At 41.2% G+C, this 57671-nt stretch carries 62 protein-coding genes, 1 other RNA gene, 1 pseudogene and 1 riboswitch (2 of these 65 cut by a window edge); of the genes and pseudogenes, 13 read left to right on the forward strand and 51 right to left on the reverse strand.

What is annotated here, in order from left to right:
* Positions 1 to 1357 carry the 5' portion of a formate--tetrahydrofolate ligase gene (locus OIT90_RS05830; RefSeq protein ID WP_126681669.1) on the reverse strand. Its footprint begins 326 nt before the window's first position, so the window shows 1357 of its 1683 coding nt (coding positions 1–1357); its start codon is at positions 1355 to 1357; its stop codon lies beyond the left edge, outside the window.
* 139 nt (positions 1358 to 1496) lie between these two features.
* Here OIT90_RS05830 and metA point away from each other — a divergent pair, with 139 nt between their 5' ends.
* Together metA and OIT90_RS05840 are read left to right on the forward strand one after the other, a co-directional pair.
* Positions 1497 to 2405, forward strand: coding sequence for a homoserine O-acetyltransferase MetA (gene metA, locus OIT90_RS05835; RefSeq protein WP_039179396.1), 909 nt, complete (start codon positions 1497 to 1499; stop codon positions 2403 to 2405).
* 227 nt (positions 2406 to 2632) lie between these two features.
* Positions 2633 to 3784, forward strand: a complete 1152-nt coding sequence (locus tag OIT90_RS05840; protein ID WP_024422744.1) for a diglucosyl diacylglycerol synthase — start codon at positions 2633 to 2635, stop codon at positions 3782 to 3784.
* A 33-nt stretch (positions 3785 to 3817) separates the two neighbouring features.
* Here the strand turns inward: OIT90_RS05840 and OIT90_RS05845 are convergent, their stop codons facing one another.
* A complete protein-coding gene (locus OIT90_RS05845) occupies positions 3818 to 4519 on the reverse strand; it encodes an AIM24 family protein (protein WP_144464542.1) in 702 nt (233 codons plus the stop codon).
* A 263-nt stretch (positions 4520 to 4782) separates the two neighbouring features.
* On the opposite strand from OIT90_RS05845, the gene cspD reads away from it, so the two are divergent.
* On the forward strand, positions 4783 to 4983 hold the full coding sequence (cspD, locus tag OIT90_RS05850; RefSeq protein ID WP_024422747.1) for a cold-shock protein CspD: 201 nt from the start codon (positions 4783 to 4785) through the stop codon (positions 4981 to 4983).
* Between the two features lie 51 nt (positions 4984 to 5034).
* Here the strand turns inward: cspD and OIT90_RS05855 are convergent, their stop codons facing one another.
* The 3 genes from OIT90_RS05855 to OIT90_RS05865 all read right to left on the reverse strand — a co-directional run bounded on the left by OIT90_RS05855 (position 5035) and on the right by OIT90_RS05865 (position 6242).
* Positions 5035 to 5217, reverse strand: a complete 183-nt coding sequence (locus OIT90_RS05855) for a hypothetical protein (protein ID WP_039179402.1) — start codon at positions 5215 to 5217, stop codon at positions 5035 to 5037.
* A gap of 169 nt (positions 5218 to 5386) precedes the next feature.
* On the reverse strand, positions 5387 to 5569 hold the full coding sequence (locus OIT90_RS05860) for a zinc-finger domain-containing protein (protein ID WP_024422748.1): 183 nt from the start codon (positions 5567 to 5569) through the stop codon (positions 5387 to 5389).
* Between the two features lies 1 nt (position 5570).
* On the reverse strand, positions 5571 to 6242 hold the full coding sequence (locus OIT90_RS05865; protein WP_144464540.1) for a ribonuclease H family protein: 672 nt from the start codon (positions 6240 to 6242) through the stop codon (positions 5571 to 5573).
* Positions 6243 to 6336: 94 nt separating this feature from the next.
* On the opposite strand from OIT90_RS05865, the gene OIT90_RS05870 reads away from it, so the two are divergent.
* The 3 genes from OIT90_RS05870 to OIT90_RS05880 are packed head-to-tail and all read left to right on the forward strand — an operon-like array spanning position 6337 to position 7591.
* Positions 6337 to 7026 carry a queuosine precursor transporter gene (locus OIT90_RS05870; protein ID WP_041085802.1) on the forward strand — a complete coding sequence of 230 codons (690 nt, stop codon included), beginning with the start codon at positions 6337 to 6339 and terminating at the stop codon, positions 7024 to 7026.
* A gap of 1 nt (position 7027) precedes the next feature.
* A complete protein-coding gene (locus OIT90_RS05875) occupies positions 7028 to 7423 on the forward strand; it encodes a reverse transcriptase-like protein (RefSeq protein ID WP_039179411.1) in 396 nt (131 codons plus the stop codon).
* Positions 7424 to 7465: 42 nt separating this feature from the next.
* Positions 7466 to 7591, forward strand: coding sequence for a small, acid-soluble spore protein L (locus OIT90_RS05880; protein ID WP_126681666.1), 126 nt, complete (start codon positions 7466 to 7468; stop codon positions 7589 to 7591).
* A 203-nt stretch (positions 7592 to 7794) separates the two neighbouring features.
* On the opposite strand, the gene OIT90_RS05885 is transcribed toward OIT90_RS05880, so the two are convergent.
* From OIT90_RS05885 to OIT90_RS05915, 7 genes and pseudogenes are all read right to left on the reverse strand, one after another.
* Positions 7795 to 8682 (reverse strand): 5'-3' exonuclease, encoded by an 888-nt coding sequence (locus OIT90_RS05885; protein ID WP_058837920.1) that lies wholly within the window; start codon positions 8680 to 8682, stop codon positions 7795 to 7797.
* Positions 8683 to 8959: 277 nt separating this feature from the next.
* Complete coding sequence (locus OIT90_RS05890) at positions 8960 to 9223, reverse strand: YpbS family protein (protein WP_126681665.1); 264 nt, start codon at positions 9221 to 9223, stop codon at positions 8960 to 8962.
* 41 nt (positions 9224 to 9264) lie between these two features.
* Complete coding sequence (gene dynA / locus OIT90_RS05895; protein WP_474892357.1) at positions 9265 to 12861, reverse strand: dynamin GTPase; 3597 nt, start codon at positions 12859 to 12861, stop codon at positions 9265 to 9267.
* A gap of 133 nt (positions 12862 to 12994) precedes the next feature.
* Positions 12995 to 13102, reverse strand: a complete 108-nt coding sequence (gene fbpC, locus OIT90_RS05900; RefSeq protein ID WP_306299200.1) for a Fur-regulated basic protein FbpC — start codon at positions 13100 to 13102, stop codon at positions 12995 to 12997.
* A 64-nt stretch (positions 13103 to 13166) separates the two neighbouring features.
* Positions 13167 to 13676 carry an isoprenylcysteine carboxyl methyltransferase family protein gene (locus OIT90_RS05905; RefSeq protein ID WP_034623498.1) on the reverse strand — a complete coding sequence of 170 codons (510 nt, stop codon included), beginning with the start codon at positions 13674 to 13676 and terminating at the stop codon, positions 13167 to 13169.
* Entirely contained in the window at positions 13673 to 14773 is a 1101-nt protein-coding gene (locus OIT90_RS05910) for a type III polyketide synthase (RefSeq protein WP_126681662.1), read from the reverse strand. The genes OIT90_RS05905 and OIT90_RS05910 overlap by 4 nt, the downstream gene beginning before the upstream one ends.
* Positions 14774 to 15060: 287 nt before the next feature.
* A pseudogene (locus OIT90_RS05915) lies at positions 15061 to 15404 on the reverse strand (transposase); the annotation flags it as partial.
* 424 nt (positions 15405 to 15828) lie between these two features.
* Here OIT90_RS05915 and OIT90_RS05920 point away from each other — a divergent pair.
* Positions 15829 to 16683 carry a polysaccharide deacetylase family protein gene (locus OIT90_RS05920; protein WP_064497505.1) on the forward strand — a complete coding sequence of 285 codons (855 nt, stop codon included), beginning with the start codon at positions 15829 to 15831 and terminating at the stop codon, positions 16681 to 16683.
* Between the two features lie 180 nt (positions 16684 to 16863).
* Here the strand turns inward: OIT90_RS05920 and pbuX are convergent, their stop codons facing one another.
* The 12 genes from pbuX to OIT90_RS05980 all read right to left on the reverse strand — a co-directional run bounded on the left by pbuX (position 16864) and on the right by OIT90_RS05980 (position 29819).
* Positions 16864 to 18183, reverse strand: a complete 1320-nt coding sequence (gene pbuX / locus OIT90_RS05925; protein ID WP_041085819.1) for a xanthine permease PbuX — start codon at positions 18181 to 18183, stop codon at positions 16864 to 16866.
* A complete protein-coding gene (xpt, locus tag OIT90_RS05930) occupies positions 18180 to 18764 on the reverse strand; it encodes a xanthine phosphoribosyltransferase (RefSeq protein ID WP_024422759.1) in 585 nt (194 codons plus the stop codon). Before xpt ends, pbuX begins: the two co-directional genes overlap by 4 nt.
* A 117-nt stretch (positions 18765 to 18881) precedes the next feature.
* Positions 18882 to 18981, reverse strand: a riboswitch (purine riboswitch).
* 136 nt (positions 18982 to 19117) lie between these two features.
* Positions 19118 to 20623, reverse strand: a complete 1506-nt coding sequence (locus OIT90_RS05935; protein WP_106025052.1) for a carboxypeptidase M32 — start codon at positions 20621 to 20623, stop codon at positions 19118 to 19120.
* Between the two features lie 123 nt (positions 20624 to 20746).
* Positions 20747 to 22684, reverse strand: coding sequence for an ATP-dependent DNA helicase (locus tag OIT90_RS05940; protein WP_047203247.1), 1938 nt, complete (start codon positions 22682 to 22684; stop codon positions 20747 to 20749).
* A 75-nt stretch (positions 22685 to 22759) separates the two neighbouring features.
* The gene (locus OIT90_RS05945) at positions 22760 to 22957 is read right to left on the reverse strand and encodes a hypothetical protein (RefSeq protein ID WP_024422762.1); all 198 of its coding nucleotides are present in this window, start codon (positions 22955 to 22957) and stop codon (positions 22760 to 22762) included.
* Between the two features lie 105 nt (positions 22958 to 23062).
* Positions 23063 to 24217, reverse strand: coding sequence for a THUMP domain-containing class I SAM-dependent RNA methyltransferase (locus OIT90_RS05950; protein WP_338591395.1), 1155 nt, complete (start codon positions 24215 to 24217; stop codon positions 23063 to 23065).
* A 108-nt stretch (positions 24218 to 24325) separates the two neighbouring features.
* Positions 24326 to 24712: RNase P RNA component class B (gene rnpB / locus OIT90_RS05955), an RNA gene on the reverse strand.
* A 60-nt stretch (positions 24713 to 24772) separates the two neighbouring features.
* Complete coding sequence (gene gpsB / locus OIT90_RS05960) at positions 24773 to 25078, reverse strand: cell division regulator GpsB (protein ID WP_012010336.1); 306 nt, start codon at positions 25076 to 25078, stop codon at positions 24773 to 24775.
* Positions 25079 to 25153: 75 nt separating this feature from the next.
* Complete coding sequence (locus tag OIT90_RS05965; RefSeq protein ID WP_029706022.1) at positions 25154 to 25696, reverse strand: SLOG family protein; 543 nt, start codon at positions 25694 to 25696, stop codon at positions 25154 to 25156.
* Between the two features lie 48 nt (positions 25697 to 25744).
* The gene (locus OIT90_RS05970) at positions 25745 to 25984 is read right to left on the reverse strand and encodes a CotD family spore coat protein (protein WP_073206049.1); all 240 of its coding nucleotides are present in this window, start codon (positions 25982 to 25984) and stop codon (positions 25745 to 25747) included.
* 316 nt (positions 25985 to 26300) lie between these two features.
* A complete protein-coding gene (locus OIT90_RS05975) occupies positions 26301 to 27548 on the reverse strand; it encodes a ribonuclease H-like domain-containing protein (protein WP_039179451.1) in 1248 nt (415 codons plus the stop codon).
* A 24-nt stretch (positions 27549 to 27572) separates the two neighbouring features.
* The gene (locus OIT90_RS05980) at positions 27573 to 29819 is read right to left on the reverse strand and encodes a DEAD/DEAH box helicase (RefSeq protein WP_099663381.1); all 2247 of its coding nucleotides are present in this window, start codon (positions 29817 to 29819) and stop codon (positions 27573 to 27575) included.
* A 160-nt stretch (positions 29820 to 29979) separates the two neighbouring features.
* On the opposite strand from OIT90_RS05980, the gene OIT90_RS05985 reads away from it, so the two are divergent.
* Positions 29980 to 31098 carry an NADH-dependent flavin oxidoreductase gene (locus OIT90_RS05985; RefSeq protein WP_341040591.1) on the forward strand — a complete coding sequence of 373 codons (1119 nt, stop codon included), beginning with the start codon at positions 29980 to 29982 and terminating at the stop codon, positions 31096 to 31098.
* Between the two features lie 53 nt (positions 31099 to 31151).
* On the opposite strand, the gene OIT90_RS05990 is transcribed toward OIT90_RS05985, so the two are convergent.
* Positions 31152 to 31658, reverse strand: a complete 507-nt coding sequence (locus tag OIT90_RS05990; protein WP_039183169.1) for a PTS sugar transporter subunit IIA — start codon at positions 31656 to 31658, stop codon at positions 31152 to 31154.
* A 169-nt stretch (positions 31659 to 31827) separates the two neighbouring features.
* On the opposite strand from OIT90_RS05990, the gene OIT90_RS05995 reads away from it, so the two are divergent.
* Positions 31828 to 32247 (forward strand): Hsp20/alpha crystallin family protein, encoded by a 420-nt coding sequence (locus tag OIT90_RS05995; protein ID WP_106025047.1) that lies wholly within the window; start codon positions 31828 to 31830, stop codon positions 32245 to 32247.
* A 20-nt stretch (positions 32248 to 32267) separates the two neighbouring features.
* On the opposite strand, the gene OIT90_RS06000 is transcribed toward OIT90_RS05995, so the two are convergent.
* The 3 genes from OIT90_RS06000 to OIT90_RS06010 all read right to left on the reverse strand — a co-directional run bounded on the left by OIT90_RS06000 (position 32268) and on the right by OIT90_RS06010 (position 33489).
* Positions 32268 to 32717, reverse strand: coding sequence for a YppG family protein (locus OIT90_RS06000; RefSeq protein WP_260981871.1), 450 nt, complete (start codon positions 32715 to 32717; stop codon positions 32268 to 32270).
* Between the two features lie 108 nt (positions 32718 to 32825).
* Positions 32826 to 33206, reverse strand: a complete 381-nt coding sequence (locus OIT90_RS06005; protein WP_235354764.1) for a YppE family protein — start codon at positions 33204 to 33206, stop codon at positions 32826 to 32828.
* Between the two features lie 49 nt (positions 33207 to 33255).
* Complete coding sequence (locus tag OIT90_RS06010) at positions 33256 to 33489, reverse strand: DUF5446 family protein (protein WP_224928722.1); 234 nt, start codon at positions 33487 to 33489, stop codon at positions 33256 to 33258.
* Positions 33490 to 33686: 197 nt separating this feature from the next.
* Between OIT90_RS06010 and sspM the strand changes: the two genes are divergently transcribed.
* Positions 33687 to 33791: an acid-soluble spore protein SspM gene (sspM, locus tag OIT90_RS06015; RefSeq protein WP_039179471.1), complete on the forward strand. Its 105-nt coding sequence runs from the start codon at positions 33687 to 33689 to the stop codon at positions 33789 to 33791.
* Between the two features lie 24 nt (positions 33792 to 33815).
* On the opposite strand, the gene OIT90_RS06020 is transcribed toward sspM, so the two are convergent.
* Positions 33816 to 34772, reverse strand: coding sequence for a DUF2515 domain-containing protein (locus OIT90_RS06020; RefSeq protein WP_039179474.1), 957 nt, complete (start codon positions 34770 to 34772; stop codon positions 33816 to 33818).
* Positions 34773 to 34818: 46 nt separating this feature from the next.
* Here OIT90_RS06020 and recU point away from each other — a divergent pair, with 46 nt between their 5' ends.
* Positions 34819 to 35454 (forward strand): Holliday junction resolvase RecU, encoded by a 636-nt coding sequence (gene recU / locus OIT90_RS06025; protein ID WP_058837936.1) that lies wholly within the window; start codon positions 34819 to 34821, stop codon positions 35452 to 35454.
* Between the two features lie 19 nt (positions 35455 to 35473).
* On the forward strand, positions 35474 to 38188 hold the full coding sequence (locus OIT90_RS06030; RefSeq protein WP_126681653.1) for a PBP1A family penicillin-binding protein: 2715 nt from the start codon (positions 35474 to 35476) through the stop codon (positions 38186 to 38188).
* 34 nt (positions 38189 to 38222) lie between these two features.
* Here OIT90_RS06030 and OIT90_RS06035 read toward each other — a convergent pair whose 3' ends face one another.
* From OIT90_RS06035 to OIT90_RS06115, 17 genes are all read right to left on the reverse strand, one after another.
* A complete protein-coding gene (locus tag OIT90_RS06035; RefSeq protein WP_126681652.1) occupies positions 38223 to 38732 on the reverse strand; it encodes a YpoC family protein in 510 nt (169 codons plus the stop codon).
* On the reverse strand, positions 38729 to 39391 hold the full coding sequence (nth, locus tag OIT90_RS06040) for an endonuclease III (protein WP_024422776.1): 663 nt from the start codon (positions 39389 to 39391) through the stop codon (positions 38729 to 38731). The genes OIT90_RS06035 and nth overlap by 4 nt, the downstream gene beginning before the upstream one ends.
* 17 nt (positions 39392 to 39408) lie before the next feature.
* Positions 39409 to 40113 (reverse strand): DnaD domain-containing protein, encoded by a 705-nt coding sequence (locus OIT90_RS06045; protein WP_474892358.1) that lies wholly within the window; start codon positions 40111 to 40113, stop codon positions 39409 to 39411.
* Positions 40114 to 40212: 99 nt separating this feature from the next.
* Complete coding sequence (asnS, locus tag OIT90_RS06050; RefSeq protein ID WP_474892359.1) at positions 40213 to 41505, reverse strand: asparagine--tRNA ligase; 1293 nt, start codon at positions 41503 to 41505, stop codon at positions 40213 to 40215.
* A 115-nt stretch (positions 41506 to 41620) separates the two neighbouring features.
* Complete coding sequence (gene tseB / locus OIT90_RS06055; protein ID WP_039179489.1) at positions 41621 to 42106, reverse strand: cell wall elongation/penicillin-binding protein regulator TseB; 486 nt, start codon at positions 42104 to 42106, stop codon at positions 41621 to 41623.
* Between the two features lie 12 nt (positions 42107 to 42118).
* Positions 42119 to 42289 (reverse strand): YpmA family protein, encoded by a 171-nt coding sequence (locus OIT90_RS06060; RefSeq protein WP_064497519.1) that lies wholly within the window; start codon positions 42287 to 42289, stop codon positions 42119 to 42121.
* 132 nt (positions 42290 to 42421) lie between these two features.
* Entirely contained in the window at positions 42422 to 45214 is a 2793-nt protein-coding gene (dinG, locus tag OIT90_RS06065; RefSeq protein WP_474892360.1) for an ATP-dependent DNA helicase DinG, read from the reverse strand.
* Positions 45215 to 45328: 114 nt separating this feature from the next.
* Entirely contained in the window at positions 45329 to 45712 is a 384-nt protein-coding gene (gene panD, locus OIT90_RS06070; RefSeq protein WP_024422780.1) for an aspartate 1-decarboxylase, read from the reverse strand.
* Positions 45705 to 46571 carry a pantoate--beta-alanine ligase gene (gene panC, locus OIT90_RS06075; RefSeq protein WP_474892361.1) on the reverse strand — a complete coding sequence of 289 codons (867 nt, stop codon included), beginning with the start codon at positions 46569 to 46571 and terminating at the stop codon, positions 45705 to 45707. Before panC ends, panD begins: the two co-directional genes overlap by 8 nt.
* Positions 46568 to 47407, reverse strand: coding sequence for a 3-methyl-2-oxobutanoate hydroxymethyltransferase (gene panB / locus OIT90_RS06080; protein ID WP_024422781.1), 840 nt, complete (start codon positions 47405 to 47407; stop codon positions 46568 to 46570). The genes panC and panB overlap by 4 nt, the downstream gene beginning before the upstream one ends.
* Before the next feature lie 198 nt (positions 47408 to 47605).
* On the reverse strand, positions 47606 to 48589 hold the full coding sequence (locus OIT90_RS06085; protein ID WP_474892362.1) for a biotin--[acetyl-CoA-carboxylase] ligase: 984 nt from the start codon (positions 48587 to 48589) through the stop codon (positions 47606 to 47608).
* Positions 48562 to 49764, reverse strand: coding sequence for a CCA tRNA nucleotidyltransferase (locus tag OIT90_RS06090; protein WP_474892363.1), 1203 nt, complete (start codon positions 49762 to 49764; stop codon positions 48562 to 48564). Before OIT90_RS06090 ends, OIT90_RS06085 begins: the two co-directional genes overlap by 28 nt.
* A complete protein-coding gene (gene bshA / locus OIT90_RS06095) occupies positions 49757 to 50902 on the reverse strand; it encodes an N-acetyl-alpha-D-glucosaminyl L-malate synthase BshA (RefSeq protein ID WP_039179506.1) in 1146 nt (381 codons plus the stop codon). Before bshA ends, OIT90_RS06090 begins: the two co-directional genes overlap by 8 nt.
* Before the next feature lie 2 nt (positions 50903 to 50904).
* On the reverse strand, positions 50905 to 51609 hold the full coding sequence (gene bshB1 / locus OIT90_RS06100) for a bacillithiol biosynthesis deacetylase BshB1 (RefSeq protein ID WP_474892364.1): 705 nt from the start codon (positions 51607 to 51609) through the stop codon (positions 50905 to 50907).
* On the reverse strand, positions 51596 to 52015 hold the full coding sequence (gene mgsA / locus OIT90_RS06105; protein ID WP_034280445.1) for a methylglyoxal synthase: 420 nt from the start codon (positions 52013 to 52015) through the stop codon (positions 51596 to 51598). Before mgsA ends, bshB1 begins: the two co-directional genes overlap by 14 nt.
* Before the next feature lie 17 nt (positions 52016 to 52032).
* The gene (dapB, locus tag OIT90_RS06110) at positions 52033 to 52836 is read right to left on the reverse strand and encodes a 4-hydroxy-tetrahydrodipicolinate reductase (RefSeq protein WP_039179514.1); all 804 of its coding nucleotides are present in this window, start codon (positions 52834 to 52836) and stop codon (positions 52033 to 52035) included.
* A 5-nt stretch (positions 52837 to 52841) separates the two neighbouring features.
* Entirely contained in the window at positions 52842 to 53177 is a 336-nt protein-coding gene (locus OIT90_RS06115; RefSeq protein WP_024422788.1) for a nucleotide pyrophosphohydrolase, read from the reverse strand.
* A 137-nt stretch (positions 53178 to 53314) separates the two neighbouring features.
* On the opposite strand from OIT90_RS06115, the gene OIT90_RS06120 reads away from it, so the two are divergent.
* Positions 53315 to 54187, forward strand: a complete 873-nt coding sequence (locus OIT90_RS06120; protein ID WP_024422789.1) for a YitT family protein — start codon at positions 53315 to 53317, stop codon at positions 54185 to 54187.
* 30 nt (positions 54188 to 54217) lie between these two features.
* On the opposite strand, the gene ypjB is transcribed toward OIT90_RS06120, so the two are convergent.
* The 5 genes from ypjB to OIT90_RS06145 form a co-directional block, all read right to left on the reverse strand.
* Positions 54218 to 55021, reverse strand: a complete 804-nt coding sequence (gene ypjB / locus OIT90_RS06125; RefSeq protein ID WP_034280441.1) for a sporulation protein YpjB — start codon at positions 55019 to 55021, stop codon at positions 54218 to 54220.
* A 65-nt stretch (positions 55022 to 55086) separates the two neighbouring features.
* The gene (lhaT, locus tag OIT90_RS06130; RefSeq protein WP_474253342.1) at positions 55087 to 55680 is read right to left on the reverse strand and encodes a lipoprotein heptaprenylglyceryl N-acetyltransferase LhaT; all 594 of its coding nucleotides are present in this window, start codon (positions 55678 to 55680) and stop codon (positions 55087 to 55089) included.
* A 100-nt stretch (positions 55681 to 55780) separates the two neighbouring features.
* Positions 55781 to 56548 (reverse strand): menaquinol-cytochrome c reductase cytochrome b/c subunit, encoded by a 768-nt coding sequence (locus tag OIT90_RS06135; RefSeq protein WP_039179522.1) that lies wholly within the window; start codon positions 56546 to 56548, stop codon positions 55781 to 55783.
* 41 nt (positions 56549 to 56589) lie between these two features.
* Positions 56590 to 57264, reverse strand: coding sequence for a menaquinol-cytochrome c reductase cytochrome b subunit (gene qcrB, locus OIT90_RS06140; protein WP_003215804.1), 675 nt, complete (start codon positions 57262 to 57264; stop codon positions 56590 to 56592).
* Between the two features lie 2 nt (positions 57265 to 57266).
* A protein-coding gene (locus tag OIT90_RS06145) for a ubiquinol-cytochrome c reductase iron-sulfur subunit (protein ID WP_007500911.1) crosses the window boundary here: on the reverse strand, positions 57267 to 57671 show its 3' portion. The gene runs 102 nt beyond the window's last position; 405 of the gene's 507 nt are visible here — the last part of the coding sequence; its start codon lies off the right edge, out of view; it ends in the stop codon at positions 57267 to 57269.

Raw genomic sequence — 57671 nt, forward strand, 5'->3', positions numbered from 1 at the left:
ATAACTTTTCTTCGATGGAATCGTTCGCTTCATACAAATAGGTAAAGTTGTTCTTTTTCTTTTCAATGAGTTCCGCTAGTTCCTCTGCAAGAGCTGTCCCGCCTTCGCCTCCTTCTTCCCATACATTCACGGCTTTAACTGGATGGCCATGTTTGCCGCACCAATCTTCTATCGCTTGAATCTCTTCTTTTGTATCCGTAATAAAACGGTTTACCGCGACAATATATGGAAGACCAAAAGCTTGCACGGTTTCAATATGCTTTTCTAAATTATGTATACCTTCTAATACGGCGTGTGCATTCTCTTCTTTGAGTTCGGTTTTCTTCATTCCGCCATGCATCTTTAATGCTCTCACTGTCGCCACAATGACAACTGCACCAGGTTTGAAATCACCAGCTCTTGTTTTAATGTGAAGGAACTTTTCTGCTCCAAGATCTGCTCCAAATCCAGCTTCTGTTACGACATAATCAGCTAATTTTGCTGCCATTTTGGTTGCAATTAAACTATTGCATCCATGTGCAATATTGGCAAAAGGACCGCCATGGACAAGTGCTGGGGTTCCTTCAATCGTTTGAACCAGGTTCGGCTTGAGTGCGTCTTTTAAAAGTAACGTCAGGACACCTTCATATCCAAGTGCTCCCACTGTGACTGGCTCGCCTTCTTGATTATAGGCAACAACAATAGAAGAAAGACGTTTTTTTAAGTCAGATAAGTCTTCTGCTAAACAGAGGATCGCCATCATTTCGGAAGCAACTGTAATGTCAAATCCGTCTTCTCTAGGATACCCATTTAACTGACCGCCAAGTCCGACAACGACTTGTCTTAATGCACGATCGTTTAAATCAAGCACTCGCTTCCATACAATGCGGCGCGTGTCGATGCCGAGTTCATTTCCGTGATGGATATGGTTATCAATAAAAGCAGATAAGGCGTTATGTGCAGATGTAATGGCATGAAAATCTCCTGTGAAATGAAGATTGATTTCTTCCATTGGCAGCACCTGTGAATATCCTCCGCCCGCTGCCCCGCCTTTAATCCCCATTGTAGGACCTAATGATGGCTCACGCATCGCAATGATCGCTTTTTTGCCAATTTTTTCGAAGGCTTGACCAAGGCCGACTGTTACCGTGGATTTCCCCTCACCTGCTGGCGTTGGGTTGATGGAAGTGACAAGAATCACGTGTCCTTCTTTTTGTTCCTTTAAACGGTCAAAAATAGTCAAAGATATTTTCGCTTTTGTGAAACCATAGCATTCTAATTCTTCGTCATGTAGTTGCAGCTTTGCTGCGATGTCTTGAATTGGTCTTAGCTTAGCCTTTTGGGCAATGTCAATATCTGATAAATGCTTTGTGATCATAACAAAACGGCCTCCTTTTTTTACAGAAACAGCATTCTTTTTTGCTCTATTTTTCATTGTAACATAATTGAAACATTGAAATATCGCCAGAAAGTTCCTATAATGAAGTGAAATTAGCTTTGGTTCAGGGGGTGGCGAGTTGCCTATTAACATACCAGTTCATCTGCCGGCAAAACAAATACTAGAGAGCGAAAATATTTTCGTCATGGATGAGACAAGGGCATTCAAGCAAGATATCCGTCCTTTGAATATCGTGATCTTAAATTTAATGCCAAAAAAAATACAAACTGAAACGCAGCTGCTGAGAATGCTCGGAAATTCTCCTTTACAAGTGTACTTTACGTTTTTGATTCCAAGTACACATACACCGAAGAATACGTCGAGAGAGCATCTAGATGAATTTTATACGACCTTTGAATCGATTCGCCATAAAAAATTTGATGGAATGATCATCACTGGCGCACCAATTGAGCACTTACCTTTTGAAGAAGTTTCTTATTGGAAAGAGCTGCAGGACATTTTGGACTGGAGTAAAACCAATGTGACATCTACCCTTCATATTTGCTGGGGTGCACAGGCAGGTTTATATCACCATTACGGGATTGAAAAAATCAAGCTTCCCGAGAAAAAATTTGGCGTATTTGAGCATATTGTGAAAGAGAAAAAAGAAAGATTAGTCAGAGGTTTTGATGAAGTATACTATGTCCCACATTCTAGGCATACAGATATTAATACAGAACAATTAAAAAACACGCCGAATTTGAAAGTCTTGAGTATGTCTGAAGAAGCAGGTGTTTGTTTAATTGTTTCAGATGATGATAAACAAGTATTTTTAACTGGACACCCTGAGTATGATACAGATACATTGATGCAGGAATATGAAAGAGATTTGTTGAAAGATGATACAGTCCAAAAACCTGTCCACTATTTTATAGAAGATGGTGACACATTAATCCCAGTAAATCGCTGGAAAGCCCATGCAACCTTGTTGTTTATGAATTGGCTTAATTATTATGTTTATCAAGAAACACCATACGTTTGGGAATAAAATAGACTGTGGTCTGATGATAAATCGTCAAAATGTGTTAAAATACAAATGGCTCTGTCTTCCATTATCAATTGAATCTGTTTGTTTTTTAAAATTAGTTTAATTCTTTCGTAACGAATGATATGCTCTAACTGTTTATATGTTATCTTTATGTATATGTAGACCTATGAGATTAATAGTTTCGTACGAAGTTTTGTTGTTGTTGATTACATTTGAGGTGAATATTCTTGAATACCAATAAAAAAATATTAATCTTGACCGCAAATTATGGAAATGGACATATGCAGGTAGCAAAAACACTGTATGATGAATGCAAATCCCAAGGATTTGAACATGTTGTAGTTTCTAATTTGTATCAAGAATCGAATCCCATTGTGTCAGAAGTGACTCAATATTTATACTTGAAGAGCTTTTCCATTGGGAAACAATTTTATCGCTTGTTTTATTACGGTGTTGATAAAATTTACAATAAACGCAAATTTAACATTTATTTAAAGATGGGAAATAAGCGTCTCGATGAATTAATTCAGTTACACAATCCAGATATCATCATTATTACATTCCCGATGATTGTTGTACCAGAATATCGAAACAAAACAGGTAAAGTGATTCCGACTTTTAATGTCATGACCGATTTTTGTCTCCATAAGATTTGGGTACATGAAAACATCGACCGATACTATGTTGCAACCGATTATGTGAAACAGAAATTAGTGGAAATCGGCACACATCCAAGCGATGTCAAAGTGACAGGTATTCCTATTAGACCACAGTTTGAAGCCGACGTGCCAAAATCGATGATCTATAAAAAATATGGATTATCATCCGACAAAAAAGTACTTCTTATCATGGCCGGTGCTCACGGTGTACTAAAAAATGTGAAGGAATTATGTGAGGCGCTGCTTCTCGACAGTGAAGTACAAATTGTTGTTGTATGCGGAAAGAACGCCGCACTGAAACAATCGCTTAGCGTTCTTGAGCAGGCACACCCAGATCAATTGAAGGCGCTTGGATATGTGGAACAAATTGATGAATTGTTCAGAGTAACAGATTGTATGATTACAAAACCAGGCGGCATTACTTTAACAGAAGCAACTGCAATCGGTGTCCCAGTCATTCTTTACAAGCCTGTCCCTGGCCAAGAAAAAGAAAATGCTCTTTTCTTCGAGGATTATGGCGCTGCTATTGTCATTAACAGACATGAAGACATTTTAGAATCTGTGACCAACTTGCTGCAGGACGAAGAAAAATTAGAAACAATGAAACAAAACATGAAAAAACTGCACTTAAAACAATCTTCTCAAACCATTTTGGAAGATATCGTCGAGCAGTCAGATCTCATCATGAATAACAAAACATATGCTCGCGCATTATCATAAAAAGGTGTCCGTCATTGACGGACACCTTTTTCTTTACCCTTGATTTCCATTTGTTGTGTATACTTCTTCAAACGGCTGAACGACAACAAAGCCGCTTCCGCTAAACTTCATTTGAATGGACTCTCCGCTTCCCCTGCCAATAAAGGTTTTAAAGGAAACATCTGTCACAAATTCAGTTTTTAGATCCCCTGACCACGCAACAGTCGCATTCGGATCTGTATAAACAGAGTCACCCGGCTGAACAATGAGCGTCAGCGGCTCATAATGACTTGTGATTGCAACTAAGCCAGGCCCTTCTAATTTGACATTAAATAATCCGCCTGCAAGCATGCCTGATACCTTTTTCATCAATTTGATATCCCAGCGGACAGACGGTTCAAATGCGAGCAGGTCGTTTCCATTCACAAAAATAGATTCCCCTTGGGCCAAACGGAGAATTGAGATTTTTTTGCCTTGATCTGCCACATATAATTTCCCATCACCTGTCGCCTTCATTAGTGAGGTGCCTTCTCCCGAGAGCATTTTTTTGAACATCTTTGAGACGCCGTGCTCAAAAACACCCTCACGTTCAAATTTGATTTTCCCTCGATAGGAAACCATGGAACCTGTTTTTGCCCAAATGGTGTCAGTCAAATTAATTTCTAGAAGCCTTGATGTTTCAAGTTCAAAGACCCCTTCTCCCTTATCTTCTTGCTGCGTATTCTGAATAAATTCTTCAAGTGTATAACGATTCATGATTGCACCTCTTTCTGTATTTTTTTTATATACGGACAAGCTGCACGTTAGGTTCCGAAAAGGACGTTTTATTTTTCATTGTTATTCACCAAAAAAACAAAAAAATCAAACATTCTGCTCAAAATTTGGCTCGCCTGCTTGACGCGTTACTTTTGATGGTGTATAGTGGAACCATCATTTAACAACTGTAAAGTCGTTAGGTGATGAAAATTTTTTTTAGTATGCCCAAAAGGTGTGCTACAGTACTAGGAGGAAAAAGCAATATGCAAAACGGTAAAGTAAAATGGTTCAATAATGAAAAAGGTTTCGGCTTCATTGAAGTTGAAGGCGGAGACGATGTATTCGTTCACTTCACAGCTATCGAAGGTGACGGCTACAAGTCTTTAGAAGAAGGACAAGAAGTTTCTTTTGAAATCGTTGAAGGTAATCGTGGACCTCAAGCTGCAAACGTAACAAAACTTTAATCAACTAAATCAATGATGAAACGACAAAATAAAGAGAGGCATATGCCTCTCTTATTTGATTTTCAGCTGAATTTCAATGGCTAAAATATTTTGCTTCAGTCGTTGTTCAATTTCAGAAATATCTTTTTCGAGAAAAGGTCTTCCCTTCTTTGCTACATCTACTAGCTGCTCTAGATCGCTGTATACCTCTTGAAATGTTCGATGTAATACCGTTTCGAAATCCTTATTATTCATGCCGGCCTTCCCCTTTTCCTCTATTATCCGTCACTTAGTCAAAAAGTAACTCAACCAAAACTTTCTATAGTTATATCGGCTCATTTTTCAGAATATGTTCTTTTTTAACACATTCTATCCGTTTTTTTTCACGAGCGGATGTTTGAGTAAGGAAAACCGGGGCAGCCGCTTACTTTTTAAGCAGCGTCTGTCCGTATTCTTTTATTTTCTCTCCTACTGTGCATTGCTGAATACAAAAGGAGTGGGCGTATTTTTTGCCATATTCTTTTCGAAAGTGCTTCTTAATCAAGCAATCTGAACAATACGTGTCTTGGAGATCCGTCAATTCTTGTACTGCTGTTTTTTTATCCACTTTATTCAGCTCCGTCTGCTTCTAATTTCAATTTACTTTCAATTGGGACGTCTGCAAGTATCTGCCTTGCAAGCTGATCCGCTTCTGCATTTTGTTTACGATCGATGACTTCATATGTTGGCGTAAGCCTCAGCTCCTTTAAAGCCGCTTCAATCCGGTCGAGCCATTTGTTATGTATATCATCATAACAAGGCCATTCTCCTTTTAATTGATTCATGACAACAAGTGAATCGCCTCTAATCGTGACAGAATTTCTGCTTGCCCCGAGGTCTTTCAAAGCTTTTACTGCCTCAAATAAAGCTGCATACTCCGCTTCATTATTGGTGATTCCTTGGAAGGGCTGATTTTTTCTCAAACGATAAGTATCTTCTCCGAGCTTATAGTAGACGACAACCCCAAGGCCAGAGTCGCCTGTTTCTTTGTGAAAACTTGCATCAAAATAGACCTGAAGCTGATCAGGTTCAAGCTTTAGTTCTTCATTTAGCTTTTCAAGTTCTTTAATAGACCACATCGCCCCTTTTTCGTCTTCAAATGATAGGAGGGACTGTGGTTCTTTTTTATCGATATGTTTGGCTAAAAGCAAGGCCTCTTTTAGCTCCATCCAATCTTCTTGGAAAAAAGCAATGGACCCAATCGATTTCACTTTCATTGTATAGTGTGCTCTTAATTTCATTGATCACATCGCCTTCCCGTGCTTTTAAGGTAAACGTTCGTTATGCTATAATCAAAAAGTTACATTTTACAATGAGAAAGGAAGTTCATGTCACTTGTTTAATGAAGGTATTTGGATCTTATTTGCGATCATTAATTTTATCATTGTTCTTCTATTTTATAAAGGATTTGGCAAGATGGGCCTTTTCGTCTGGATTGGCTTTGCGACGGTTGCTGCAAATTTACAAGTGGTCAAAACCGTTGAATTGTTTGGCTTAACGGCAACACTTGGAAACATTTTATATGGCAGTGTGTTCTTTGCAACGGACGTATTGAATGAAAAATATGGACAAAATGAAGCGAGGAAAGCTGTCTGGATTGGCTTTGCCACCCTTTTAACGTTAACCGTTGTCATGCAGGAGGCTTTGCTTTTCCATCCCGCTCCATCCGACATTTCTCAAACATCGCTCGAAACGATATTTGGCTTTATGCCAAGGGTCGCACTTGGCAGTCTTGCTGCTTATATCATCAGTCAAATGTTAGATGTTTATGTATATTCGTTTATTCGCCGGATATTTCCTTCCGATGGTGCGCTCTGGGTGCGCAACGCTGGAAGTACGATGATCAGCCAGCTACTTGATACACTGATCTTCACAACCATTGCCTTTCTTGGCACCTATCCATTTCATGTATGGATCGAAATCTTCATCACGACTTATGTGATTAAATTTATCGTCGCCGCGATTGGGACACCATATGCGTATGCAGCGAAAAGAATGGTTCCGCTTGATGAAAGGGTGAAATAAATTGCCAGCTGAAATATACATTGATGGTGCTAGCGCAGGAAATCCAGGTCCTTCTGGTATCGGCATTTTCATTAAATATGATGGAAAGGCAGAATCTTTCTCGATTCCTCTCGGATCAATGAGCAATCACGAAGCAGAATTTTCCGCTCTCATTGAAGGGATGAAAATCTGCGTAGAAAAAGGACTGCGTTCCGTTTCGTTTCGAACAGATTCACAGGTAGTTGACCGTGCGGCCAATGCAGGATTTGCTAAAAATCCAGCCTTTCAGCCTTTTATAAAAGAGATGATCGAGCTTCAACGGCAGTTTGATTTATTTTTCATTAAGTGGATTCCAAGCAAGGAAAATCAAGTAGCTGATCAGCTCGCTAGAAAAGCGATTCACCTTTCTAAAGGATGAATCGCTTTTTTTCGGTTATGCTAATGTATGAGGTGATACTGATTGGATAAAGAGAATAAAGGTCGTGTCACAAGTGGGACAACCCCTCAAGGTGATGCGCAAACAAAAGATAAGCAGCCACTATCTCAGCTCGAAAATAGAGCGAAGAAAAGCAATACAAAAAGATGACCTTAGAGACCAGCTTAGCTGATCTCTAACAAAGGGCTAAAATGATTTTTATTTTAGTCCTTTGTCTTCTTTTCAGCGTGATAGAAAACCTTTGCAGTCTAGGAAGGGCGAGTACCGGAGCGGAGCGAATTTGACATTCGTGAGCACCGGAGCGCAGACCTGACAACGAATGCGAGGGTTTGTCTTTACGCTGAGAGATCGGCTTAGCTGATCTCTATTTTACTTAATCGATTCACCATCGGTTCAATTCCTTTGATTTGATGGTATCTCAGCATGGCAGCAGCCCGTTCTTGATTGATGTTCATCTTCGTCTCATCAATTGGACAGCTCAGCGGGACATCACATTTGATCTCTGCCAATAGACGGGAGAGCTTCAAATCTTCTAATCCTGCTTGCATTTTCTTTTGCTGTGCGGCAGTTAGTTCATGAACATTTTCTAATAATCCATCAATGGTTTGATATGTTTGAATAAATTTTAATGCTGTTTTTTCTCCGATTCCTTTCACGCCGGGGTAATTGTCACTTGAATCCCCCATAAGTGCTTTCATATCGATCAGCGCCTTTGGAGAGATGCCCATTTCCTCTTCAAATAAGGCTTTTGTATAATGTTTATAGTTCCCGATCCCTTTTTGCATCAAAGCAACAGTCACTTGTTCATTCAATATCTGCAGCAAATCTCTGTCGCCAGTTAGAACCGTCACACGTGCTTCATTCTGATAGACTGCTGCCAGCGTACCGATACAATCATCTGCCTCAAATCCCTTTAAACCAACGTTTACAATTCCTAGCTCCTCTGTCGCTTCTTTTGCTAAATCGAATTGCGGAATGAGCTCGACAGGTGCCTCTCCTCGATTTGCTTTATAATCTTGAAACAATTCATTTCGGTATGTTTGGCTTCCCATATCCCAGCAGCAAACAATATGAGTTGGCTCAAATGTCTGAACAGCGGTTAATAAATGCTTCAAATAGCCATTTACTCCATTCGTCGGGACGCCGTGATCATTTATCATAAAATTGCGATGGACAGCCGTTGCATAGAACGATCTGAACAGAAGCGCCATGCCATCAACAAGCAGTACGTGTTTATTCATTCTTATAAACTCCCTTTTTCAAAACAATACTCCTATTCTATCACAGAACATAGAATTCGACATAAAAAAGGCGCCCTCTTCTTTTGGAAAAGAAGTGGCACCTTTGGATTATTTTTGACCGTATTGCATTTTTTTCGATTCTGCTTCTGCGTAGGATGGCATCTCTTTTTGTTTCGGGTTACGCTCATCCTGCTTTTTTGCATGCTGCTTTTTTTCCATCATCATTCCCCTTTCTCGGTTCACTTGTTAAGATGACCAAAAAAGAGAAAGTTACTCTTTACTTCTGTTTTCTTTCGACATACTCCCTGACCATATCACTCGTGACATGCTTACGCAGCGGAACAATACCGCCTCTTGCAAGCTCATTCATCTTCGAAGTAATCGCATTGATATCGTCAGTTGTAAATGGTTCGTTTTGCTCACACTTGAAAACAGCAGTCTCTATTGCCTGCTCTCTTTTCTGCTCAAGCGCAAGAAACGACTTGATATGAGCATTCTGTTTTTGTGAATGTGCGGAAATCTCTTCGTGTACGCTCGTCATTTTTTATCAACTGCTTTCTTTTTTCTATAGTCTATCATGAATCAAATGGTTTTCAACTGCTTCTTCCATTCATTTGTCTGCTTGTATACTTGTTCTATCATCGCCTGCTCTTTCGCATCTGTCGTCAAGCTCATGATAAATGTTTGTTTTTGTTCATTCAGCTGTTTGAGCGCTTCTGTCTCATATCTTTCAGTAAAGGTCTTCACCATCATTTCGTATCTACTCTGTAATTCTTCTTTTTCTTTATCTGCCCATTTCGTCGTTAACTGGAAAAGAACATCTCGAATCGCTTCAATAAACGCTGCCTTCCCGTTCTGTTCAAAGAAAGCTTTCGCTGATTTTTGTTTCTTTAAGAGCGGCTCAAACGGCGTCAGGTCCGCTTCCACTTCAATTTGTTTCAGCTCTGCATTTTTCTCATCTGGAGGTGACAGCCGGAGAGAAAAGTAAGGATCTTCTGCACATGCAGCCTGTAATCCTTTCTCCCACTCCTCTTTGAAATACTGAGTGATAAACGATTCCATTCGAATATCAAGCGCCTTTATCTCCTGTACAAATTCAAATTCATAATCCTTTAGCGCCTGTTCAAGCGCTTTTTTCAGCTCCTGCCTGAAGTCCCCTTGAGATATTCCAGGATAAAAGGCTGTCTTTAACAGATCATTTGCATAAAGTGACAAGCGCTGAACAATGTGGTAAAGCTGTTCGTGCAAGTCCTTTTTCACACTTTCTGTCACTAGCTTAGATCGTTTAATATGGCTCATTTGATCAACGATCACTTCATAGGATGTGTCTATCTTTTTCTTTTCTGCTTGCTTTTCATCTTCTGACTGATGCAGCGTCTCATGCAGCTTGTCGACTGTTCTACATAGTGTACTCGCTTCAAAATACAGCAGCTCAATCGCATCTTTCGTTAATTCTTCCTCAATAAAATAGTCGAGCTGTGTTCTTAGCTGTGCATACTGGTTATAAGGCGACTGTCCCTTTCCTTCGATCTCTTCCTTGCTGGATACGTGATGAAGGTTTGGCTGCCGGATGCCTTCTTTTGTGAGCTCATTTTTCACATAGTCAAAGACGGTTTCAAGCTCTGTTTGATCCTTTGCGAGGTCAGCTGCATTGATAATAAAAAACATTTTATCCATGCTAAATGAATCTTTTACAAGCCCGAGTTTACGTAAAAATGACCGGTCTGCTTTTGAGAAAGAATGCTGGTAGTAAGTTAAATAAAGAAGGGCATCAGCATCCTTCATATACTGAAAGGCAATCTCTGTATGACGTTTATTCATACTGCTGGCGCCTGGTGTATCAACAATCGTTAGTCCTTTATCTGTTAAAGGTGTACTTAAATACACCGTCACTTCCTTCACCACACAAGAAACAGCCTCTTCTGCCACATATGGCTTTAATTCTTGCAGGGTGACATTGTGCGGCGTTTGTTTTTGAATGGACTCACGGAACTTTTCATGAGCGTTTAAAAAATGTTCAACAATGATGCGGTGATCCTGTTCAAGCTCTCTTTTTTTCAGCGTTCGTTCGAGTTTGGCTTGAAACGTATCTCCCTTTTCTTCTGTTATAGAAAAACCGAGAATTTGATCGAGCTCTTCTAATATTTCCTGCTCGGTTTTGAACACCACTTTCACACTTTCATGCGGATGGTCTTCTGTCGGCCGCGTCAGCTTATTGATCGTGGCCGTCGTTGGTGTAGGAGATGATGGCAGCACCTTTCTCCCAACTAGGGCATTGGCAAACGACGATTTCCCTGAACTAAAAGCACCGAATAAGGCGAGTGTAAATTCCTTCGCTTGAAGCCGCTTTGTTCGTTTTTCAAAGGACTTTCTTTGAGACTGAAGCGCGTTTAATGGCATTAACATTTGAGAAAGCTGCTCAAACTGGTCAATCGACTGCGCTGTCGTAATATGCTGTGATTGACGCATTTGATCAAGCTCTGTCTGCTGCTGATTTTCTTTCTCGCTTTCTTCCGCATGAGTGGACGTATGATTCTGATTTAGCTCGTCATGCTGCATCCGATGTTTTTTCACATAAAACCAATCATCTGTGATCTGCTCATTTGTTCCGTTTTGCCATATATCCCATACATGCTCAATATCTCTTCTGATTTGATCATTTTTTTCCATGCTTTGCTCGAGCGCTTGGAGCTCCTGTGCTGCCTGGGCCCACTTATCTTGTTGCTTTCCCTTTTCATTCATGAGCTGGGTTTTCAGCGTCTCGGTCATTTGTTCAATCAATGGTATTGCTTTCTGTTTGGTCTGTCTTTTCAGTGCTTCACCAGCATCTTTTGCATATTGCAAAACGTATTCATTTGAAAATGTCGCACCATGATGGATGACGTTTTCAAGCAGTGATTCTTCCACAGGTGTTTCAAATGCCATCACTTGATTTAATAGCTCTTCACCAAGCTGATGTTTCTTGACTTCTTTTTTGAGCAGCTCAGCAATATGCCAGTCCACTTCAGCTTTCATTCTTGCTTTGACATCTGCTAAGAAATCGTTCGCCCGCTTTTCTTTTTCCTGCTCAGTTTTATTTTTAGCGAACAGCAGTCCTACCTTAAAGCCAGGTGCTTTCGATTCAATATAGTCACTTGCAAGCTCTCTCATTTTAAATGGGGTTAGGTTTGCATTTTTTAAAATATTCTCGACTTCAAAAGACACTTCGTCTTCTAACTGTTTTGCTCCATTTTCAATAAAGCTGCTTTTCGCTTCAAGTTCCTTGACTTCTCTTCTTTTTTCTTGAAGCAGTGAATCAAGATCCTCTTCTTGCAGCTCTTCTTTTAATGAGTCAATATGTTCTTTTAAAACATTCTCTATTTTCTGCTCGGTATAGGCGCGAAGTGATGCTTTCGGCAATGTTTGTAATTCTTGCAGTTTCTCGATTAAACGAATCATTTCGTTTCTTGGATGCGACTCATCGGTTACAGATGTAAAGTATAGATGTTCTTCTTCAATGCCCTCTTTAAGAAGCATATCAACTACTTGATTTTTGTAGTCTTCAAACGCTGTCTCATGCTCATCATGTCGATCGACTTGATTTACGATGAAATAAAGATTTGGCACTTTCTCTTTAATGGAGCGAATGAAACGAATGTTTTCTTCCGAATGAACATGGTTGTAGTGCACGACATAAAAAAGAGCATCTGCTTGATGTAGAATAGACGCGGCAGATAAGAAATGGGTATGATCCGTTGAATCAATTCCAGGCGTATCAATCAGTGCCACCTTTTCTTCCAATCCTCTATAGTCCCCGCTAATTTCCACCATTTCAATCTGTTCCCCGTCCTTACAAAAACGCTGAACTGCTTCTTTATCATAAGAACCGCTCATTTTTGCAAAACGGCCATCTGAGGTGTGAAGCTTTACTTCACTCTCCCCTTTCCTCACGACGACCAAGTTTGCACTTGTTGGAATCGGACTCGTTGGCAGGATGTGATCATGAAGCAGATGATTCACAAGTGATGACTTTCCAGCTGAATAGTGGCCGGTAAATGCGATATACACTTCTTCTTCTGCTTCCTTTTTGATAATCGATGCAAGTTTGGCTGCGCGTTCATGATCATCCCTTTTGAGAAGGCTTTGATATAAAGCACCTGTAGTTTGAACGAGCGAATCTCGAATTGACAAGTCTTCCATGACGATAAACCCCTTTGTTTTTAGAAAAGTCAGTTATGTATGTGATACCATTTTACACAAAATCAAGAGATTTTTCTTCTGATCTGAGGAAATAAAAAAAATCTGCTGCCCGATCAGTCGCAATTGACTGCGATCAGGAAGCAGATTTTTTAGAAACACCTTTTAATACGAAGCCAATTAATAGGCTGTATACACAGACCGTACCGAGTAAGAAGACCATTGTCATGTGATCACCGTCCATCCTTCGTGATTGAGAATGCTTATCATTAATGAAAGTGTATCACAATTGATAATGATTTTCAATATTAATTTAACAAATACTGATTGAGCGCTTTCTCTTCTGTTTGAATTCTCACAGCCATCATCCATGCATTTAAACACGTGAACAAAATGGCGGTAAAATAGGCATTAAATAAAAGCGGGATCAGCATAAGCTCAATCGCCACCACGACATAGTTAGGATGCTTTAACCAGCGATAAGGTCCTTTTTTCACCATCATCGCATTTGGTACAACTAAAATCTTTGTATTCCAATACGTTCCAAGAGAGCATAATGCCCAATATCGAATCACCTGTGTAGCCAGCAGGAAAACGAGCAGCACAAGAAAATAGCGCGACGGCGGCCTGTTTAACCCCCATACCTCAACCATGAGTGAGAGAAAAAAGCCCGCATGCATAGCGACCATATAAGGATAATGACTTGCACCAAATTCAATGGCACCGATCGCTTTCACTTTCTTTTCATTTCTTTTAGCCACAAGCATTTCAATAAGCCGCTGACACACGAAGAAACCAATGACGAGCCAAATGATCATGATATGACCTCCTCCCATTTCATGAGCAGCAGCTCTGATGAAAATCCCGGACCAAGCGCTCCGCAAAGACCGATATCTCCCGCTTCAGCGGATTGATGTTCAAGATAATGCTTGATCACATACAAAACTGTGGCAGAGGACATATTTCCGTGTTGTCTGAGTACTTCTTTTGATGAAAAAAGCTGATCTTCTTGTAAGGATAGACTTTTAATATAGGCATCGATCACTTTTTTCCCTCCAGGATGGGCAAGAAAAACCGATAGTTCTTCTACAGAATACTCTTGCTTCTCTAAAAATTGATCGACTTGCTCTTTTAACCAGCCGGAAATAATGGAAGGAATGTCACGGGAGAAAATAACCTGAAAGCCGTCACTTGTAAATTCCCAGCCCATCACATCCTCAGACTCTTTCATTGTGACAGATTGTGTACCAATCACTTTAGGGACTGTTTTTAGATGGGTGTATTCTGATACACCTTTTTCTCCAGTTAAGAGTACCGCTGCTGTCCCGTCTCCGAACAAAGATGTACCGATTAAATTGCTTTTTGATTGATCTTGCGGCTGAAAGGTTAAACTGCACAGTTCGCAGGCGACAACCAGTACCTTCGCTTCTGGAAATGCCCTTATGTATTCGTAAGCCCGGGTCAACCCCGCCGCTCCGCCCCCGCATCCTAAGCCCCAGATCGGCACTCGTTTCGTATAAGGCGAAAAAGGGAGAACGTTCATCAGTTTTGCATCAAGGCTTGGTGTCGAAAGTCCGGTGCTTGAAATAAAAAACAATGCATCGATTTCTTCAAACGGAATCGGTTTTTTCAGGAATGCCTTCTCATGAAGACAGTGTATGACCGCTTCTTTTGCATGAGCCAATGCTTTTTCCAAATAGAGGTTGTTTTTCTCCTCAAAAGAGTGGTGCGTCTGATACCATTCAATTGGCTGCACAAACTGTCTGCTCTCGATTTCTCCATTTTGAAAAGCTCTGAGCAGCCGGTCGATATCTTTAAACGATCGTTTAAATTGGGATCTAGCAAAATCAGCCGCCTTTTTCTGATCCACATGATGTTGTGGCAGACTCGTTCCAACAGAAAGAATGTACGCCATCGGCTTCACCTCTTTTTTCGATTAATATCCCCTATCGAAAAAAGGATATACATGCCAAAACGTCACAATTCAGTCAAAATATTTTCCTTCGTCTAACTTTTTGTCTTGACGACAATTGATAAATATTGGATAATATAGGTGAAAACATGATGTAGTTTTCCTCCTTCACAGGTTCGTTCTAAGCCAAGCGAACCTGCTTTTTTTATGCAAAAAAACACTTCTAAAAGAGAAGTGTTCAGACCGTAGTAATTATAAAGGGTTTACGCTGGACATAGTGTTTTCCATGTCTAGTTAGCTAATTTTTTAAGATTTATGGCAGCGAGAGTAAGCATCGCTTGCATTGAAATTTTTTTAGTACACGAAGTTTCGCCCAACGCATACTATGCTTTTCTTTTGCATCCGCAAAGACGCGTTCTTTATTTCTCTCCGCTTTGCATAGTTGCTTTTATTAATTTCAGTGAGTCTTAGGTAGTTTACTTCATCTAGTCTTGCCAAATATGCGATGAATTTGCTTGGTATGATTTTGACTTTGTGTACAGTTATCTAGAAAAGAACTAGTTTTACAAACCTCTGAGCCGGACACATATTGTTTAAATCCTTCTCTAGTCGTTGTACGGTAAGAGAGAATTTGCCGATATCTTCTTTATTTTGTAGTGGTACGAGCTTTTCTCTATTGTTTTTTGAGATTAATCGCCTCTGTCTCCACTTTCCACATAAGCACCCTTTTTTCAATGAAATCGTCATTATACAACACTTTCATAAGGAATCTCCCTTTCGCTTCGAATTAATGGTCACATCTGCTGCTATCTTAGCGTATAAATATTAACGTTTCGATCATTATTCAGAATGATTTTATTTAAACTTGAATGGATTACCTTTTTTTGCTGATCAACACAAAGTAACAACCGTAAATTTCTAATTCATTTGAATTTTCTATATAAAAAGGATTTTTTCCACTATATACATAATCAATATGTGTACCAAGAAAAACAGTGAAAAAAGAAAGAATCTACAACATGGTTCGGCTCAAAATTTAATTGACTGGAGTGATTGTAATGAAAAAGGTTTCCAAAAAAAAGACACCCTACAACATGATACTTCTCTCAAAGGTAATTGGTTTAGTGCTTCTTACACTGTTTCTCTTTTTTATCTGGGATATGTCTAAACCCCATTTGCAGGCGACAAATGGGCAAGCAAAAAATGTTGCCAGCAGTGACTTCCGTGACACAAGCATCAGTCTGAAAGCAAAAGATCAGTCTACAAGAACATTGGATACACATTTTAAGACCAATCCAAACCAACAGGCAACAAATAAAACGGTCTTTTTAACATTTGATGATGGTCCTTCTGCTACATCAAATCAGCTGTTAAATGTATTAAAAGCACATCACGTGAAGGCGACGTTCTTCATGCTTGGACCGCAAATCCAAGCACACCAATCAGCTGTGAAAAGACTTTATCAAGAAGGACATCAATTAGGTCTTCATGGCATGACGCATGATATAAACCTCTTTTATCAGAACAGCGAGTCTCCCGTAAATGAAATGAGAGAAGCTCAGCGTATTCTTGCCTCTGTTACAGGTGTCTACAGCCGTCTTGTAAGAACCCCCTATGGCAGTGTTCCAAATTTAACATATCATCAAAAAGTACGTTTAAACCAAAATGGCTTTATTTACTGGGACTGGACGATTGATAGCCTTGACTGGAGATATAAAAACTCACAATATGTTCCAGAGGTATTGAATCAATTGCAAATGTTTGAGAATAATAAACCATGGGAACCAAAAGTTATATTAATGCATGATCAACCCTCTACCACAAACTATTTAGACAGCCTGATTATACAGCTAAAAGCAAGGGGCTATACATTTGCAGTCATTAACGAAACAATGCCGCCGGTACAGCATTAATAGTGATAATCACAAAAAGCCCGTATCCAAAAGATGCGGGCTTTCAGCTTGTAGACAAACCCTTACACGCTCCTTCCTAGGATCAAAGGTTTTTTATCAAGCTAAAAAGAAGACAAAGAGCTAAAAAAAGGTCATTTTAGCTCTTTGTCCATAATCTGAATCCCTCTCCAAGAGAGGTGTTTACATAACAGATTGCTTAGGTTCTTCTACCAGGTCATGCTCGGCTTCTTTTTTAAAAGGAATCATGTGATAAATAATATGAAGCAAAATTGCGGTAAAGCTTCCGGCCACAATGCCGTTACTTGTTAATAATTTCATCGAATCTGGCAGATGCTCAAACATTTGCGGTACGACGGTAACACCTAAGCCGATTCCCACGGAGCAAGCAACGATCAGCAAGTTCTCCTGCTTTGCAAAATCCACGCGTGAGAGCATTTTAATACCGTATGCAATGACCATACCAAACATGGCAACCATTGCACCGCCAAGAACCGATTTTGGAATAATCGTCGTAAAGGCAGCGATTTTAGGAAAAAGACCAAATAACATGAGCAATGCCCCTGTTACGACAATGACTTGGTTTTTCTTGACGCCTGTTAGCTGGATCAATCCAACGTTTTGTGAGTAGGCTGTGTACGGAAAAGCATTGAAGATTCCACCTAATAACACTGCAATCCCCTCTGCTCGATAGCCTTTAGCTAAATCTTTTTCTTTTAATGAACGGTTTGTTAAATCACCTAGTGCGAAATAAACGCCTGTTGATTCAACTAATGACACAATCGCAACTAACGTCATGGTCATGATCGGTGCAAATTCAAAGGTCGGCATGCCAAAATAAAATGGCTCAATCATGCGGAAAACCTGGGCGTTTGCCACCTCAGCTGTTTCCACTTTCCCCATAAACGCAGCAACTGCTGTCCCAAGGAGGATACCGATTAAAATGGCGATCGCCTTCATAAACCCTTTCGTGAATCGATAGAGCAGTACAATGATAAATAGTACAAGGAAAGCGAGCCCTAGATTTTCAAAAGAACCATAGTCCGCACTTCCTTCTCCTCCTGCCATATTGTTCATCGCTACAGGAATGAGGGTGATACCAATAATCGTGACGACAGAGCCTGTGACAACAGGCGGGAAAAATTTCACAAGCTTCCCAAAGAAAAAAGAAAGAAGAATGACAATACACCCAGAAGCGATAATACTGCCATAGATAGACGAAATTCCATACTTAGAGCCAATCGCAATCATTGGAGAAACCGCCGTAAATGTACAGCCTAATACAACAGGTAAACCGATTCCAAAGAAGCGGTTTTTCCATACTTGAAGCAATGTAGCAGCCCCGCACATGAAAATATCCGCAGAGATGAGGTAAGTCAGCTGTGCAGGCGTGAGCCCAAGCGCATCTCCAACAATGAGCGGTACAAGAACAGCACCTGCATACATTGCCAGTACATGCTGAATGCCCAGCGAGAGCGTTTTGACTTTTTTAGCGGCATTCATGATTGTACCTCCCGTACAAACGTGACTTTCCCTTCCTCAAGTGATTCAATACGTGCGAGGGACTCGACGCGGTAGCCCATTTGCACAAGCGCATTTCTTCCAGGCTGGAATGATTTTTCAATGACAATGCCAAATCCGGCTACTTTCGCCTTTGCCTGCTTTGCAATCGCTGCAAGTCCTTTCGCAGCTTCACCATTTGCTAAAAAATCATCAATGATTAACACACAATCGTTTTCACTCAGATGCGTATTTGAGACAGCAATCGTGCTTTCTACTTTTTTCGTAAAAGAGTACACACTGGCTGTTAACAGGTTATCCGTTAATGTGAGTGATTGACGTTTTCTTGCAAACACAACAGGGACTTGAAGAGCAAGCCCAGCCATCACAGCAGGTGCGATGCCTGAAGATTCGATTGTGATGATTTTTGTAATGCCATCATGCTTAAATAATCTAGCAAACTCTTGCCCAATCTCATGCATTAACACAGGATCAATTTGATGATTTAAAAAAGCATCTACCTTTAACACTTGATTTGACAGAACGATTCCTTCGTTCTCAATTTTTTGACGTAACAATTCCATCATTTTTCCCCCTAGCATATTGGCAAACATTCGATTTTTTGCATAAAAAAAGCATTGCTGCCCATGAGGAGCAAGCAATGCGAAAACGATCCACGGATCTTCAGCTCAGACAAGAGCTGTTTCATTTTGCTCACTCATAGTCGGACCGTATCGGTGTCCGGTAGAAACTTGCGTGCCATCATCACGCGATTATATGAGTGTTATAGTGTTCAAATTATAACAAGATTTCAGACGCTTGGAAAGCACTTTTCCAGAAAAATACCGAACTTAAATAATAGATCAGAACAAAATGTTCGTTTTTAGAATATTCAAGCATCAAAAAAGCACCCTTCTCATGAAAGGGTGCCCTTCTTTTATGATAAATACAGTTTCGTATATTTATCCGTTAAGTAGTCGATTAAATATTGAACATTTAATTCTTCGCCTGTTGCATCTTGAATGATTTCAGATGGCTTTTTCCGTTTTCCATGCTGATGAACATGTTCCGTCAGCCATTCTTTTATCGGTGCAAAAGACCCATTTTGAATTAGCTCATCAAAATTTGGTAAGTCTTTAATCATTTGTTGTTTTAATTGCGCCGCATACATATAACCAAGGGCATATGAAGGGAAATAGCCAAAACTTCCATCAGACCAGTGAACATCCTGCAAGATACCGAGTGCATCATTAGGAGGCGTAATGCCAAGATACGCTTGATATTTTTCATTCCAAAGTACAGGTAGATCTTCAACTGCTACTTCTTCATTGAAAATCGCTTTCTCAATTTCATAGCGGATGATAATGTGAAGCGGATACGTCAGTTCATCGGCTTCAATTCGAATGTAAGTCGGCTTCGATTCATTCACTGCATGCACAAAGTCTTCTAAAGAAACATCTTTAAATTGCTCAGGAGATGCTTCTTGCAGCTTTTGATAATACGTTTTCCAGAAATCTTCGTGTCTGCCGATAAAGTTCTCAAAGAAAAGAGACTGTGATTCATGGATACCCATTGAAGTGCCATCACATAAAAGCGTTCCGCTCAGTGCTTCATCAATGTTTTGCTCATAAATCGCATGACCACATTCATGAATCGTGCCAAAGATCGCCATTCGAAAATCATGCTCATCATAACGGGTCGTCACACGCACGTCACCTCTGCTTAATGTCACTGCAAATGGATGGACGGTTGTATCAAGGCGGCCTGCGTCAAAGTCATATCCCAATTCTTTTAAGAAAAAGAGGCTCAATTCCTTTTGTTTATCAATCGGAAAGCTTTTCGATAAAAATGAAGTATCCGGCTTATTTGGTGAAGCTTCGATTTTTTTCACAAGAGGAACAATAGCGTCACGAAGTGCACCAAATTTTTGATCAAGCTGTTCAACCGTCATATCTGGCTCATAGTTATTGAGCAGCACATCATAAGGCGTTTTTTTCACGCCCCAATATTGGATGAAACGCTTGTTAAAGTCAATAAGCTGTTTTAAGTATGGTGCAAAGAGTGAAAAGTCTGATTTCTCCCTTGCTTCTACCCAAACATGCTCTGCTTTTGATTGCAAAATCGAGTATTCTTTAAATTCTTCTTTCGGAATTTTGCTGTTTTCATCATACTCTTTTTGTGATAATTCGAGCGCCTTTTGTGTATCTTTTGACAGCTCATTTCGATGTTTGTTTAATTCGTGAAGAAGATCTCTCATTTCGTCAGAAGTCTTCATATTAAAAATGTCACTTGATAATTGACCGATCGTTTCCGCTCTAAAATCCGCACTTTTTTTAGGCGCTTGTGTTCTAGAGTCCCAATAAAGTAAATGGAGCGCCTCTGTATAATGGGCGATTTTCCCTAGTAATTGATAAAACGCTTTCTCAGTTGCTTCAAGACTCATGCGTTTGTTCCCCCAATCAATAATATGTATGTACGTTTCAAGGCTACTTCAATGAATGTTCTTTTGTCAATGAAAAAGGAGGATACACAGCGGTATCCTCCTCATTTACAAGTTTTCAGCTAATTAAGATGTGATGATGGGCTTTACCGGCAGGACGGATTCAATTTTACTTTGAAGCGCCGTATCTTCCTTACGATCAAAATATATATGAATGCTTCCTGCGTCTTGGCTTGTCCGGATCAGTCTTCCGATCCCTTGGCGTAAGCGAAGCAGCATATACGGAAGGTCAACTTCAGCATGTGCATCCTTTGCTTCATTTCTTTTCGCTTCAAACACCGGATCATGCGGCGGATAAGGAAGTCCCCAGATGATCACATTCGTTAATGATTCACCTGGAATATCAAGCCCTTCCCACAGATGAACAGAGCTTAACACAGACGTCTCATCAGCTTGGAACTTTTGAACAATTGTGCTGATTTCCTCGTCTCCCTCAAAATATACGTCAAACGGCAGTGATTCATTTGCTGCTTCCAGCTGTTTTCTAAAGAAATGGAGTTCATCAAATGAAGGGAATAGAATCAGAGATCGTCCTCCATTTTCTTTCAGCTGAGTGATCACTTGCTGTGCTTTTGCCTCTTGCTCAGCGATCTGCTGAATTCCATGGAAATAAATCTTCATTTGTTCATCGTAATCATACGGCGAAGCGACACTCATTGATAAGTAATCTTTAATCCCAAGACTTTCAGCTAAATAATCAAAGGATTGATTCTCAGACAATGTAGCGGAAGAGAAAATATATGGTCTTTTTTGCGAGAAAACTTTTTCGCCAAGTACCTCTGCAACCGTCTTCGGCATCACAACAAATGTCGTATCTAATTCCTGTTTTTCCAGCCAGCTAATGGCATTTTTTTGATAGAGCGATAGAGAATACGCCATTTGTTCAATGTATTCTTCCACAACAGATAATTCGTATTGATCGATCGTATACATTTCAGATTCAAACACGAGCGCTTCTCCGATTTTTTCAAGCAAGTCACACAATTCGCTTGCAGAACGCTTCACCTCATCGACACGCCCAATTTCAAGCCGGTGCGAGCCTTTGACTTCTTTGGCATGTGTTTTTAAGAGATAAAAGAATTCATCGTTTGTTGCAAGTGCATCTTCAACAAGCTCTGCAAATTCTTCGCGTATGTCGTTTTGCAAAAGACGTTCCAAAAATGTTTCGAGCGTTGATTGCTTCACTCGGTACGTTAACGCTTTTTGTGCGGCAAACTCGAGAAGATGTCCTTCATCAAATACGACGGAGCTATGCTCAGGAAGCAGCGGAAGCTGACCCTCACGTTTTCGGGATTCCTTCGTCCACACATGCTCCATGTAAAAATCATGTGAACAGATGATGAGGTCTGTCGCTTTCCGGTAATGATCTCTTGATAAATTCAGACCGCAGCGATGACGCATATCACACGTCAGGCAGTCCTGAAATGAGTCATAGCCAATTCGTGACCATTCATCATTTGATAACTCTGGATACTCTTTTCGATCGCCATACGGATAAAAGGTTTGCATACCTTGTGATTCATGAACAAATGAAGGCAGTGATTCATAAATATCGAGCCACTTTTCATCATCTTCACGCTGCATCGTTTTCTCTAGCTTCTTTAAGCATAAATATTGGTCATGCGATTTACTTAATCTCGCATCTATTTGAATATCAAGGTGATTGGCAATTTTATAGATATCACCTTCTTGTTTAACGAGCTGTTCAATTAACGTTTCGTCTGCACATGCAATAATCGCAGGCTTCCCTGTATACCTTGCATATGTGACGGCAAATAATAGATAGACGATGGTTTTGCCTGTGCCTACCCCAGCTTCGGCAAACATCACACTTTTTTCTTTAAAGGCTCTTTCTAGCTGAAAAGCCATGAATATTTGTTCATCTCGAAGATCAAAGCCCTTTTCTGGCAAAATGTCATAAAACACATCACCAATCCAGTTGCCCAGTTCTTCGTAAAAATTGTGTTCTTTTGATAATGAAAAAGGCAAACGAGATGCTGTCACCTGCTTCAACCCCCAACTTTTGAATCATTCAGACATTCAATAGTACCATTTACGCTGGGGAAAAACAATCTTTTTTTATGAGCGCAGGCGATGTTGATAGCTTTCCTTCATTAAAAATGCATGCTCAGAACGTTCTATGTATGCCTGAGCCAGTGCCAAATCTTCGATGGCTGCCGTAAGCTGAGCAGATTGTCCACCTTCATGCCCTTCTATTTCTTGAGCAGTCGAAGCGAGTGCTTTTTGGATTAACTGAATTTGATCATAATGAATCATGAAGACACCTCTTTTTTTAAAATCAAGTTCAGTTTATTCCGTCTCGCTTAGAGTTATACCTTTTCAGCACAAAAAAACCGCACCTTCTTTCGGTGCGGCCATTTATTACGATTCGGTTGTTTGTTTTCTAGGCGGGCGTTTTCCCCAATATTGATAATAGTCTGTTTTGATAAAACCGTTAAACAGCTTTCTCTTTTTCGTCGCTTTTCTTCCGAAGCATTCTTCGAATTTTTCGTGTGACGTTAAGATGTATATGGACCAGGTATCTAGGTTCTTAAATGCTTCACCCATTCCTTGATACATTTTTTCAACTGCTGGTTTATCACTCAGTCGTTCACCGTAAGGAGGATTTCCGACAATCACACCATACTCGTCTTTTGTTTGAAAGTCTTTTACTTGCATTTGTTTAAACTCAATCAGTTCACTTAGTCCTGCTTCTTCTGCATTCATTTTTGCAATGTCTACCATACGATGGTCGATATCACTTGCAATAATGCGGAGCGGCTGGTCATAGTTTGCTTTTTCTTCTACTTCTACACGCGCTTTGTTCCATACGTCTTCGCCGATCCATTCCCATGATTCAGACGCAAAATCCCGGTTGAATCCCGGGGCAATGTTTTGTCCTATCATCGCTGCTTCAATGGCGATTGTTCCTGATCCGCAGAAAGGATCAACAAACGGACGGTCAGGTGTCCAGTTCGTTAATAGGACGAGCGCAGCTGCAAGCGTTTCTTTAATAGGTGCTCCGCCTTGATCCATGCGGTATCCACGTTTATGAAGACCTACACCAGATGTATCAAGCGTAAGCACAGCTTTATCTTTTAAAAGAGCGATCTCGATTTTATATTCAGGTCCCGTCTCTTCAAGCCATTCAGACTGAATGTTGTAGGAGGATTTCAGCTTTTGCGCGACGGCTTTTTTGACGATGCGCTGGCAGTCCGGCACACTGGCAAGCTGAGATTTCACAGATTTCCCGATGACAGGAAACGTACTGTTTTTTGGTAAAAAAGCGGCCCAGTCAATCGCTTTCGTCCGTTCAAAAAGCTCATCAAATGTTTTTGCCGAAAATTCAGCAACTTGTACCTTGATCCGGTCTGCTGTACGCAGCCAAAGGTTTGCACGGCAAATCGCAAGAGCATCCCCCTTGAAAATCACTTTTCCATTGTCGACTGTGCACTCATAGCCAAGGTCTCTTACTTCTTTTGCAACAATTGCTTCAATTCCCATTGGAGCTGTTGCGATGAGTGTATAGGTTTTCATTGATTTATCACCTGTTTTCTCGTCCTTTTATGTATTCAAGATAAAAGCTCTCCATATGTTGAAATAGGAGAGCTTTGTTTCATCATGTTTATTATAACGGATATAACGTTCTGTAAGCCATGTTTTGTTCCATCGTACTGCAAACGGCAAATGCCTCGTACTCAGGTGGTAATCATCTATCTACAGAATTCTCTGTCCTTCTCTCCGTTTGGTTCCTTTGAGAAAGTTCCCCTACCAAGTTTGGGTTTCTCGCTCGAGGGGTTTACCGCGTTCCACTCTCACCATTTCTAGTGAGACTTCGTCACTGTGGCACTTTCAAGGATACTTTGCCATATCCTAAAAAGGACGTAGGCATTTTTCCTGCCGTCAGCCTTTCCCAGGCTGCCCTGGCTTATTTTTTCGCCAGGCACGAACACTACGGGCATCTCAGCACCGTGCGAGCATGGACTTTCCTCTGCAATACCCTAAATAGCATTACAGCGATTACCCGAACGTTAATCAATAAGCGTTATTATAAACGACAATGACATCTGACACAAGCTTTTTCAGCAAGACTCAATCATAAAGTTTGCTGCCAAAAACGTGTTTCTCAAGGTTCGATAGTCTTTTTAAAATATCAAAGTTTGTTGTATTAGACTGTGCAGGCTGTCTTTTCCCTTGTTCAACAGCTTCTTCAAGCTGTTTTGACAAGTGGAGGTTTTCTTGTTGAAGTTTTTCGATTTCTTGGTTGAATGTCTCATAGTCTTTAATGACCATATCTAAAAATTTATCGACTTCTTCTTGTTTGTACCCTCTGACACCTGTTTTAAATTCTTTTTCTAAAATTTCTTTCGCAGAAAGCTTTACTTTATCAGCAAGCATCTTTTTCACCTCATATCGTGAATTCATAGTATATTTTTTCAGAAATACGTGACGTTGTCAAATTTTCTCTTGCTTTTAATCAAAAAACGGATCTTCCGCCTCAACCTGTGCTCTTAGATCATCCATTGTGATGTACATAATGGGGTAATCGGTATAGGCTTCTGCTTCTCTAATCATATACTTCGGCGATCCCTCATGCTCGGGATCATATAAGACGAGAAGACCATCTGTTTTTTCAATAAAAAAGCGGTTCTTTTGTTTAAATTGTGCCGGACTTTCATACGGTCTATGCGTGACACTTTCTACAAAATCGGCCTGTGCAAGAATTCCTTCATACAATTCTTTGTTTTGCTCATTCCAGCGCTCTTCCTGTTCATAAAATGGCGTAATGACTGCAAGTTTTAACGCTGGATATTCCTCCTGAAGCTCAAACACCACTTCGGCTGTCCAGATTTCTGCGCCAAGCTGGCCTGATATGAGCACCCATTCCAGACCTTCTTCGATAAGGGCTGTCAGCCTTTTTTGAAGCTCCGCTTTTATGTATTGAAGTGCAGGCTCGTCTTGCTTGAATATCCCAAGCTCAAACGGCTTGTACCCTGTGACAGCAATAATTTTCATTTCTTCACCTGCTTTTAAAAAATGGGACTTATAAAAGTCCCATTCACTTTATCTGTTACAGCAAGGTCCACCGCAGTTAAAGTGTTGATGTGTTGTCGGGTCCACCTGAGAAAACGTATGCGGGAAGTAGTGAACATGTTTGAAATTATGGTGGTGAACATTTGTCACATGCTGCGGGTGGATATGCGGCACAATTGTTGTTGACTCGCTGTGTGTACAGCAATGATTCGTCGGATGAACAATTGGCTGTGTAACATTCGGATGGCAATGATGATGATGATGGTACATGTAGCATTCCCCTCTCCTTTATTTTCTTACATTAACAATGTATGAATCAAGAGGTGTACATGTACTAATGCATTAACCTATTTTAAAAGTTGGCAAGAAAAATATCTTTATAGTTCGAAAACACAAAAGCGACCAAAATGACCACAAGAAAAAACAAGTAGAAAAGACCCTTATACATGCTATACGCTCCTCATTCAATATCTAACGTTATTTTACAGGATTCGCGGCCTTTCTACAATAAAAGTGCTAAACATTTTTTATTTTCGGCCGAGAGCCGAACGTTGTCATTTTTTGCGCTTTCCCGGGTAATAATATTTCATTGCCCAGCTTTTCTCAATAGCCGTTTTTTTCGTTTCTCAAGCTCTTCCGTGTCTCGCTCGCTTAACGATGAGAAAGATAATAAAGATTCGGTGATGGAAAGAGCTGACCTTGCATCTTTTTGGCGATGCTCTTTACACTTCGCAAGCTCTATACCTGCTTTTAATGCTAAATGGACATCACTTGATTCAAATAATGTTTCCCAAATTCGAACTGCTTCATCCCACTCGTTTAGCCGTTTATATTGTAAGGAGAGATCATAAGCTGCCTGATTGGCATGTTCAAAATCAGCACCTGTTAATTCCCGCAAATGCTTCGTAGCTTCCTGTACATCTCGATGCGCAAGATGCCACCTAGCCAGCGCGTATTTCTCATCGTGCTCCTTTACCGCATCCATAGATAGGATTTTTTTGGATAGATGGATGTAGAGGCTGATTAACGAAAGGACGTCTAATTCATTATGAGTCAAAATCCCTTCGATGAGCTTCGGATTTTGTTCCTTTAAAAAATGAAAATAGATCATCGGTGCCAAAAAACCTGGTGTGTCGCCTTCCCGGTGAACGTGCAGCTCTTCTTTTTCAACCACAGACAGCGCCATTCGTTCATATTTATGCTTCCACAATCGTCTTGAACCATGCAGAAGATCAAAGTGGCCAAACTCTGGAAGCGCAGGGATTTGATCTCGCAACAAAGTATGTCTCGTTTTCACTTGCGGCCAATCGAATGATTTTCCATTATATGTAACAAGCGATTCTACGTTCACTTCATCGAGAAAGCTTTTATAAAGAGCCGCTTCATTTCCCGGATTTGTGAGCAGGTGCTGTTTCACCACTACTTTGTCAGCAAAAACCCGCGCATGTCCAAGCAAGAAAATCATATTTCCCGTCCCGCCAGATAATCCTGTTGTTTCTGTATCAAAGAAAAAAAGTTCATGCGGTTTGTAACCTTTAGCAGATAGTGAATGCTGGATGCCGCTTTTGTTCCAAGCCTCGATGATCTTTGGCAGTTCCGCAAACGAATAGAGTCCATGCTTGTCATCTAATGAATAGGTGACTTCTCGAATGAGACAAAAGGAATCCTCAAAGTGATATGGAGCTGCACCCAGTTGCTCCCATTCCTTTAAAAATGGGATGTTATCAGCCGTCACAGGCTGGGGCTTTCCTTCCACTGCTTTTTGCCGTTTTTCGTTTGGCTGGTTGTGCGATAAGTGCTTCTTCATTCTATTTAATTTCCCTTTTAGTGACATGAGTAGCTCTCTTCCTCCTTCCCCTTAAAATACAGACATCAATTCAACAATGCTGCTTTTTCCGCTCACCTCTTTCATTTCCATGCCAATGCAGGATGGACAGCCGTTCTCACAGCGGCACCGCTCTATCAGCTGAATGGCTGCACCTGCTATTTCATCGAAACGAGCTTGGACCTCTTTGCTTAAGCCAATTCCGCCAGGGTAGTGGTCATATAAAAAGACTGTCGGTTTACCGGTATGTGCCGCTTTAATTTGTGAAACAACATGAATATCTGAACGGTCACACATCACAAAGGCTGGTACAATGTGCTGAAGAACATTTGCGATGCCGAGCAGCAGCTGTTCAAGTGTTTTCTCTTCAAATCTCCGCTCTGCTTCATGTAATTCAAACCAGGCCGCACTCGTATGAATTTCTTCTTCAGGTAAGTGAATTGGACCAGAGCCGATATTTTCACCAGTGCTGAGCCGAATTTTTTTAAAAATTGTTGGCATTGCGTTGACAGTGACATCACCGTAGTGAACAGATACCGCTTCTTTCTCTGTTGTCTGATCGATTTCAAGCACCTTGAGCTGAACAGCTAAATTAGCATCTGTATAGTATTCTACATCCACTTGTTTCACATAAGCCTTCAGATGCTCGTAATCTAGCTTTTCTACTTGATACTGAACCCCTTCATGTAAATAAATCGCTTCATCATGCAGCAGTGTCATCGCACTGAATCGATCCATCTCTCCAATAATTCGGACATTCGCTACATCAGATTGATCCACAATCACTACATTTTCCTGGCTTGCAGACCTCAGGCTGATGCCATGTGCTGGGAACGATTGATCTGACCAATAATACCGGTTCCCGCTAAAATGAAGAACTCCTTCTTCGTGTAAGTATTGCAAAATATCTTCTACTTCCATGTCACCAAACTGTTCATCCGTCCGAAATGGCAGCTCGTAGGAAGCACATTTTAGATGATCCACTAAAATGATGAGATTTTCAGGATTGATTCTGGCTGCTTCAGGCGGTCTATTAAAAAAATATTCAGGGTGTCTGACAATATATTGATCAAGGGGTGAGGAGCTTGCCACCATGATAATAAGCGCCTCCTCATGACGCCTTCCAGCACGTCCTGCCTGCTGCCATGTACTCGCTACACTGCCAGGATAACCCGTCATAATGCATACCTTTAGCTGACCTATATCTACCCCTAATTCTAGGGCATTCGTGCTGACGACACCTAAAATGTCTCCTTCTCTTAACCCTTTTTCAATCACGCGCCGCTCTTTTGGCAAATAGCCTCCACGATACCCGCGAATCGATTTTGGACCGATTTCTTTTTTCACAAGCTCTTGAATGTGACTTAAAATCACTTCTACTCGTACTCTGCTTCTAGCAAAAACGATCGTTTGAATTTTTTCTTTTAAAAATGTTTTAGCCAACTGGTTGACGACAGTGGCAGCGCTTTGTCTAATATTTAATGGTTTATTCACCACTGGCGGGTTATAAAACACAAAATTCTTTTTACCGCTAGGCGCTCCGTTTCGTTCAATAAGATGTACTTTGCTCCCTGTGAGCTGCTGCGCCAGCTCTTTTGGATTCGCAATCGTTGCTGAAGTGCAAATAAACACCGGATCACTTCCGTAAAATGCACAAATTCTCTTTAGCCTGCGTATCACATTGGCCACATGACTGCCAAACACACCTCGATATGTATGAAGCTCATCAATGACAATATACTTCAAATTCTCAAACAAGCTGACCCATTTCGTATGATGAGGCAAAATGGCTGAATGCAGCATATCTGGGTTTGTGATGACAATATGTCCTGCTTGTCTCACTCGCTGCCGAATGGCTGGTGAGGTGTCACCGTCATATGTTTCACTATGAATCGGAACATCCATCTCGTGGATGATCTCGTTAAGTTCACTCTTTTGATCCTGCGCGAGCGCTTTTGTTGGGAATAAATAAAGAGAGCGGTTTGTCTGGTCTTCTGCAATCGACTGAAGAACAGGCAGATTGTAGCAAAGCGTTTTACCTGAAGCTGTTGGTGTAACAGTCACTACATGCTCACCATCCATTACTCGTTCAAAGGCTTCTTTTTGATGAATGTACAGTTCTTTCACGCCTCGTTTTTCAAGCGCCTTTTTTAGCCTGTCGTCCACTCTTTCAGGAACGGGAGAGGTCTGTGCAGGCTTTGCTTCAATTTCATGCCAATGCTCTACCTGTTCGTCTTTCTTTAATTCTTCTATCAGTTCGTTCATTGTTTTCTTTTTCATATTGCGTCCACCTCTCATTCTAGTGTACCGAATATTTGTTTGCATGACTAGGCGGCAATTTTTTGATGTTGGAGTTATGAGCAAATACTTTGAACTGTTGTAACAGTATCCATTACACTTCTATAGTGAAATGATTTTATCAAGGAAGAAGATGATCAGAGTGAAAAACGAATTTAAGCCTTTATTTGAACCATTTACGTTTCCTGGAGGTGCCTCTATTGATGGTAGGTTAGTGGTTGCTCCAATGACACACTTTGGTTCTCATGACGATGGCACCATTTCAAAAGACGAAATTGATTTCATTACAGCTAGATCAAGTGAAATGGGTATGGTGATTACAGCATGTGCGAACGTGACTCCAGATGGGAAGGCATTTGAAGGACAGCCTTCTATTGCAAGAGATGAAGATATCCCTGGCCTGAAAAAACTGGCTTCAGCAATCCAGGCAAAAGGAACAAAAGCCATTATCCAAATCCATCACGGCGGCTCTCAGGCTCTCCCTCATTTAGTTCCAAACGGTGATGTGGTTGCGCCAAGTGATGTGTTCAAAGATGGAAAACAAATTGCACGCGCTTTAAAAGAAGAGGAAATTACTCATATTATCGACTCCTTTAAAGAAGCGGCAAGACGAGCGATTCAAGCAGGGTTTGACGGCGTGGAAATTCACGGAGCAAACGGTTATTTATTACAGCAATTTTACTCACCACATAGCAATCAACGTACAGACCAATGGGGAGGAAATGAAGAAAAACGTCTAGCTTTCCCTATTGCTGTTGTAGATGCAGTCAAAGAGGCCATCAAAGAACATGCGGCTAAACCGTTTATCTTTGGATACCGGTTATCTCCTGAAGAACCTGAAACACCTGGTTTAACAATGACAGAGACGTTTACATTAGTGGATGTTCTCAAAACAAAAAACCTCGATTATTTGCATATCTCTTTAATGGAGATTGGCTCTAAAGCAAGACGAGGCGCAGATTCTAATAAAACACGTATGGAACTGCTAAAAGAACGCTGCGGCGAAACTCTTCCACTTATTGGAGTAGGCAGCGTCATTACAGCTGAAGATGCTCTCCATGCTTACAATCAAGGGATTCCTCTTATTGCAGTCGCACGAGAGCTGATCGTCGACCCAGATTGGGCTAAAAAGATTAAAGAAGGCAGAGAACAAGAGATTGAAACCGTCATTAAACGCAGCCAAAAAGACAAGTATCTCATTCCAGAAGGATTGTGGTCTGTCATGGAAGCGAGTCAAGGCTGGGTTCCAATGGAGGATTAATATCCTCAATAAAAAAACTACCCTATTAACGGGTAGTTTTTTCTATTCATGAATTATTTCATTTTCACTGTAAAGAGCTTGGACATCTGCTTTTCTACAGAGCCTTTTGGTTCTTTATCAAGTCGTTCGACTAGGTCACCATTCATAATCACAATCGGTGTCACTGTACTTGATGCTTTCTCTTCAATCAGTTCTAAATCACACGTAATGAGAGGGTCACCGATTTTCACTTTATCCCCTTCTTTAATGTGCGCTTCAAATCCTTCACCATTTAACCCAACTGTTTCAAGTCCGATATGAATCAGAAGCTCAAGCCCCGAGAGTGTTCGAATGCCAATTGCATGTTTTGTATGGAAGAGCTGAATGATTTCACCCTCTACTGGTGACACAATCGTCCCACTTTTTGGTTTTACTGCTACGCCGTCTCCCATCATCTTTTGAGAAAAGACGGGATCTGGTACATCAGTCATATCCATTAACTCTCCATCAACTGGAGAATAAATGACTTCTTCCTTTACATCATCTTGGTTTTTTCCGAAACCGAATAATTTTTTCAGCAATGTCAATTTGCTCCCTTCAAGCTTTGCTTCCTAAATCTATTTAGTGTAAGAAACTTTACGCCTATACACCTTGCTTCATTCAACACTATTTAATCATAATTTTTTCCTCTCATCAATTGATAACCGCCTGAGCCCTTTCTGCATAGGCTGTAGATGAGAGGTGATTCGAATGAAACAAGATAACGAAAACAAACATGAATTGCTGGCAAATGAAGATATCCTATATGAAGCGATTGAACAATTTTTTGCATCCTCCCCGTTTCACGAGATATTAAATAGTGCGGAGGCACTCATGACCACATCGCAATCACTTGCATCAATAACGACTGATGTGACAGAGGATGAACAGAATGTGTATATCGAGATTCAATTTCCAGACCATTTTGTCGAAGGAGACATTGCGCTAGAAGTAAAAGCTCAATATTTACACTTATCAGTGCAGGAAAAAATCAAAACGGATACGACTTCCTCGTATTCAAGCTTTACAAAAACCATTTTAATGCCGGCAAAAATAGATGAAACGAAAATGAAAAGTGTGTGGAAAGATCAATCGCTTCGTGTATCTGCGCCAAAGCAAACAACCCAATAGATCGATCTATTGGGTTTTAACTATGCTTTAAAAATGCTTGTAAATCCTTTCGCCAATGAGCCTACTTGATTCATTGTACTCATCATTTGGCCAGCTGTATCAAACATTTTGTTAAAATCGTATTGCCCATTCGTTTTTTTGAATTGTGACAGCACACTTTTAAATTGAGATGGCTGCTGTTTTTGCGGTCTTGGCAAAGGATATGGGTTCATAGGCTGCTGCATGGGCATCATGCCTGGCGGCTGCATTTGCGGTGGATTCATCGCTTCAGGCTGCATAAGCGGCACGTTTTCTTGGTATCCATAAGGTTGCTGATAAACAGTAGATGGTGCCTGGTTCATTCCACCTTGATATGGCGGCATGAAATAGTCTGGAGGCTGCGGAGGCTGCTGCTGCATCTCTGAATACGGAAAAGGCCTTTGCTTGAATTGATTGAATTCATAAGGCTGCTGGTTTGAATAAGGGAACATCTATCTCGCTCCTCTCGCTCTCATCACATATTGATGTCACTCATATATTATGATCAAAAGCAGAAGATGTGCCTAAAGAAGTCATAAGAAAAACGCAGCATTATGTCTTTAGCTGCGCTGTTTGATTTCTTCTATTAAAAGGTTCAGTGTGTAAACCACTGACTCAACTAAATTTTTTACACGGGGTGCGTGCTGTTTGCCAAAATAAGATTGCAGGACAACCTCTTTACCATTTTCTTTTACGGCTTCAAGCTGTTCTTGGTGTAAATATCTAGGTTTGACCTGTTGAACAAAGGAGATAGCTGCGGTGAGCCACTCTTCCATTTTCTGATCAAATGTATTAACAGCCGGCTGAATATCCGTATAAAAATCATACGATGGGTACTCCTCTTCAGCCTTTCCCTTTTGGTACTGCTCATACGCTTTTTCGATCCATATTCTCAAGTTTTGTGTATGTTCAAGTAATGTTTGATTATCCAAAGTGTTCACCTCTATGAACCATCCTATCAAACGTTTACCTATTGCTCAAATAGAAAAGCTATCCGGCGTGATATGCCGGTCTTGCCGCCAGTTTATACTCGGCTGCATGAAGCTTCACTTCACAGTCCTTTACTTCTGATTCAAGCCGGTCAATGATTTGTTCTTGCTCTTCTATTGCTGCACGTTTTGTCTGATTCACAGCAAGAGACAGCTCTGCTTCCACCGCATCAATTTTTCGCTCGATTTCCTCTAACAACTGCATAATGGATTCTTTTGATACAAATTCGCTCATCATCAGATTCCTCCTTTATCGTCTCTCGTTACATTCTCTTTTCTTTCTCACCCTCCTTCACACATGACAAAACTAGAAGCAAATCGCCAATCTAAGTGTAGATAAGCGCTATTTCTTCCTTTTCGACAGATGCTTGTCCTTCTTTGTATGATTGCGTCCGATTGTGTAAATTCTAAGGACAAAAGGAGGTAGATTTCATGAAAAAGAAGCCAGCACCAAAAGAGCAAAATCCAAAAGGGAAAGAAAACAGTACAGATCAGCTTGATAAAAAGCTCGGCGGTCCTAATCGTCCATCTACGTAAAAAAAAGCAGGCACCCCCTGCTTTTTATTTATGCAAAAAATAGTGCTCTAATGAGAAAAGAAAACGAAGCTGTCTTTTTTTATGAAAATACCAGTCCGTCAGCTCAATCTGCTTTGGCAGCGGCTCTGCCTCAAATAAAGATGGACTCAATTTCTTTTGAAACCAATCTTCCCTTTGATCGTCTAATGAATGTGTCATCACCGGATAAACCGTCCGAAGAAAAGGTGTTGACCTTCTAGCGATCCCTAAAAACGGCTCAAAATCAAACCGAGACCCAGTATGCGGAACGGTATGCAAAAAATGATAAAAATCCGAAAACAAATCGGCTCGAAATAATAGTTTCGCTAGTTTTTTACCTAATGTAATGCGTTCCTTTACATTGGAAAACTTCCGTATGGTTAAGCCGTACAAATGCCCGTCCACCGTTGGAAAAACAACGGTTTGGAAATGTCCCCACTCGCTGAAAAGATATTGAATCGAGTGAAAAACATTCTTTTTCAGAAGAGGATTTTGTATAATAGGAGATTGTATAGTATATTGTTCATTTATGATGAGTGCATAAAGCAGACGCTCTGTGTCACGCTTTAGCCAAAAATGTTCCCACTCAGCGCTCATAAAACGAGACACGGAGAAATAAGGCAGCAGATGAAACAAAGGTTGACTGCATCTCTTAGACCATTCATACAAAAGAAGCTGAGGATAAGCATCCGAAAAGATCAGCCAATTCGCTCTTTCATATGCTGTGAAAAAAAGATGCCCCTGCTGATCCGTTAAACCTGGATGGAAGAGTTCGCCCTTTAAATCTGTCATGGACCACCCTGCATTTCTCGAGACAAAGGAAGCGAGCAGCGACCATTTCATCTCTGGATGCCGGTCATAAAACCGCTTGTAAGCATTTGTCCTCGTCAGGTTGTCTTTATTTTTTGCTTTCGTTTCACGCAAAATTTGCTGAGTGATGATGTGCTCTTCTTGGGACAACATGGTGATCTCTCCAATACAAAATGCATTAAAAGGAGGCTGAAACTTGATGATTCGGTATCCAAACGGAAAATCGTATCAGCCCATTCAACAAATTGGGACAAAAAAAAGAATCAGCGGCGAATCCTCTTATAGTAACCGCGGGATGACGCTTGAGGCTGATTTAAATGAAACGAACCAATACTATTTGGTCAACGGGATCGCAGTCATTCATAAAAAGCCTACCCCAGTTCAAATTGTGAATGTGGATTATCCAAAAAGAAGTGCTGCTGTCATTAAAGAAGCCTATTTTAAACAATCCTCCACAACAGACTATAACGGGGTGTACAAAGGCCGCTATATCGATTTTGAAGCAAAGGAAACCAAAAGCACTACCTCGTTTCCGCTCAAAAATTTCCACGACCATCAAATTGAGCATATGAAACAGGTTGAAAAGCAAGGCGGCATTTGTTTCGTTATTATATCCGCTTTTGGCTCCGTTTATTATTTGCCCGCTTCAGATCTCTTTTTCTTCTGGGAGCGGCAGAAGCAAAACGGCCGTAAATCCATTAGCAAAGACGAATTAATGGAAGCTGGCCACATAATGACACTTGGATATTCGCCAAGAATTGATTATATTAAAGTAGTGGAGACACTTCATTTTTCGGATGAAAGCAAGCAGCAATTACGTTCGAAAAAGGTTTAACACGAAAGGTTGAGATGTGATGTCTGATCAATTTACAAGTCGTGAGCAGCGACGTAAAGCAAGTCAAGAAAACAATAAGAAGCAAAAGAACAAAAAAGGCAAAAAGAAAGCAGGTCTATTTAAAAAAATATTTTTATCTTTACTCGTGATCGGTCTACTTTGTTTAGTTGCCGGAATCACAACTTTTGCCGTTTTTGCATCAAGCGCTCCTTCTATTGATGATAGTAAGCTTAAAACACCATACTCTTCAAAACTTTATGATAAAGACAAGAAAGTGTTTGCAGAAGTTGGTGCAGAAAAAAGAACGTATGTCTCGATAAAAGATATACCCGATGTGGTAAAAGACGCATTTATTGCGACTGAAGATGCACGTTTTTATAAGCACCACGGGATTGACCCAATCCGTATTGGCGGTGCCCTTGTCGCAAACGTTGAGGACGGCTTTGGCGCTGAAGGCGGAAGTACAATTACACAGCAGGTTGTGAAAAACTCCCTCCTGAGCAATCAAAAGACGTTAAAACGGAAAGTACAGGAAGTATGGCTCTCGATTCAGCTTGAGCAAAAATACTCTAAAGATGAAATTTTAGAAATGTATTTAAACCGTATTTTCTTCTCCCCTTATGCTTATGGTGTGGGGAAAGCAGCTGAACAATTTTTCGGAGTCACAGATTTAAATAAACTAACCGTTGCACAGGCTGCCACTCTTGCAGGTATGCCGCAGAGTCCTTCTGCCTATAACCCAGTGAAACACCCAGAGGCAGCGGAAAAACGCCGTAATATCGTTTTAAGCCTTATGAAAAAACAAGGCTATATTTCTGAAAAAGATTATGATGTTGCAAAAGCAACCCCTGTCAACAAGACAGTTGTTTCAGCTAGTAAATATAAGAGCCAAAACTCTAGTAAGTACTCTGCCTACATTGAAGAAGTGATGGAAGAAGTACAGAAAAAAGCCAAAGTGGATGCATCAACTGATGGATTAAAAATCTATACATCACTTGATCGAAAAGCACAGGATCACCTAGATGATATCATCAATGGAGATTCAGTTGGATTTACGAAAGGTATGCAGGCGGGTGTCACCCTGCTTGATACGAAAAATGGTGAAATACGCGCCATTGGCGGTGGACGTGATGTACCAGCCGGCGGCTTTAACTATGCGACAGATGCAAAACGCCAGCCAGGGTCCACAATCAAACCGATCTTAGATTACGGCCCAGTCATTGAAAACAAAAAATGGTCAACATATCAGCAAATTGATGATGCACCATATACGTACTCAAATGGGACGCCGATTAATAACTTTGACAGAAGACATTTAGGGAAAATGTCGATGAGAAGTGCTTTGGCACAATCACGTAACATTCCTGCTCTAAAAGCTTTCCAAGAAGCTGGCATGGACAATGCCGTTCAATTCGCTAATAACTTAGGTATGGACTTACCTTCTGACATTCCAGAGTCCTACTCAATTGGTGGATTTGACGATGGTGTCTCCTCTCTGAAGATGGCTGGAGCATTTAGTGCATTCGGTAATAACGGATACTATAACGAACCGCACGCTGTCACATCTGTTGAATTTAATGACGGGACAAAGCTTGACCTTACGCCGGACTCGAAAGCAGCGATGAGTGATTACACAGCATTTATGATCACAGACATGCTGAAAACTGCTGTCCAATCTGGAACTGGTACACTTGCACAAGTACCGAACGTTCAAGTAGCTGGTAAAACCGGGACAACGAACTTTACACAAGATGATATTAATAAATACAATATCCCTTCCGGCGGTGCGAAAGATTCGTGGTTTGTCGGTTATACGCCGCAATATACAGCAGCCGTTTGGACTGGAATCGGTAATTCAAAAGATGCAGACGGTAAAATGTGGCTGACTGATTACGAGCAGCGTGTTGCCAAAATCGTCTTCCAGCGATTAATTTCTCAAATTGATGATGGAAGCGGCTCATTTGAAAAACCAGACAGTGTCGTCGAAGCTACGGTTGAAAAAGGTTCAGATCCAGCAAAATTAGCCGGACCGAATACACCAAGTGACAAAAAGACAACAGAATACTTTGTTAAAGGAACAGTTCCAACAAAAGTGTCTGACACATATGAGAAAAAAGAAGCCGATAAGCCTTCTGACTTAAAAGCGGTGTATGATGAAGAGAAAAAATCCATTACACTGACTTGGGGCTATTCTGACGACGCTGATGCTACATTTAATGTCAAGCAAGCGGTTGATAATGGCGGCTATAAAGAGATTCAAAACAGCTCTGCTAAAGAAGCGGTCATCTCTGATGTGAAGCCTGGCTCCACATATAAATTCCAAGTGACAGCCACTGTAGAGGATGTCACAAGTAAAGCGGCTTCTACCTTCCTCACCATTAAGGATGACGCTGATGAAGAAGAAAAAGCGGATGATGAGAATAAAGAAGAAGAAGAACCGCAGCAGCCTGACGACGAGCAGACAGACCAAACAGACGATAACAAAAATCAGCCACCTGGCACTGATGAGCAAAAGCCTGATGACAAAAAAGATCAAGATAAAGATAAGGATCAGGACCAAGGCGGAAATACAGAAAACGGAAATAATGGTTCTACTGATAATGGCTCAGACAGTACAAATGGGAACAGCAACTCACAAACTGATCATAAAGATAAAAAGAAAGATGATGCGAAAGCCAACTCTCAAAGTTCCAATTCGCCATCAAATTCTACTTCTCGTAAAGAAGATGAATAATGAAAAAGCACTTGCCAAGGAGCAAGTGCTTTTTTTAACGCTGCTGTCTGATTTTCTTAAGTGCTTCATATTTTCCATACTGCTTTTTTAATTCCGTGTATAGCTCGTCCAATTGAATAAAGCAGTGATATTGAGTAGGTTTTAACAAAATGAACTCTAAACGTTCCGTCCAATTAATCGGAGCAACAGGAAATGTCTCTTGCTTGATAAGTTCCCATTCAAACGTTTGGACTCTCTCCCCTTTAATCCAGTAAAACATCGCAATCATACTGATGATTCCTTGCAGCATATCATCTTCATCACAGCGGGATTTCCTTGTTTGGAAACGAGGAAGCATTTTTTCTTTTAATTCGTTCCACAGTTCGAACATGACTGGAACAAATTCTTCTGTTTCCTGCCATGGAAGCTCGTCTGTTAAAGGTTCCGAAGATAGATCATATGCGAGCGGGTTGGCTCTCAGTATATCTACTCGATCACCTTTAATCTCTACCTTTTTCTCTTTTAGCTTTTCGACATATGAGGTGAAAACAGCTGCCCCGCTCATGCGAGCTTCACCAGTCCTTTTTTCAGCCTCTTCTGCCCTTCCCTGCACATATCAAGAAGCGGACACGATTCGCACTGCGGCCGCTGCGCCTTACAATGATATCTCCCAAAAAAGATCAGGCGGTGATGCGTCACAGACCAATCTTCTTTTGGCACCTTTTTCATCAAGGTTTGCTCTACTTCAAGCACAGAATCCTTCCAGCGGCAGATGCCTAGACGCTTACTGACTCGTTCTACATGTGTATCTACTGCTATTGCCGGTACCCCAAAAGCGACTGAAACAACGACATTTGCTGTTTTCCGGCCAACCCCAGGAAGCTTGACAAGCTCATCCCGGTCCTTTGGTACTTCACCACCATATTCTTCAATCAGCATTTTGCTCAACTTTTGAATGTTTTTAGCCTTATTTCGATAAAGACCAATCGAGCGAATATCTTGCTGCAGTTCTTCAAGCGGTACACTTAAATAGTCTTCTGGTGTTTTATATTTTTGAAATAACGTTTTGGTGACTTTGTTTACAAGCACGTCTGTACACTGAGCGGAGAGCGCAACAGCAATCACAAGCTCAAATGGATTGGCATGAACAAGCTCACACTCCGCCTCTGGAAACATATCTCCTATAATATCTAAACACTCATTGATTTGTTTTTTTGATAACATGCCTTCTCCTTTATTGGTTATTGTTCCAGCCAATTATAAAAAGGAACTTGTCGTTTATAAGTACCCGCATCTTCTTTTGAAGGTGGCGTTTTCTGCTGAGAACGGAAATGCTGGCTATGCTCTTTTGCTTCTTCCGCTGTTTTCAGCCCTTTCTTTTTCCACTCAAATAAAATTCGATCAATATAACGGAAATTTAATTTCCCTGATAAAACAGCTTCTCTTAGCGCTAGCCGAATCATCTCAGCATCATGATGGTCTTGATCCATCCAGATCGAAAGTGTTTCTCCTTCAAGAGGAGACAGCGGTCTGCCGAATTCATCTTCAAATAAAGCATATAAAGATTTTTCTGCCTGCACATGTTGTTTTTGAGCTTCTTTCGCCTGTTTTGTTTCTAAAAAGTCAAACAGCACGCCCCATAAAGGTTCTACTGAGTAACGGTCATGCTGAATACCAGACCTGTCTTCAAATGGCTGAATTGAGATAAATCCTTTTTGAATCAGATGCTGCACCATATACGCGCACTCTTCCGCTGATATGGTCATTCCATGAGAAAGCTCTTCAAATGTTTGAAAGAAAACACCTTGTTCTTCATTCATTTTAATCTTGAGCATGACCATCATCTGTGATTCATTCAGTCCTAACTGCTCATAATGAGCAATCAGCAAATTAGGCAAACTTGTCGCCCCCATTTGCTGCATATTAATAAATTGCTGCCTATTCATCGGATACACCTCTTCATTTTAAGTATATCACGTTTTATTTCACGTGCCTCCCTAAAAAGGCGTTTGAAAAAGCCTCCATTTGTTGGAGGCTTTCACGTCTTAAGGGTATAAACGGTTTAATAATCTTGGGAAAGGAATGGTTTCACGCACATGCGGCGCTCCACTAATCCAAGCAACTGTACGTTCAAGTCCAAGACCAAAACCTGAATGCGGTACAGAACCGTATTGTCTTAATTCTGTATACCATTTGTAAGTTTCCTGATCAAGCCCATGTTCTTTCAATCTTGCTTCAAGAAGCTCTAAATCATGAACACGCTCAGAACCGCCAATAATCTCTCCGTAGCCTTCTGGTGCAATCAAGTCTGCACAAAGGACAACATCTTCACGATCTGGTGCTGGCTGCATATAGAACGGTTTTAATGATGTTGGGTAATGAGTGATAAACACTGGTTTATCATAGCTTTCGGCAATCGCTGTTTCGTGAGGCGCTCCGAAATCATCTCCCCATTCGATATCATCAAAGCCTTTTTCTTGCAAGAATTTAATCGCTTCATCGTAAGTGATGCGCGGGAATGGTGCTTTGATGTTTTCTAATTTCGCTGTATCACGACCTAGTGTATGCAGCTCCACTTTACAGTTTTCAAGTACACTTTGAACAACATGAGATACATAATTTTCTTGATACTCAAGGTTTTCATTGAATTCGACAAAAGCCATCTCAGGCTCGATCATCCAAAACTCAATTAAATGACGTTTTGTTTTAGATTTTTCAGCTCTAAATGTTGGGCCAAATGAGAATACTTTTCCGAGTGCCATTGCTGCAGCTTCCATGTAAAGCTGACCACTTTGAGAAAGGTACGCATCTTCATCAAAATATTTCGTAGCAAATAGTTCCGTTGTGCCCTCAGGTGCACTTCCAGTTAAAATTGGCGGATCTACTTTCACGAAACCTTCTTGATGGAAATATTCATATGTAGCACGAATAATTTCGTTACGGATTTTCATAATGGCATGCTGTTTTTTAGAACGAAGCCATAAATGACGGTGATCCATTAAGAATTCTGTTCCATGCTCTTTCGGTGTAATTGGGTAATCTGTCGCTTCATGAATCACTTTAATGGATTTCACTTGTAATTCAAAACCTAGTGGTGAACGCTCATCTTTTGTCACTTGACCTGTCACATAGACAGATGTTTCTTGTGTGACTGATTTCGCAAGCTTAAAGACTTCCTCTTCCACTTCTGCTTTTACTACGACTCCTTGAATAAAGCCTGTCCCGTCACGCAACTGCAAAAATGCAATTTTTCCGCTTGAACGTTTATTGGCAATCCATGCGCCGATGGTTACTTCTTGATCGACGTGTTTGAACACTTGATTAATCGTTGTTTTCAACATAATTCCCTCCAAAGCCAGAAAGAAACTCACCTATTTGTCAGGTGTGAATCTTTTTTCATACATTTTATTATAACCGTTCTAAATCAGCATGGTCAACGCAAGACAGGAGAAACTACGGTGTTAAATTTTTTTCCACGCGTCCTGTCGAAAAGTCGACATAGCTGAAGCTATATTGATTGTTCTCATTTAAGTACGTCACTTCCCAAAGGAGTACGTCACCTTCTCTCGCTAATTTGACTTCTTTTAGCTTAGAGACCGTGTTCTCCTTTTGAACGGCTTGTACTGCTTGATTCGAGGTAATGCCTTCTTTTGCTTTTTTTGCGATCACTTTTTCTTTTTTGCTGGCAGGAACCCAAACGTAGGTCGTTTCATTCTGTTTGTTTTTCCCTTCAACAATAAATTGCTTTTCTTTCCCGACAAAGGTTTCCACTTGCTCCACTTGTACGATGTTTGCTTGTTCTTTTGCTCGTTCGATCGCTGCTTCATGCCCTTGTTCTCTTTGCCCCATGGCAATTTGATAAATCCACGTAAAGCTGATGATGCCAATGAGCAGAACGAGAGCCACTACAGATGAAATAATCCAGACTATTTTTTTCATGTCAAGCTTCCCCTATGTGCGATATATCGTGAATACCGCTTGATTTTGGTCTTCTTGATCTAATGCTAATCCAAACATGAGATCTTCTCTTTTAAGCGTTCTGTTCAATACATCAACGATTTTGTACAGGTCTTCTGAATGCTTAATTTGAACAGTTGAAAGTACCTCTATTTTACTTTCCACTTCTAATTCCTCCTCGGTACGTAAATATTGTTAGTCATACTTTTCTGCACGGGAACCGATACTATTTTTACAACGGAACACAAAAAACCGTTACGATAAATTAACTCCAAACCCACACCAGCTAAAGGCCGCTTATGACAGCGGCTTTTCGTTGTGAAGGTTTTCTATATACGCCTCAAGTGACTCTTTTGACATCTCGTGAACTGGCGCATGAGGGAGTGATTCTAAAAATAGTTTTCCATATGAAGCGGTTTTCACTCGGCGGTCTAAAATCAGCAATGTGCCAATGTCTTTTTCAGAGCGCAGCAAGCGTCCAGCTCCTTGCTTAAAGGTTAACACAGCTTCTGGCAGAGCGACGGCTTTAAATGGATTCTTTCCTTGTTTTTTAGCTGCATCACATTTTGCTTCAATGAGCGGAGAATCAGGCGGCCGGAACGGAAGACGTGCCATGATGACTGTAGTCAGCTCTGAGCCTGGAAAATCAACACCTTCCCAAAAGCTACCCGTACCAAGTAAAATAGCTTGTTTTGCTAATTTGAACATTTTCGTTAATTTTACGGGGCTTCCGCCTGTCAGACCTTGAGCAAAAAGGGCGGACTGCATCCCTTCTGTTTTTAGCTCTTCATAGACCGCCTTTAACATCTCATGTGAATTAAACAAAACCAATATTTTTGCATGCTGCTGCTTTTCCATAATCTTAATATATTGCGCAGCTTGCTTTACATAATCTCGTTCATCACGGTTCGTAATCGGCGGCATGTCTGCCGGAACAATGACCTTGAGCTGCTTTTCAAGTTCGAAAGGTGAATCAATTTGCACAAGATGAGGGTAAAAATCTTGCAGGCCAAACCGTTCCAAGCAATAATCAAAGCGGTGATTGATCGTAAGCGTCCCTGATGTAAGGACGACACTCTTTTTGTTCATAAAGAAACGATCAGCCAAAAGCTCCCCAGTATCTAACGGCTGTGCATGCATAAAGACAGCGTTTTTGGCGCCCTTTGCATCAATTTCAATCCAAACCGTTTCATCGTTTTTCGGTTCAAAGATAAACCGGTAAAGCGTACTGCAAAAAGTATGCATAAACGACATGACTTGGTCGTATTCCTCTGCTTCAAAGGCAAAGTGTTCTGTCAGCTGATCACTTTTTTGAAGAAGCTCATTTTTTTGCTGTTCATACAGCTTCTCACAAGCAATTAACAAGGAACAAAGCTTACTTGCCGTTTCTTTAATCCGTTTCCACTGAGCATGCTTTGAATGATGACGTACTCTATGAATGAGACGATTGATGTCGGCTTTTGGTTTTGTCCTTTTCACAAATGAATGAACGGTGCTAAAGAAAGCATCACTTTCCATTTGAAGCTGATTCAGATACTCATCCATTTCAATAAATGTGTCCGTCTGTAACCCTGCATGATGAAATCTTTTTTTCAGTTTCTTTAACAGTCCGCCTTGCAAGGAGCCAAGCTGCGTTAATTTCGCATGTAGCTGGATATAAGACGCACTATCCCCTAGTGTTTCATTGGCTGTTTTCTCAAATTGATGGGCTTCGTCTATCACATATACGTCAGCATGCTGAAAGATAGACGATGCCTCTGTTTGTGATAAGAGCAGACGATGATTCGTTAAAATTAAATCAGCTGTTTTTGCCCTTTTTTTGGCGCGCTCATAAAAGCAATACTCTTTAAAACGGCGCTTTTTTGATGTAAACGGCATATGTACACAGGAAATGCGGTCTTTTATATTGGCGGCTCCTGACGGTAAATTCAGTTCAGATAAATCACCTGTTTCCGTTACAAGGAGCCACATTAAAATTTGCGCCTTCGTTAAGACCACATCATAGTTATCATCTTCCTCATGAAGCACATGCTCAAACTTATCTAAACAAATATAATGCGCCCGGCCTTTAAAGACACAGGCAGCAGGCTCAAACGGGAGCAGTTGATTCAACATCGGCACATCGCGCTGAAGCATTTGCTGCTGCAACAGGATGGAATATGTACTAATAATGACAGGTTTTCCTGATTTCCTCGCTTCTAAAGCAGCTGGGATGAGGTAAGCGAGCGTTTTCCCAATACCTGGTGCCGCTTCAATTAATGCATAGGCTCGTTCATGAAACACGTCTCTCACTTTATTCATCATCGTAAGCTGGCCTTCTCTTACTTCATAGCCTTCTACCGTTTGCGGCAGCTTCTTTTTAATTTCCTCAAACAGCTGTTCATCATCTTCACCTACTGAATGTGTCGCCCTACTGATAGAATTCGTGACATCTTTTACAGAAAAAGAGCCGACTTCCACCAAAGAATCTTCCAGGCTGGCATGACTCGTTTCAAGCTGCTTAATTAAGAGTCCTATATCACTTAGGAGATAAGGGGATAATCTGCGCAGCTGCTTCAGCACATTTTGCGGTGTATGTTTTAATTGATGTAATAAAGTTAAAAATAACATGGCAGTAACTTCCGCATCACTATCCGCCCTATGCGGGTGGTCATGTGGAAGCATGAGCTCTTCACTTAATTCAGTGAGCTTATAACCTTCAAGCTCAGGATAAAGAATTCTAGAAATCTCAACTGTATCAATTGCTAGCACATCCAGCTCATTTTTCCCGCATGCTTTTAGTTCATCATTTAAAAAATTCAAATCAAAATGAACATTGTGCGCAACAAAATAAGCACCCTGTATGAGATCATACACCTCTTGGGCAATGTCCTCAAAAAACACTGCATCGTCAACCATGTGCTGCTGAATGCCTGTCAGCTGTTCAATAAATCCAGGAATTGCTTTTCCCGGGTTCACATATTTTGAATACCGTTCGACAATTTGTCCATTTTCAATGACCACCGCAGCTATTTGAATGATTTTATCACCTTTTTTAGGTGAATTCCCGGTGGTTTCAATATCAACGACAACAAACCTTTGATCGGTCATAAAATGGACACCTCAATTCCTCGTTTCACCCTGAAGTGAAACACGCTCTGGACAAAATAGATGAAACAGAACAGCTTCTCTTCCTGAAACTGTTCTGTTTCTACGGAGCTTGCGTTATAAAATCGTTCTCGCAGGCTCTTGCCCAATCATTTGCTCAATTTGATTTTGTTTATTTAACACGACCACTTTTGGTGTATGTGTCTTTGCTTCTTCTTCTGACAGCATCCCATAAGCGATAATAATGACTTCATCCCCTGGCTGAACCAATCTCGCCGCCGCACCATTTAGACAAATGACACCGCTCTTTCTTTCGCCAGGAATAATATATGTTTCAAGTCTCGCGCCATTATGATTATTGACAATTTGTACTTTCTCATTTGCCATCATACCTGCCGCATCAAGTAAATCTTCGTCAATTGTAATACTTCCTACATAATGTAAGTTTGCTTCTGTTACCGTCGCTTTATGAAGCTTAGATGTCATAAAGGTTCTATACATGTTTTTCACCGCTTTCAGGAACATGGAAAATCACATTATCAATCAGTCTTGACCGTGAAAATTTCACCGCAATCGCCATAATGACTTGACCTGTTAACTGTTCAAGCGGCTCAAGTTCTGGATATGAGTAGATCTCAATATAATCAATTTCCCCGCTCGTCTGAACAAGTTCCTCTTCAATCAGCTGATACACACGGCTGACATCACGTTCACCTTTTTCAACAGCTGACCGTCCTTTTGTTAATGCGCGGTATAAAGCAGGTGCTTCTTGTCTTTCTTTTTCTGACAAGTACACATTCCTTGAGCTTTTCGCTAAACCGTCTTCTTCTCTGACTGTTGGTACAGATACAAGGTGAAGATCAAAGAAGAAATCCTTGATCATCGCGTCAATCACAGCGACTTGCTGTGCATCCTTTAGACCAAAGTAGACATTTGTTGGTGACACAAGATGAAACAGCTTTGTAAGCACAGTGACAACGCCGTCAAAATGTCCTGGACGTTTTTTTCCGCATAACACATCCGTCCGCTTTTGAACCGTCATCGTAATAGATGGTTCGTTTTGGTACATTTCCTTCACATCAGGTGTAAATAAAATGTCCACTCCTGCTGCTTCTGCAAGACGCTGGTCTCTTTCCATATCCCTTGGATAGGATTCAAAGTCTTCATTTGGTCCAAATTGCAAAGGATTGACAAAAATACTCATCACGACAATGTCATTTTGTCCTCTTGCCTCCTTCGCAAGCGTCAGATGTCCTTCATGAAGAAAGCCCATCGTTGGAACAAAACCGATGGAATGCTGCTTATCTTGATGCTGCTTGATTAATTCTTTTAGCTCGTGAATATGGGTGACAACGTTCATTTTTTGATTCCCCCATATAAGCCATCAAGGACTTCTTCTTTGATATGAAACGTGTGCATGTCCTCTGGAAATGTGCGTGCTTTTACTTCTTTTGTATATTGAATGAGCGCTTCTTCTAAAACAGTATCAATTTGCGCGTATTGTTTCACAAACTTAGGTGTTCTAGACACCCCGTATCCAACCACATCATGGTAAACGAGAACTTGTCCGTCTGCCTCAGCTCCTGCACCAATTCCGATCACAGGAATCTTCAGCATATCGGTAATTCGTTTTGTCAGTTCGCCAGGTACGCATTCCAGCACAAGTGCGATTGCACCAGCTTCCTCACATTTCAAGCTGTCTTCAATCAATTTTTGAGCACTTTCGTGGTCTTTTCCTTGCACCTTATACCCGCCAAGTACACCAACTGATTGAGGTGTGAGGCCTAAATGACTGACGACAGGAATGCCGCCTCTTGTTAGAGCTTGAATGGATTCAAATACTCCATCTCCGCCTTCTAGCTTTAAGGCATCGGCACCGCTTTCTTGCATGATGCGTGCTGCATTTTTCATTGTTTCTTCTAACGAATAATGGTAAGACATAAATGGCATATCAGTCACAACAAATGTGTCTTTTGCGCCTCTTTTCACTGCTTTGGTGTGATGGATCATATCATCCATCGTGACTTGAACTGTGGAATCTAGTCCAAGTACAACCATCCCAAGTGAATCACCAACTAAGATCATGTCGACTTCCGCTTTTTCCGCTTGCTTTGCAGCTGGATAGTCGTATGCAGTCAGCATCACAATAGGTTCATTTTGTTCTTTCATTTTGAAAAAATCTAGCTTTGTCTTCATTTGTTCCTCCTCATTCTGGAGAGGAGATGGCTTGCCTCACATCACATGCTTTGATTTCTCATGTGCGGCGAATCATCCCTCTGTCCAAGTCCCTTAGGATCAAGGCAGAAATTTATCAAATTTTTTCTTCCTAACAGGTACAGTTCTTTGCAGATACTGCCCACACGAAGTATATCAAAAATGTGCCGGGTGTTCCACTCAAGTTGACTTGATCTCAATGTCTGCCGAGTAGATTTTTTGGATACCGTCCTCCGTTTCAAGCAATAAAACACCTTCTTCATTGATTCCAAGCGCCTTCCCCGTATATTGCCCATTAACGGTGCGGGCAACAATATGTTGACCGATCGTCATCGCAAACGATTCCCATAGTTGTTTAATTGGTGCAAATCCTTGCTTCATATAATCATCATACCTTTTTTCAAAGGTGGACATGATCTGTTGTATGAGTGCAGCCCGATCCACTTTTTCATTCAGTTCCATTCGCAGACTTGTGGCGACATCCTTTAGTTCAGCTGGGAAGTCATCAGCTGTTTGGTTCACATTTATGCCCGGTCCAATAATGACCGCATGAACCTGGTCAGCTTCTGCTTTTAATTCAGTCAGAATGCCAACGGCCTTTTTTCCATTCAACAAAATATCGTTTGGCCATTTAATAGATGGAGTGAGTCCTGTTTGCTGCGCAATCGCCTCTGCGATGGCTACTGATGCCAAAAGCGTCATTTGCGGCGCTTTATAGAGCGGGATCTCAGGCCGGAGAATGAGACTCATCCAAATGCCTGTCCCATTTGGTGAATGCCACGTTCTTTGAAGGCGTCCTTTTCCGTCTGTCTGGTGATCGCTGACAACGATCGTGCCGTGGGGCGCACCTTCATTTACAAGATCATGGGCAATCAGCTGAGTTGAAGCGACTTCTTTCTGAAAGTAAATATGCCTGCCGAAGCTCTCTGTTTCAAGACCAAACAGAATTTCGTCCTCACTAATTTTGTCCGGTTTACGAAGCAGACGGTATCCTTTTCTTCTGACCGCTTCTACCTCATACCCCTCTTTTCGCAAATCCTCCATATGCTTCCATACAGCCGTTCGGGAGCAGCCAAGCTCATCACAAATTTGCTGACTTGAGACAAAATCCTGGCTGGATGCTGTAAATAGTTCAATTAATCGTTTTCTAATTGCAGATCGCATGCTTTAAGCCACTCCTCTATGGCTTCTTTTCGGTTTTCTAAACGGTTTTGCAAAACAGCTTTTTTCACAAAATGAAGCTCTTCTGCAATCCATTTCCCAGACGTCTTTTGCCGAAAGGCCATTAAATCTTTTCCTGAAACAGCGAGGTCTTGGAGCTTTTTAATCGGCAGTGCATCATAAGAACGCTTCGCTGCCTCCAGCTCATCAAAGAAAATGCGGCGTTCATGTTTTAGCTGCGTGATTTTCAAACTAGATAAGAGCACGTGTTCACCAGCTTCAAACATATTTTCCGCATCCCAGTCACAATCAACGTATTTACTAATAGCTATTGCGTCTTTCAAAAGCTTCGTTGACAGCTTCCATTCTTTTAAGAAGACCGCAGCCTCCACTTCATCTAGGCCAAGCAAATGGATACAAGCCCCCCATACCTCTTCTAGTCCATCCAGTAAGTAATATGGAAAGGATTGAAAGGATTCGTGAAGACGATCCTCTTTGAGACCTGGTAATTCTTCATATAACTTAGTTGAGATGAGCACTTGAATGGCCTGCTCACAATGACGGCCTTTTAAAAGCTTCTCCATTTCAATCTTTTTGCGCTCAACCGATATGTTGGCAAGCAGATGTTTATCTTTTTTCATTGCTTCAGCCGTCTCATCTGCCAGCTCAAAGCCAAGCTGGCTTAAAAAACGGACAGCTCTCATCATACGAAGCGCATCTTCTTGAAAGCGGCACGCAGGATCTCCGACGGTTTGAATTCGTTTCCGCTTAATATCCTGTTTACCACCTACATGATCAATGATTTCCCCGTTTATATCCATAGCCATCGCATTAATCGTTAAATCTCTTCTTAAAAGATCTTCCTTAAGCGACTTGATAAACGCCACTTCTTTCGGTCTGCGAAAATCTTCATATTCTGATTCCGTTCGAAATGTCGTGACCTCATAGCTGACACCCTCATGTAACACAATGACAGTGCCATGCTCCTTACCGACATCTACTGTTTTTTCAAATAAGGACTCAACCTTATCAGGTGTTGCATCTGTCGCAATATCGATATCGCCGATTTCTCGTCCTAATAGAACATCTCTCACCGCTCCGCCGACAAAGTAAGCCTGATGCCCATGTTCGTGCAGTGTATGTAATATAGGGATCGCATGTGTGAATGGTTCATTCATCTTCAACATCACCTTCGATCAATTCTAGGTAAAGCTTTTCATATTCACTCACAATCTTTTCAGAGGAGAAATGAGCCTGAACACTAGACTGAGCTGCCGCCGACACTTTTTCATGAAGCGCTTCGTCTTTTAGCAGAGACACTGCGTGCTTTGCTGCTCCGTCTATATCGCCGAGCGGGACAAGAAACCCTGTTTCTCCATGTGTAATGACCTCTGGAATACCTCCGACATCCGTTCCGATACAAGGGACACCGCACGCCATTGCTTCAAGAAGCACAAGCCCAAAGCTCTCCTTCTCTGAAAGAAGCAGCTTCAAATCACTTATTGAATAAAGCTCCTCAACCTTCTCTTGCTTGCCTAAAAACAACACGCGGTCTGTCAGTCCCAGTTTTTTCACAAGTTCGCATACGACCGATTTTTCAGGACCATCACCAATGAGCAGTAGCTTTGCCTGCACCTGTTCAGAAATCTTTTGAAACACATGAATCACATCATGCACCCGTTTCACTTTTCGAAAGTTTGATACATGGATGATAACTTTTTCGTTCGGTAAAAGACCATAATGTGTCTTTAGCAAATCGTGATCTTCACGCAAATACACCCGTTCATCAACAAAATTATGAATCGTATCAATCTTTTTATCTGGTTTGATGAGATCGTACGTCTGCGCAGCTAATGAATGCGACACCGCCGTCACACGATCCGATGATTCGATGGCGAACCGAATGACTTCCTTTAATGATGGATCATAGCCTAAAACCGTAATATCCGTTCCATGAAGCGTCGTAACGACTTTCACAGAGTGTCCAGTCATTTGTTTGGCTAGAAACGCACAGACAGCGTGCGGGACCGCATAATGCGCGTGAATAATATCAAGCTTTTCTCGTTTTGCGACTTCTGCCAATTTACTTGCCAGCGCAAGGTCATAAGGTGGATATTGAAAAACAGCATATTGATTCACATCCACCTCATGAAAATAAATATTCGGATATACTTTATTAAGCCTAAACGGAATGCTAGAGGTAATGAAATGAACATCGTGCCCTTTTTCAGCTAAACGTTTTCCAAGCTCCGTGGCTATAATGCCCGATCCGCCGACACTTGGATAACATGTAATTCCGACCTTCAGTTTTTTCATAATTACCCCCCAAGTAAGTCATCGTCCATCAAAAGTGGTTTCTTTGTGATAAACCCTTCTGCATAAGCTTTGTTGACTTCTCTTCCATACATAGACTCTCTCATTTTGACAAAATCAATATAACCGTTCACAAGAGGTGTTTCTACTGAATTTGCCGATTTAACAAATTGACTTTTATACGCATGCAAGCTATCAATTTTTTGGTGCATTTCCTCAGAAATATCGATCACAAAATCTGGACGATGGTGCCCATTAATCATGTAATAATACATTTGGCTTATTTTATGCGCTGGCTGCTTGTATGAATCTTCAAATTTATGTATGCCTGCAGAAAAAGCGGCCTCTTCTACAAGTGAGCCCGCATGGCCATGATCTGGATGCCGATCTTGGTGGTGCGGAGCGAAAATCAGTTTCGGTTTGTATGTTCGAATCACGCCCGCAATTTCCTTCATCGCTTCGTCATTTAGATACAGCCCTCTATCTGGCAGTGTGAGCTGGATTCTCGCTCTGACACCTAAAATAGCGGCGGCGGCTTTTGCTTCTTCTTTGCGGCTCTCTACCGCTCCATTTGAAGATAATTCGGCCTGGGTCAAGTCGCAAATTCCGACGCGCGCCCCTTTTTTCACGTATTTTGCAATCGTTCCGCCCATTCCGATCTCTACATCATCGCTATGGGCACCGAATGCAAGGATATCAAGTCGTTTCATTTGTTCCTCCGTTTTTTGCTACATCTCGAAAATCAAACGTACCTTTATTTAAATTCCTGACTAAAATTTCAGCGGTTCCCATATTGGTTGCTAATGGAATGGTATACACATCGCAAAGCCGGATGAGTGCAGATACATCTGGCTCATGCGGCTGCGCAGTTAGCGGGTCTCTAAAAAAGAGCACAAGATCCATTGCATTATCAGCAATTAAAGCACCGATCTGCTGATCTCCCCCAAGTGGTCCTGACTGGAAACGATGAATGGGAAGCCCCGTCGCTTCTTTCACCCTCAAACCTGTTGTCCCTGTTGCGTAAAGTGTATGATCTGCCAAAATATCACGGTACGCGGTGGCAAACTGTATCATGTCACTTTTTTTCTTATCGTGAGCGATTAAAGCAATGTTCATCAGGAATCCACTCCTTATTAGTCGATGATATTTTCTAAACCATAGACGAGCTGATCAATGTGCATGACCTGTTCCACAGAAAGCTTCACGCCTGACATAAAGGATGCACGGTTATAAGAATCATGACGAATGGTGAGCGTCTGCCCGTCCATTCCAAACAGCACTTCTTGATGTGCAATCATACCAGGAAGTCTCACGCTGTGAAGACGGATACCATCATAATCTGCTCCTCGTGCCCCTTCGATCAATTCTTTCTCTTCTGGATGTCCCTGCTTTTTGCTTTCTCTTACTTCTGCAATCATTTCAGCCGTTTTTAAGCCCGTACCGCTTGGGGCATCTAGTTTTTTATCATGGTGAAGCTCAATGATTTCAACGTCAGGAAAATAATTCGCGGCCATTTTGGCAAATTTCATCATTAAGACTGCACCGACAGCAAAGTTTGGCGCAATAATACAGCCTATGCCCTTTTCTTCTGTTAATTGCTGAAGCTCTTTTAGGTCATCTTCTGAAAATCCAGTTGTGCCTACGACTGGACGCACGCCATGTTCAAGTGCTTTTTTTGTATGTACTTTCCCGATTTCTGGTGTCGTCAGATCAATTAATACATCTGGTGCTGTTTCTGAAAGACACACATCAATATCCGTATAAATTGGCGCATGAGAGGTCGTATGGATCACATCAGATAATTTTTTTCCTTCATGCACGTGATCAAGTGCGGCCACCAGCTGAAAATGGCCTGTTTCTTCCGCCAGCTTCACAGCTTCTATCCCCATTCTTCCTCTTGCTCCAGCGATTACTACTTTGATGGTTTCGTTCGTCATCGTCTCTACTTCCCTTCTTTTTTCGTCCAGCGGTCTTTATCTCTTGTGTTGAATTTATGCATCACACGGTCATGTGCTTCTTCTAGTGAAATATCAAGTGAATTAGCGAGGCATGTTAACACAAACAATACATCGCCTATTTCTTCTTCCATACTTTTTTCTGTTTCCGTTGTTTTTTTCGGCTTTTCTCCATAGTAATGGTTAACCTCTCTTGCCAGCTCTCCCAATTCTTCTGTCAGACGGGCCATCATGGCAAGCGGGCTGAAATAGCCTTCTTTAAATTGTCCTATGTAATCATCTACTTCTTGCTGCACGTGACGCAGCGTTTTTTCTTTCGTCATGAAGCTCATCCTCCTATCCATCTCTTACATGTTAGCGAAATCATAAATATTTGACAAATGTTTAAAACTCAGTTTGCTTGTTTCTCTCCCATACCATATAATATTATCGCTGTCTAAGCAAAAAAAGGAGTGATCTCTTGCTAAAAGAAATTCGTCTTAAAAATATCGTATTTATTTTAATAGGATCTGCGATTTTTTCTTTCGGTCTTGTTCATTTTAATATGCAGAACAATTTGGCGGAAGGCGGATTTACAGGTATTACACTGCTTTTATATTTTCTATTTCACATTGACCCATCTATTTCAAACCTTGTCTTAAACATTCCGATCTTTTTTATTGGCTGGAAAATGCTCGGCAGAACGATGTTTACTTATACAATTGTAGGCACAGTCAGTCTTTCTGTCTTTCTTGCCATCTTCCAGCGCTTTCAAATACATATGCCTCTCCAGCACGATTTAGCCTTAGCCGCCCTCTTTGCAGGTGTGTTTATCGGAACAGGCCTCGGGATCATCTTTAAATTCGGCGGTACAACAGGCGGTGTAGACATCATTGCAAGGCTGATCAACAAGCATTATCAGGTGGCCATGGGACGAACAATGTTCATCTTCGACGCATGCGTCATTACCATTTCTCTTACCTACTTAAACTATAAAGAAGCGATGTATACACTTGTCGCAGTATTTGTTGCTGCGAAGGTCATTGACTTCATGCAAGAAGGCGCTTACGCTGCCAAAGGCGCCATGATTATCTCTGAAAAAGATGACATCATTCAAAAGAAAATCACGGATGAAATGGAGCGCGGTGTCACCATCTTAAAAGGGGTCGGTTCCTATACGAAGCAGGAGCGCAACGTCCTTTATTGCGTCGTTCCGAAAAACGAGCTTGTCCACCTCAAAAGCGTCGTGACCTCAGTCGATCCTCATGCGTTCGTATCTGTCAGTGACGTGCATGATGTACTCGGCGAAGGTTTTACATTAGATGAACACAAAAAGCCGCTCAACCCGCATTAAAAAAGAAGCACCAGTTTTGGGCTTCTTTTTTTATGATTTAGGATAATCAGCCTGACGTTTTTGCTTCTTTTCTTTTTCAGCACGATATTTTCGAAATCCAACATACGTTAACGTTAATAAAATGATACTCCCGGTTGTTAAGATGACCCATAAAAGCGATGGATCAGCTTCATCTTCATCGACGTGAGCAAACACACTCGATAAATCCTCTTCCAGCTTCGTGAGACGTTCAAGCTTTGTCCCACTTGATGCTTTTAAAAATTCACCTTGCTCAATCACTTCCATGTGCTGCTTAATCGTCTGGAGCTTTTCAGGCGAAATATCAATGGTTAAACTCGGATAGATCATATCGTATAAAGAAACCAGCTCATTCCAAGTTTCATAAAATGTCGTTGATTCTGGATCTTTCACTTCTTTTTTCAAAGTAGGAAAAGACCCCATAATGGGCTTCTCGAGCGAACCCCAAAGAGGCTCAGAATCCGACTGGATCGCATCAAGCAGCATTCTAAATTGAGAAGCATAACGAAGCTTTTCGCGCTCATTCAATTCTTCCTGCGGCAGCCCTTTTATCATATCTTGATAGCCAAGTGTAATTTGCCGAATCTGCGTATTCGTCAAAGTTCCACGCCAATTCTCAGCTTTAAATGTCTTTTCAACATACAATGCGACTTGTAATGCCTCATCATATTTAGCTTGTCTCGTTAATTGAAAGATGGAATCTGATAGTTCCGTTAATTCTTGCAGCGTGTTAGCAGCTGTTTCCTCACCTTTGGCAACAGCCGGATGTAATACGAGAAAAAATAATAGAATCATCGCGATTGGCTTTCGTTTCATGCAAGTCCCTCCTAGCCCTTCTCCATACAGCGTATGAAGAAAAGGACAAGGTTAGACCAACATTGTTAAGGGAGTTCCAGCTTGACCGATTTTTTCGATAGAACGAGATAATACGAAACAAGAAGAACCGCGATACTTAACCAAAACGTCGCATAGCCGATCTCGTTTGAATAGGCAGACAGCATAGAATAACGCGGCATCATACCAAATACATAATCAATCACATCGTTATGTAAAATCCAAATTCCCGCTACCACGAGATGACGCATTTGAAAACGATAATACGGCGCAAACAATACGGCCTGAACCGCCATCGCAAAGTGAGACCCAATCAGCATGTAGCCTTCCCACGGAAAATCATCAACAGATAAAAGCACAAAGATATTCATTCCTACCGCCCATAGCCCATATTTAATCAAGGTCACAAGAGCAAGTGCTTCTAAATAAGGAGCATTTCGTTTCATCAAAAACGCAAGTAATACAAATAAAAAGAAAAAGCTGGCCGTTGGACTGTCTGGTACAAAAGCTAAAAAGACAGCCGGCGTCTCTACGAGCTGCGGAATATACCAATAGTATCCATAAACAGTGCCAAGGAAATTGATCATAAGCACCAGCACAAGCATGTAGCGCGTCGCTAGCAAATATTGAATCCATCTCATATGTCTCTTCACTCACGATCTGTTAAAATCAGAAAAAAGCTGACAGCGCCAGCTTTTTCTCTTTTGAGTATATCCTTGTACTTGCATTTAAACAACTGAATTATTTTGATTTGACCTCAGATAAATATTTAGAGAGCTTCTCGAGTTCTTCATCACTGCCTTTAAAGACACCCTTAGGCATGTTGCCTTTTCCTTCTACAGCGATTTTAGCGATCTCCTCAGGCGAAAGACCGTTGTCAACGAGTGACGGTCCGGCTGCTCCGCCCTGCATGTTATCCCCGTGACAGGAGATACATGTCTGCTCTTGATAAATTTTATACTCTTCAGCTGAGGTATCAATCTCTGCTTCTTTCTTAATCTCACCTTGTTTTGCCGCTGCTTCCCAATCATGGGTTGCAACAGACTCCCACGTTAAATACGTTGCTGCGCCGACTGCAAGGATCATCATCCCGACTGCAATTGGTCTTCTATACGGTCTGCGTTCTGGACCTGAATCAAGAAATGGTGCGAGCAAAAGTGCACCAAACGCGATTCCAGGCATAATCATCGCGCCAACGACAGTGAAGCTACCTGCAGCAAATTCATATTTTAATAACTGGTACAAAAATAGGAAATACCAGTCTGGCAGCGGAATATAGCCAGTATCTGTCGGATCAGCCATCCGCTCAAGCGGAGGCGCATGAACAACAGTTAGGACAAGAAACCCAATTAAAAAAACGGCACCTACAAGCCATTCCTTTAAAAGAAAGTTCGGCCAAAAGGCTTCTGTTTTTCCCGGATATTCGGAATAGTCTTTAGGTATGTTAGGTTTTCTTTCTGCCGGTATTCTGGAATCTCCGACAAACTTCATCCCTTTTCCCCTATGCAAAGTCATCCCCTCCTCATTGAACATTCATCAAACGCAACATTTTATAGCGGTCCAGAAATTCCTTGCTTACGAATCATAATAAAGTGGGCAGCCATCAGCCCAAATAATGCCGCTGGCAAGAAAAAGACGTGGATAGCGAAGAATCTCGTCAGCGTTTGTGCCCCTACAATGTCAGGATGACCTGCAAGCAGCGTTTTGATCTCTTTACCAATGAAAGGTGTTGCTTCTGCTATTTGAAGACCAACCTTCGTCGCAAACAGCGCCTTCATATCCCATGGTAAAAGATAACCTGTAAAACCAAGTCCAAGCATCACAAAGAAAATGAGCACACCAACAATCCAGTTCAGCTCTCTAGGCTTTTTATACGCCCCTTGGAAAAAGACCCTTAGCGTATGTAAAAACATCATCACAATGACTAAACTCGCACCCCAGTGGTGCATCCCTCTGACAATCTGGCCAAATGCCACTTCATTTTGCAAATAATAGACAGATTCCCAGGCATTTTTAATATCCGGCACGTAATACATCGTTAAAAACATGCCCGACAGGACTTGAATGACTGTCACAAAAAACGTTAAACCGCCAAAACAATACACAAAAGCGGAGAAATGATGTGCTGGATTGACGTGCTCTGGCACCTCGTGATCCGCAATATCTCTCCATATCGGTGTAATGTCTAGCCGCTCATCTACCCAATCGTAAATCTTGTTAAGCATCGTTACCCTTCCCCTTTCGGCACAGCTTTTCCAAGATAGAGGTATCCGTCCTTCACTTGCTGCTTATAATGGTCAAGCGGTGCAAGCGGTGGAGTTCCGGGTACGTTTGTACCATCCTTGTCGTACAGCCCATAATGGCACGGGCAGAAAAATTTGTTTGGATTTTTCGGATCACTGTTCCAGTTCACTGTACATCCTAAATGTTTACAGATTGGCGATAAAGCGACAATTTCATCCCCTTCTTTGTACACCCATGCTGACCTAGATTCCTTTGACTCATACCATGCATCTACTTGATCAATTTTAAAGTCAAAGCGCTTCGGTTCCTTTGTCAGTTCATCTACACTGACAACTTGAACCATATCCTGATCCTCTGTTCCTTTTAGCACAGGGTCAAGCGCAAAGCG

The sequence above is a fragment of the Bacillus sp. ABR genome, assembly GCF_056172715.1.

Coding starts and splice junctions, on each gene's coding strand:
- fbpC (WP_306299200.1), bottom strand. CDS start 13,102: ATGGACGGTGATCACATGACAATGGTCTTCTTACTCGGTACGGTCTGT.
- dinG (WP_474892360.1), bottom strand. CDS start 45,214: ATGACCGATCAAAGGTTTGTTGTCGTTGATATTGAAACCACCGGGAAT.
- OIT90_RS06115 (WP_024422788.1), bottom strand. CDS start 53,177: ATGACGAAAGAAAAAACGCTGCGTCACGTGCAGCAAGAAGTAGATGAT.
- OIT90_RS05945 (WP_024422762.1), bottom strand. CDS start 22,957: ATGATTCATTATGATCAAATTCAGTTAATCCAAAAAGCACTCGCTTCG.
- gpsB (WP_012010336.1), bottom strand. CDS start 25,078: ATGCTTGCTGATAAAGTAAAGCTTTCTGCGAAAGAAATTTTAGAAAAA.
- dynA (WP_474892357.1), bottom strand. CDS start 12,861: ATGGAAGACTTGTCAATTCGAGATTCGCTCGTTCAAACTACAGGTGCT.
- OIT90_RS06035 (WP_126681652.1), bottom strand. CDS start 38,732: ATGAGCGGGGCAGCTGTTTTCACCTCATATGTCGAAAAGCTAAAAGAG.
- OIT90_RS05890 (WP_126681665.1), bottom strand. CDS start 9,223: ATGACGAGCGTACACGAAGAGATTTCCGCACATTCACAAAAACAGAAT.
- OIT90_RS05950 (WP_338591395.1), bottom strand. CDS start 24,217: ATGAAAACCTATACACTCATCGCAACAGCTCCAATGGGAATTGAAGCA.
- panB (WP_024422781.1), bottom strand. CDS start 47,407: ATGAAGACAAAGCTAGATTTTTTCAAAATGAAAGAACAAAATGAACCT.
- dapB (WP_039179514.1), bottom strand. CDS start 52,836: ATGACGAACGAAACCATCAAAGTAGTAATCGCTGGAGCAAGAGGAAGA.
- OIT90_RS05995 (WP_106025047.1), top strand. CDS start 31,828: ATGAAACAAGATAACGAAAACAAACATGAATTGCTGGCAAATGAAGAT.
- OIT90_RS05885 (WP_058837920.1), bottom strand. CDS start 8,682: ATGAATAAACACGTACTGCTTGTTGATGGCATGGCGCTTCTGTTCAGA.
- OIT90_RS05935 (WP_106025052.1), bottom strand. CDS start 20,623: ATGAGTCTTGAAGCAACTGAGAAAGCGTTTTATCAATTACTAGGGAAA.
- bshA (WP_039179506.1), bottom strand. CDS start 50,902: ATGAAAAAACTGAAGGTCGGAATTACATGTTATCCAAGTGTCGGCGGA.
- OIT90_RS05965 (WP_029706022.1), bottom strand. CDS start 25,696: ATGAAAATTATTGCTGTCACAGGGTACAAGCCGTTTGAGCTTGGGATA.
- nth (WP_024422776.1), bottom strand. CDS start 39,391: ATGTTATCAAAAAAACAAATCAATGAGTGTTTAGATATTATAGGAGAT.
- OIT90_RS06085 (WP_474892362.1), bottom strand. CDS start 48,589: ATGCGATCTGCAATTAGAAAACGATTAATTGAACTATTTACAGCATCC.
- panD (WP_024422780.1), bottom strand. CDS start 45,712: ATGTATAGAACCTTTATGACATCTAAGCTTCATAAAGCGACGGTAACA.
- OIT90_RS06010 (WP_224928722.1), bottom strand. CDS start 33,489: ATGAGCGAATTTGTATCAAAAGAATCCATTATGCAGTTGTTAGAGGAA.
- OIT90_RS05855 (WP_039179402.1), bottom strand. CDS start 5,217: ATGAATAATAAGGATTTCGAAACGGTATTACATCGAACATTTCAAGAG.
- OIT90_RS05865 (WP_144464540.1), bottom strand. CDS start 6,242: ATGAAATTAAGAGCACACTATACAATGAAAGTGAAATCGATTGGGTCC.
- OIT90_RS06020 (WP_039179474.1), bottom strand. CDS start 34,772: ATGTTGTCCCAAGAAGAGCACATCATCACTCAGCAAATTTTGCGTGAA.
- xpt (WP_024422759.1), bottom strand. CDS start 18,764: ATGGAATTGTTACGTCAAAAAATTGAGAACGAAGGAATCGTTCTGTCA.
- ypjB (WP_034280441.1), bottom strand. CDS start 55,021: ATGAAACGAAAGCCAATCGCGATGATTCTATTATTTTTTCTCGTATTA.
- panC (WP_474892361.1), bottom strand. CDS start 46,571: ATGAACGTTGTCACCCATATTCACGAGCTAAAAGAATTAATCAAGCAG.
- lhaT (WP_474253342.1), bottom strand. CDS start 55,680: ATGAGATGGATTCAATATTTGCTAGCGACGCGCTACATGCTTGTGCTG.
- qcrB (WP_003215804.1), bottom strand. CDS start 57,264: ATGCTTAACAAGATTTACGATTGGGTAGATGAGCGGCTAGACATTACA.
- recU (WP_058837936.1), top strand. CDS start 34,819: ATGATTCGGTATCCAAACGGAAAATCGTATCAGCCCATTCAACAAATT.
- OIT90_RS05980 (WP_099663381.1), bottom strand. CDS start 29,819: ATGAAAAAGAAAACAATGAACGAACTGATAGAAGAATTAAAGAAAGAC.
- OIT90_RS05910 (WP_126681662.1), bottom strand. CDS start 14,773: ATGGCGTACATTCTTTCTGTTGGAACGAGTCTGCCACAACATCATGTG.
- tseB (WP_039179489.1), bottom strand. CDS start 42,106: ATGAAAAAAATAGTCTGGATTATTTCATCTGTAGTGGCTCTCGTTCTG.
- bshB1 (WP_474892364.1), bottom strand. CDS start 51,609: ATGAAACGACTTGATATCCTTGCATTCGGTGCCCATAGCGATGATGTA.
- OIT90_RS05975 (WP_039179451.1), bottom strand. CDS start 27,548: ATGTCACTAAAAGGGAAATTAAATAGAATGAAGAAGCACTTATCGCAC.
- OIT90_RS06045 (WP_474892358.1), bottom strand. CDS start 40,113: ATGAATAGGCAGCAATTTATTAATATGCAGCAAATGGGGGCGACAAGT.
- OIT90_RS05920 (WP_064497505.1), top strand. CDS start 15,829: ATGAAAAAGGTTTCCAAAAAAAAGACACCCTACAACATGATACTTCTC.
- OIT90_RS06030 (WP_126681653.1), top strand. CDS start 35,474: ATGTCTGATCAATTTACAAGTCGTGAGCAGCGACGTAAAGCAAGTCAA.
- mgsA (WP_034280445.1), bottom strand. CDS start 52,015: ATGAACATTGCTTTAATCGCTCACGATAAGAAAAAAAGTGACATGATA.
- cspD (WP_024422747.1), top strand. CDS start 4,783: ATGCAAAACGGTAAAGTAAAATGGTTCAATAATGAAAAAGGTTTCGGC.
- OIT90_RS05905 (WP_034623498.1), bottom strand. CDS start 13,676: ATGATCATTTGGCTCGTCATTGGTTTCTTCGTGTGTCAGCGGCTTATT.
- OIT90_RS05970 (WP_073206049.1), bottom strand. CDS start 25,984: ATGTACCATCATCATCATCATTGCCATCCGAATGTTACACAGCCAATT.
- OIT90_RS05845 (WP_144464542.1), bottom strand. CDS start 4,519: ATGAATCGTTATACACTTGAAGAATTTATTCAGAATACGCAGCAAGAA.
- pbuX (WP_041085819.1), bottom strand. CDS start 18,183: ATGAATGCCGCTAAAAAAGTCAAAACGCTCTCGCTGGGCATTCAGCAT.
- sspM (WP_039179471.1), top strand. CDS start 33,687: ATGAAAAAGAAGCCAGCACCAAAAGAGCAAAATCCAAAAGGGAAAGAA.
- OIT90_RS06090 (WP_474892363.1), bottom strand. CDS start 49,764: ATGAATGAACCATTCACACATGCGATCCCTATATTACATACACTGCAC.
- OIT90_RS06000 (WP_260981871.1), bottom strand. CDS start 32,717: ATGTTCCCTTATTCAAACCAGCAGCCTTATGAATTCAATCAATTCAAG.